Here is a 56607-nt window from a genome sequence, read left to right as displayed (position 1 = left end):
GGGAATGTATTTACGACGACATGTATTCCTACGCCTGCAACGTCCTTGACGGCGTGGTAAAGGACGACAGTTTTCTGCCGGTCCTCTATGAGCTGGACAGCGCGAAGGAATGGGGCGACCCCGAGGCATGGGCAAAGGCGAACCCCGGACTGGGAGCCATTAAGAAGCTGGATGACCTGCAAAGGAAGGTTGAGCGGGCAAAAAGCAGCGCTGCCGACCTGCCGGGAATCCTCTGCAAGGATTTCAACATTCGGCAGAACGCGGCGCAGGCGTGGCTGACCTTCGACGACATCGACAATCCGGAAACCTTCGACCTGGAGAAATTTCGGAACTGCTACGCTATCGGCGGGGCCGACCTGAGCATCACAACCGACCTGACCTGCGCTACCCTGCTTTTTGTGGATAAGGAAACCGAAAAGCGGTATGTGACGCAGATGTACTGGTTGCCGCAGGAAAGCTTCCACGAGCGCGTCCACAAGGATAAAATCCCCTACGACCTGTGGATGGAACAGGGCCTGCTGCGGCTCTGCGCGGGTAACACGATACGCTACAGCGACGTCACGGCATGGTTCAACGAAATGCTGAATGACTACGGCATTACTCCTCTGTGGATTTACTATGACAGCTATTCCGCCCGGTACTGGGTGGATGAGATGAAGCAGTACGGCTTTCCGATGGTCCGCTGCATTCAGGGGGCAAAGACGCTTTCCCTGCCCATGCAGCAGATGGGGGCCGACCTGAAAGCAAAGAAAATCAATTACAATAATAACCCGATTCTGAAGTGGTGCCTGACCAACACGGGGATTATGACAGACCGAAACGGAAATATCGTGCCGATTAAGGCGCAGCAGCCGAAGATGAGGATAGACGGCATGGCTTCCATGCTGGACGCATACGTGGGCCTGATGGACCACTACGAAGAATTTTTGAGGGCGTGATGAAATGGTAAAGGATAAGAAGATAATAATTTACAATAAGACCGAGGTACAGGACGACATCGGCAACTGGGTAACCGCCTATCAGCCGATTCACCCGGGCAGCCTGTGGGCCTATGCGCGGCAGCTTTCCCAAAAAGAGTATTTCGCAGCCGGGACTGCCGGGTATAAAGAGGATATGCAGTTTACCGTCAACTGGAGAAGAGACATCAAGCCCGGAATGCTGATTTACTACCGGGAAACGTGGTACGTCATAGACCGTGTGGATACCTTTGAGGGATACAAAGAGGACCTGAAGCTGCTCGCAAAGGAAGCATCAAAGGCAGAGATTCCGCCGGCAGATGAGATAGTACCATATTGATTCCGGGAGCTGCCCCTTGAATTTGAGGGGCAGCTTTATTCTGTGTATTGTGTGTATTCTGTGAAGGGATTCTATTCTGTGCATCCTGTGAAAATGTGATAAAAATATATTTTTTGATATATTATATTATTTATATATATTTACTATGTTATAGGTGGGGTCCCAAAATGGGACCCCCTACCGTTTCGGTACTTGAGCTGACCCGGCGTTTTAACGGGTCAGATAGATTTGATGAAGAAATTATGAGCGCTCAATTTTGGATTCAGTTGTTTTAAAATGTTGAAACGATGAAAAAATCCACTGAACGACAAAACGTCGCCGAGTGACTTTTCCGTTGGGGTACAAAATGGGGTACAATGGCATAAAAATACCGCTTAGGCCGCATGCCTAAGCGATTTCTTTTGGTGCGGATGACAGGACTTGAACCTGCATGTCGTAGACACCAGAACCTAAATCTGGCGTGTCTGCCAATTCCACCACATCCGCAAAAACAGCACGGAACCCGTGCTGTTTTTTATTATACCGTAAATAAATCGAACTGGCAATACCTTTAGCCTAAAAATCCTTTTTCCAGCATGGACTGCGCCGCCAGCATAGAGCCAAGACGTGCGCTGTGGAAATTTAGGCCGCCCTGCATCCATACGGCCCACGGTGCCCGCAAAGGAGCGTCCGCGCTCAGTTCCACAGAGGCACCCAGCGTAAAAGTGCCCGCCGCCATGATTACTTGGCAGTCATACCCAGGCATACCCCACGGCTCCGGCAAAACAAAGGAATCGACCGGCGAACCTTTCTGGATTCCCTGGCAGAAAGCAATCAGCGCTTCACGGGTGCGCAGCAGAACTGCCTGAATAATATCCGCGCGCGGTTCGTCCCAGCGCGGTGTTACCGCATAGCCAAGCTCCTCGAAAAGGGCAGAAGTAAAGACTGCTGTCTTCAGCGCTTCCCCTGTTACATGTGGTGCGTGGAAAGCGCCCATGAACAGTTCTCGATTATTGCCCAGTGTACAGCCAATCTCCCGACCGGTTCCCGGTGTTGTCAAGCGATAGGAGCAGCTCTCCACCAAATCTTTGCGGCCCGCAATGTAGCCGCCGGTCGGGGCAACACCGCCGCCCGGGTTTTTAATGAGCGAACCCGCCATGAGGTCCGCACCATGTGCGACCGGCTCCTCCTTCTGCACAAATTCTCCGTAGCAGTTATCAACCATAACAATGCAGTTCGGTGCCCGGCGCTTTGCAATCGCCGCAATCTTCTCAATATCTTCCACAAACAGAGACGGACGAAGGCTGTAGCCGCGGCTGCGCTGAATATAGACCATCTTTGTGTCCGGCTGCACCGCATGCTCAATGGCTTCATAATCCGGTGTACCGTCTTTTTTAAGGTCGACCTGCCGATAATGAATGCCATACTCTTTTAAGGAACCGTTGCCATCACCAGTCAGTCCGATAACGCTCTGCAGCGTGTCATACGGCAGACCGGTCACACACAGCATGGTGTCTCCCGGGCGCAGCACACCAAACAGCGCCACGGTCAGTGCGTGTGTACCGGACACAAAATTATACCGCACCAGTGCATCCTCAGCACCCAGTGCCTGCGCATACACCTGGTCCAGCACTTCCCGTCCGCGGTCACCGTAGCCATAGCCGGTACTGGCCGCAAAGTGGCTTTCACTGACACCGCAGTGAATAAAGGCCGCCAGCATTTTCTGCTGGTTGTAGTCGGTCACTTCATCAATGCGCTTCAGAGCCGGCTGTGCTTTCCGCAGTGCCTCATCGGCCGCATCAGTTATTTTTTTGTCGATATGAAAAGCAGGATAAATCTGCACTTTATATTCTCCTTTTTGTATACTAAAATATATAAATTACAATATGTATTTTTTATTTAAGGCAGGCTTTTTGGCACATTCCGCAGGCAGAAAAGCCCATTTGCTCATAGTGCGGCTGCAGCTGTGAACCGCACAGCAGCAGTACCCGACGGACATCTGCCTGTTTCACCAGCGCCGCCAGCACCGCCGCAAAGGCACCGCGGCCGCGCACTTCCGGCGCCGCGGCACCGGCGAAAAGCAATGCCTGTTTCGGCGACAGCGCCTCTGCCGCACAGGAATACAAGCGCACATTCTGGTACAGGCCCGCTGCCAGGACGGCACCGTGCCGCACACGATGACTCATATCCAAATAAAACGGCTCAAAGGCCGGTATAGAAAATCCCGGTCGCGTACACGCACACAGCAGTGCATACATATCTGCCAGCCGCATGGCAGCTGGTGACGCAACTGGTCCGGCCAGCCGCATCCGAAAACCGGCGGGCAGCGGCGGGCAGGGAATGGGACGGCACAGCTCCATCTCCACACCCTCGGAGGCAGGAGAAAATCCCAACCGTTTCAGGTTATCCGGCTCCGCCAGCAAATTTTGTACGCCGATATAAAACAAAAACTCACGCAGCTCCTCCGCACTTTCCGGCAGCACCGTACCGCACAAAGTCGCTGTTTCGTCCTGCCGACGCAGCAGGAACCCGTCCCCTTCCCAAAAGCGAGCCGCCGCCGTACCTGTACCATAGGCCGTCACGCTGGAAATAACACTGCACCCCAGCGCGCCATGGTCATAGGCAAGCAGGCGGGCAGGCTCCGTTACTGCCCAGAGCATGGTGTCCCCGCAATCCGCTGTGCAAGGCACTGCAGCAGCGCACCCGCCGCTTCATAGTCACTGCGGCTGACGATTCCCATCGGCGCGTGCGGGTAGCGGCACGGCAGCGATACCGCCGCTGTGCGGACACCGCCGCGGCTGATATAAATAGCGCCGGCATCATTGTCGCCGTCCACGCCCTCCTGCCACTGGCAGGGCACGCCGGCTTTGCGCGCTTCTTCAAAGGCCCATTTGGTATATTCCTTGTCGTAAATGGTTTTATGGTCCATAAACGTGATGACCGGTCCCTGACCCAAACGGCACACCTGCTGATCCGTTTCCGTGCCGGGCACATCGGAAGCAGCCGTGCATTCCACAACGACAGCAGCCTCCGGCTGTGCCAAATAGGCACCCGTGCAGGAACCATTGCAGCCCACTTCACCCTGTACGGCAAATTCAAAAATCGTGTCATACGCCCAGTCCGGCTGCTGCATCAGGTGGACCAGAAGGGCACAGCCCGCACGGTCGTCCAGCGCACGGCTCTTAACCGAAAAGCCATTCTCCTCGTACACACTGTTAAACGTGACCATGTCCCCGGGCACAGCCACTTTGGCTGCCTCCTGTTTGTCCTTGGCCCCGATATCAATATACAGTTCTTCGACCGGAATGGCTTTGCCGCGTTCGCCTTTTTCCAACAGGTGAATGGGCTTCAGGCCAATCACACCGGGCACCGTATTTTTGCCATACCCAACAGTCACGCTGCGGCCGGGCAGGACACGTGGGTCTATCCTGCCAACCGGCGCAAAGCGCAGAAAACCTTCATCGGTAATATGCGTTATGATAAGGCCGACTTCGTCCATGTGCGCGTTGAGGAGCAGCCGTGTTTTGGCACGGTTTTTTCCCTTTTTATATGCAAGAATACTGCCAAGCGGCGTAATCTCTATTTTTTCCGCGAAATTGCTTATCTGGGAAAGGATCAGTTCCCGCACACCCTCTTCACTGCCGGAAACACCGCGCTCCCGGCACAGCTGGGGCAGGCAGGCACTCCACACTTCCCCGTCCGACTCGGCACCGGCACTCGCAGCCGTATCTGCCGCCGGCTCCTCAGCGGACTGTGCCGGCTGAGGCAGGCTGGCACCGCACCGGTCACAGACATACAGCGCCATCAGAAGGGCTGTGTCCTCAATATCCTGCATATCCACCACTTCCGCCGGTGTGTGCATAGAACGCTGCGGCACACTTAACAAAGCTGTACGGACACCGCCGCGCGTCACCGCGATATCATCGCTGTTGGTTCCGGTAACGCCTCCCATGACGTCCCATTTATACGAAATATGGTTTTCGTCAGCAAGCTGTCCCAAACGCCGCGTCATGCCACGGTCCAAAATCGGCGCGCTGCCAATCATTACGCCGCCCCCCACCGGGTGACTGACTTCCGGCTTAACGCCGGGCTGTATGCCAAAACCAACGTCTACACAAATTGCTTCATCTACGGCCGCCGTATAGGCAGCCGTATGCGCCCCCTGTCCGCCGATTTCTTCCATCGTGCTGAACAGAAGCGGCACCCGCCAGCTGCCCAGGTCAACCTGCTGCAGCAGACGAGCGGCGCGAACCACCGCAGCTGCACCGGCACGGTTGTCCAGCGCAGCGGAGGAAAAGCGGGTTCCCATCAATTTTTTCGGTTCATACACCGGGACCACACGGTCACCGGGGCAAACAACGGTTTTGGCTTTCACGGCGGGCAGGCCGAGGTCCACCGTCATATCCTCCACGTCCGGCACTTTGTCTGTGTTCGCCCGGTCCAGGTGCGGCGGCACACTACCAACAACGCCGAGAAGCGGTTTATCCGCACCTGTGGCAAAGACACGCACCGGACAGCCGGGCATGACACGCTGGTCCGAACCACCGCAGTTCGCAAAGTGCAGGAATCCGTGCTCATCTACCGATGTAACCACCAGGCCAATCTGGTCCATATGCGCTTCCAGCAAAATGACCTTTTCCGCATCTGCCTTCCCCAGTGACACACAGCCGCTGCCGAGCGGCAGTACTTTCCCGTTGGGCAGACCGGTCAGTTCCAGCGCCGCCTTCACCGGCGCTGTTTCATCTCCACTAGTGCCAATAGCGCCGCACAGTGTTTTGAGTATTTTTTCCATCTTCATAAGGAAACCCTCTTTTACTCGAAAAATATAGAACCGAACATATCGGCAGATGCCGCTTCCGCTTACAGCTGCTTTACCAGTTCACGGAAGCGGTCACCGCGTGTTTCAAAGTTGGGGAACATATCAAAGCTTGCGCACGCCGGGCTGAGTGCCACAATATCGCCGGATTTTGCTTCCTGACGGCACAGGTTTACCGCTTCCTCTAAGCTTGCCGCGTGCAGAATTTTGGGTGCACCTGGCCGATAATTTTTTGCTTCCTTAACCGCCGCCTCAATTTTCGGTGCGGTAACGCCCATCAGGACCAACGTTTTGACGTGCTCACACACCGGTTCTCCCATCGGCTCAAATGGAATCTTTTTATCGTATCCGCCCGCAATCAAAATTAGTTTCTGCGAAAACAGGGAAAGCATTCCCCGCACAGTGCGGCTTGGTGTAGTAGCAATGCTGTCATTGTACCAGCGCACGCCATCCAGTTCCCGCACCAGTTCCGCGCGATGCTCCACACCGGAAAATTCTTCTGCTACCGCACGGATATCCTCTGGTGAAGCATAACCCCACACCGCACAAATGGCTGCCAGATAATTTTCCACATTATGCGCACCGGGAATGCGAATCTCGCTGCAATTCATAATCGGTGTTTCCACACCGTTTTTGGCAAAAACGATGGTTCCGTCTGGGTTCACAAAGCAGCCGTTCCGTACACGCTGCTTTCGGCTGAAAGTCAAACACTCGCCGCGGGCCTGACTGACAAACCCCGTGGTAATGGGATTGTCAAGGTTAAAGACGGCACGGCCGAATCCGTCCTGGTGGAGGAAAATATTTTTCTTGGCATCTATATATTCCTGCATATCTTTATGAATATCCAGATGATTCGGGCTCATATTGGTAACAACGGCTACCTGTGGGCTGCGTCCTACGGAGATAAGCTGAAAGCTGGACAGCTCCGCAACGACCACATCGGTAGGCCGAATGCTGTCGATATCCGGCAGCAGCGCTTTGCCAATGTTGCCGCCGACGTGTACGGTTTTTCCCGCGTGCTGCAGAATTTTGGACAGAATGGTTGTCGTAGTTGTTTTACCGTCCGAGCCGGTTACGCCAAAGACGCGGCACGGGCAGTACTCCAGGAAAACTTCCATTTCACTGGTCACGACACTGCCGCGGGCGCGGGCAGCATCCAGCTGCGGCAGATGATAGGGCATACCGGGCGTACGGAAAATGACCTCTTCATTCAGGTCTTCCAGATAGTTTTCGCCCAACACCAGCTGCACGCCTTTTTTCTCCAGCTGGTCCGCCAAATCCCCCAGTTTTTCGCGGGTGCGCCGGTCACGGGCGGTCACTTTCGCGCCAGCCGCCAGAAAGCGGTCAATCAGGGGCAGGTTGCTGCCGCCCAAGCCACAGAATGCAACGGTTTTGCCTTTCATTTCCCTGTAAAAGTCTGTTATCGTCATGGAATGATATCCTCCGGTTTTCTGCAGCTGTCGGCCGCAGTTCAGTAAAAATATATACCTGTCATTGTGTTTTCTAAAAAAGATACAGCCGCCGGCACAGCAGGCACCGGCCGTCATGTCATACTTTTTTATTATACAACATCTTTGCCGCTTTTCAAAGACGTCTTCTCGGGCAGAACATTGTGTATAATCCTGCTGTGTGTGGTGAAAGCTACCATTGGCCCGCTTTGCCTTTCTTTTGTACGGTATGTACAGAAAATTTCGGGTACGGGCAAGGTGATGTATTTTATGAAAAACAGAAAAGCCGTTGCTGTGGTAATGGGTATTATCGCGGTTGGCGCTGTGGTCACGGCGGGAGCCCTGACCATGCGCAGCCAGGCCGCTGAAAAGGCTGCCAAGCGTGACCTGACCTATACCTATGACCGCGCGTACGGTGACCTGCGCGACTGCGTAAACACCATTTCCCTGACACTGGACAAAAGCATTTACGCCAACACCCCTACCCAACAGAACGGACTCGCGGCCCGGCTGATGCATGAATCTGGCCTTGCCAAGGAGGCTTTGGCTACACTGCCGGTACACGACAGTACCATGAACAACGTTTCGAAATATATTACCCAAGTCGGTGATTTTGCCATGAGCCTGTCCAACCGCATCAGCGGCGGCGGGCATATTACGGAAGCGGAGTACAAAACCATTGAGAAGCTGCATACCTATGCCCAAAAGCTTTCCAGCAATTTGTCGTCGCTGAAACTGGACTATACTTCCGACAACCTGTCCTCTCAGCTGAAACAAACCGCAACCGACTTTACGAACTTCCCTTCGCTGATTTACGATGGGCCGTTTTCGGATAATATTCAGCGGAAAAATCCCCGCGCCCTGCAGGGGAAAAGCGATGTAAGCAAAGCGGACGCGTGCTCCATTGCCGCCAAAGCACTGAACCTTTCCCCCAGCAAGCTTACCTCCGCCGCAGACACGGCCGGTAACCTGCCCCTGTGGAACTTCACGTCCGGTACTACAACCGCCTCCGTTACCAAAAAAGGAGGTGTTCTCTGTTCCATGCGCAGCAGCCGGGAAATTACAGCGGAAAAAATCACCATGGACGCCGCCAAAGAAAAGGCCACCGCTTTTCTGGCAAAGTGCGGCTATAAAGATATGCAGCTTACCTACTGGATTAAGACCGATGGCCGCATTCTATTTAACTTTGCATATGAGGAAAACGGTGTGCGCTGTTACCCGGATCTTGTCAAGGTAGGCATTGCGCTGGACAACGGCGACGTGGTGGAGCTGGGCGCTACGGGCTACCTGATGAACCACATGTCCCGCAGCTTTCCGTCACCGAAATACACCAAAGAAGCTGCACAGAAAAAGGTCAGCAGCCGCCTAAAAGTGAACAACTCTCGGAAAGTACTGGTGCCAACTTCCGGCCTGAATGAAGTGCTGTGCTGGGAGTTCTCCTGTATCGGAAGCAACGGTGACCGCGTACTGGTCTATATCAACTGTGCCAGTGGTATGGAACAGCAGATTCTCATTCTGCAGTCCACGGATGCCGGCATACTGGTTCAATAAAAATTCTATAACAATGACCGCATAGATAGACAGAAAAAAGCCGCTGCCCGGCAGGTAAACCGGGACAGTGGCTTTTTTGGGATTGGATAAAATCTTTTATCTTATCTTGCTGTACATATAATCAAATAAAATGCAGCCTTTTATCCAAGGAGCTTGACCAAAACTGCCTTCTGTGCATGCAGACGGTTTTCCGCCTCTTCAAAGATTTCACTGGAATGCTGTTCAAACACATCCGCTGTGATTTCTTCGCCGCGATGGGCAGGCAGGCAATGCAGAACCATAGCGTCCGGTTTAGCGGCGGCCATAACCTTGTCGTTAATCTGATAGCCATTAAAAGCAATGCGGCGCTTGGAGGCTTCCTCTTCTTCACCCATAGATGCCCATACATCCGTGATAACGACATCGGCGCCTACGGCAGCTTCCAGCGGGTCCGTGGTCATGCTGAAGGCTGGATAAGCCTGTGCAAAGTCCAGCACTTCCGCCGCGGGACGATAGTCCTTCGGGCAGGCAACCGCAACTTCCATCTTCATCTTTAGGCCGCCGACAATCAGGGAGTTCATCATGTTGTTTCCGTCACCGATAAAGCACATTTTCAGGCCGTCCAGTGCACCGCGGTGCTCCCGAATGGTCATCAGGTCCGCCAGCACCTGACAGGGGTGGGCAAAGTCGGTCAAACCGTTGATAACAGGGATAGAACCGTCACGCGCAAGGGCCTCGACCTCGCTCTGCTTAAAGGTACGAATCATAATGCCATTTAAGTAGCGGGACAGCACGCGTGCTGTATCCTGTACCGGCTCGCCGCGGCCAATCTGCATATCGCGTGCAGAAAGGAAAATAGGCAGACCGCCCAGCTGATACATACCCACTTCAAAGGAAATACGGGTACGGGTGCTGGCCTTTTCAAAAATCATGCCCAGTGTTTTGCCCTCCAGGCAGCGGTGCTCAATATTGTGCTTCAGCTCATATTTCAGCTGGTCCGCAAGGTCCAAAATTCCGGAAATCTCGTTGCCGGAAAGGTCCATCAATTTCAGTAAATGCTTCATTTTAAAATAGCCTCTTTCCCTGTCCAGATTGATTTTGCTCCACCGCGGCGGAGCCTCCTGTTTAACGGCCGTATTATTTTAATCGTTACAATTATAGCATTTTATGCCGCTGATAGAAAGGCGAAAGTGCAAGACTGTTTTACTGCTGCTGCAGGACCTTTTCCAAAATGGCAAGACCCTCGTCGAGTTCTTCTTTTGTAATGGTCAGCGGCGGCAGAAAGCGCAGTACATCTTTGGCAGTCAGCACCAGCAGGCCCGCCTGTACACAGGCCGCCGCAATGGCACCCGGCTGCCCTTTGACTGGTTTGGCTCCCAGCATCATTCCAAGGCCGCGCACACTTTGAATATTGTCCATTTTTTGCAGCCGGCTGCGCAGATAAGCGCCCTTTTTCTGCACTTCCAGCAGGAAAGGCTGTTTTTCCACACGCGACACCACGGCCGCCACACCCGCGCATACCACCGGATTGCCGCCAAAGGTACTGCCGTGGTCGCCCGGTCCCAAAACATCCGCGCACCGGCGGTCCACCAAACAGGCACCTACTGGCAGGCCACCGCCCAGCCCTTTGGCTGCGCTAACCACATCCGGATGAATGCCGTACTGCTGGTAACAGAAGAAGCTGCCTGTACGCCCGATACCAGTCTGCACCTCATCAACCATCAGCAAAATATCTTTCTTTTCGCAGAACTGCGCCAGCTGCTGTACAAAGTCTTTATCCAGCGGCACCACACCGCCCTCGCCCTGTACCAGTTCCACAAGGACAGCACAGGTATTTTCCGTAACCGTTTTTCCCACACTTTTCATATTGGCATCGGCATAGACAAAGCCGCCGGTAAACGGCAGAAAATGCTGGTGAAATCCCGGTTGGCCGGTTGCTGCCAATGTCGTGACCGTGCGCCCATGAAAAGAATTATTGAGTGTTACAATCTGGCAGTGCTGGTCACCGTACTTATCGGTGCCATACTTTCGGGCTACCTTAATGGCACACTCATTTGCTTCCGCACCGCTGTTACCGAAAAAGACGCACTCCATACCCGCGGCATGGCACAGCAGTTCTGCCGCGCGGATAGTGACAGGGCTGTAGTAAAGGTTGGAAAGATGCTGAATCTGGGCTGCCTGTCCACTGACAGCCTGCACCCACTGCGGGTCGCTGTAGCCCAGGCTGTTTACGCCGATACCCGCCGTAAAGTCGATATACCTTTTACCGTCAGCGTCCCATGCCGTGGCGTTCTTCCCTTTTACCAGTGCAGCTGGGAACCGGGCGTAGCTGTGTATCAGGTACTGGCTGTCGCCCTCCTGTATTGCAGGAAACTGCATAATGGTGCCTCCTTTTTCTACTTATAGGAATATGCATTCTGTATAATTTAAATTTTCTGTTTCTTTTAATAGAACATGGTACCAATGCCTTCATCGGTAAAGAGTTCCACTAAAATGGAGTGTGGAATACGTCCGTCAATGATATGTGCACGCTTTACGCCGCGGCGGACCGCCTCCACACAGCAGTCCACTTTCGGCACCATGCCGCCGGAAAGGATTCCCTGCTTGCGCAGTTTCGGCACAGAGGAAACCTGTACCACCGGAATAATGCTGCTGTCATCGGACGGGTCACGCAGAAGCCCGCGCACATCGGTCATCAGAATCAGTTTCTCCGCGTGCAGGCAGGCTGCAATGCGGGCAGCCGCCACGTCAGCGTTGATATTGTATACCTCGCTGTTTTCACCGCCCGCTATCGTGGAAACGACCGGAATATAGCCGGCGTTCTCGGCGTCCTCAATCACCGCTGGATTGACACAGGTAATCTCGCCGACATAACCGAGGTCCGCCTCCCCCTGCAGTTTTTCCGCGCCCAGCAGGGCGCCGTCCAGTCCGCACAGGCCGACCGCCCTTCCGCCGTTTTCCTGTAGCAGCTGCACCAGCGCCTTATTCACTTTTCCGGCCAATACCATCTGTACAATATCCATGGTTTCGGCGTCCGTTACACGCATACCGCCGATAAATCGGCTTTCTTTGCCGACCTTCTGCAGCATGGTGGAAATTTCCGGCCCGCCGCCGTGCACCAGTACCACATGAATGCCAACCAGCTGCATCAGTACAATATCGCGCATGACAGCATCCTTCAGTGCTTGGTCAATCATTGCATTGCCACCGTATTTTACCACAATGGTCTTTCCGGCAAGCTTTTGGATATATGGCAGTGCCTGCACCAATACCTGTGCACGGCCTGCATTTGAAATTTCCACGGTACTCCCCCCTGTGAACTATCTTTGCAATATACCAAACTGCCGAACCGAAGCTTATGTTCGGTAGTCACCGTTTATCTTTACATAGTCATAAGTCAGATCACAGCCATAAGCTGTTGCCGTGGCCGTGCCGTCATGCAGCGTAACCATAACTGTAATTTCGTCCTGCAGCAAAATTTCTTTGGCGCGGTCTTCATCAAACGGAACACCCGCCCCGCTGCGGCAGACAGGAATGGTGCCTGCCGGGGAGGAAAAGTCCACATCTACTTTGTGTACATCGACATTTGCGCCGCAGTAACCCACCGCGCACAGCACACGCCCCCAGTTGGCGTCCGCACCAAAAATAGCCGCCTTTACAAGGGAGGAACAAACAATCGCCTTCGCCACTTTGCGGGCGTCCGCGTCACTGACAGCCCCCGCCACTTCACACACCAGCAGGTGTTTGGCGCCTTCTCCGTCTTTGGCCATCGCACGTGCCAGCTGAATGCACAGTTTCCGCAGCGCTGTGACAAAGACCGGAAAATCCGGGCTGTCACTTGTCAATTCTTCATTGCCGGCGGCACCATCCGCCAGCAGCAGGCAGGTATCGTTGGTACTCATATCCTCATCTACACTAAGCATATTAAAGCTGTCTTTTGCCGCCAGACGCAGCGCTTTATCCAGTGCCGCCGCAGAAACAGCCGCGTCCGTGGTCAAAAAGCAAAGCATAGTGCACATATTGGGGTGAATCATGCCGGAGCCTTTGGAAATGCCGCCGATACGCACGGTTTTTCCACCCAAAGAAAACTCCACTGCCATATTTTTCGGCACACGGTCGGTGGTCATAATCGCCGTTGCCGCCTCCAAGCTGCCGTCCGCCGAAAGTCTTTCCGCAATCCGCGGAATGCCGGCAAGGATAGGCGGAAGCGGAAGCGGCTGACCAATAACACCCGTGCTGGCAACCAGCACGTCTTCTTCCGGAATATGCAGTGCGGCGGCTGCAGCCTCCGCCATTGCTTCGGCTTTCTGCAAGCCATCCGCATTGCAGGTGTTGGCGTTGGCGCTGTTGGCGACAACTGCCTGTGCCCAGCCGTTTTTCAAATGTTCCTTACAGACCGCAATGGGAGCGCCCTTCACCAGGTTGCTGGTAAAAATGCCTGCCGCCGTGCATGGCACGTCCGCGCACAGCAGGGCAAGGTCATTTTTATGGCCTTGTTTTCCGTAACAGTCCCTCAGGTTCTGTATAAAAGCCGCTGATTCTTTTTCGGAAAGCTGTGAGCAGGCGTGTATGCCCGCATAGACGCCCGCCGCACGGAATCCCTGTGGTGCGGTAACGCCGCCGTCTATCCACTTCATCTGTATCTCCCCCATTCGGTATTTTCCAAAGATGACCGGTCCGCCGTATGATTAAAACGCCGGTGGGAACATCGTCAGGCCTGTTTTTTCCGGCAGGCCAAGCGAAAGATTCATGTTCTGCACTGCCTGCCCAGCAGCACCCTTTACCATATTGTCCAGTGCAGAAACAGCGACCAGCATTTGTGTACGCGGGTCAATATGCAGCTCTATTTCACAAAAATTGCTGTACCGCACATGGTGAATATCGGCACGCATTCCCTGCGGCAGAACACGGACGAAAAATTCATTCTTATAAAATTCCTCGTACACTTTCTGGAGTTGTTCCAGTGTCGTACCGGGTGTTAAGTGTGCATAGCAAGTGGCCAGAATGCCGCGGTTCACCGGCAGCAGGTGGGGGGTAAACGTCACGGTCACTTCTTCGCCGCAGACACGCCGCAGTGTCTGTTCGATTTCGGGTGTATGGCGGTGCCCGCCTACCTTATAAGCATGCATTCCCTCGTTCAGCTCCGGATAATGTGTGTCCTGCGTCATTTTGCGGCCCGCACCGGTTACACCGGATTTGCAGTCAGCAATGATTCCGTCGTTGCTGATAAGTCCAGCCTTCAGCGCAGGCACCAGTGCCAGCGGCACCGCGGTGGTGTAGCATCCGGGGTTGGCAATTAGCTTTTTGCCACGTATCTGCTCCCGGAAAAATTCCGGCAGGCCGTACACTGCTTCGGCGTGCAGGTCCGGATACACCGCCTTCACGCCGTACCAGTGTTCGTACTCGTCCAACCGCTCCAGACGGAAATCGGCGCCAAGGTCAATAAAGACTTTGCCAGCATCATGGCATTCCTTTGCCAGCGGCTGAGAAAGGCCATGCGGCAGTGCCGCAAACACGGCGTCGCTTTTCTGTACGACCTCTTCCTGTGTACCGCAGACCATATCGCACAGGCCATAATAAGCCGGATAAACCGCGCTGAGCGGTTTTCCCTGAAAGCTGACCGAACTTACTGCGGCAAGCTGCACCTGTGGGTGGCCCGACAAAATGCGCACCAGTTCTGCACCGGCATAGCCGGTAGCTCCAATAATGCCAGCCTTGACAGTCATTGCTGATTCCCTCTTTCCCGGTGATTACAAAAAGGGCGGACTTGTGTCCGCCTCTTTTGCTGTTGTTATAAATGAATTCGCTTATTTCTTGTTTTTGGTCCACTGTTCTTTTTTAACTGCCTGTACTTTAATGGGCAGACCGAACAGGTTAATGAAGCCGTTTGCATCGCTCTGGTTGTAAACTTCGTCTACACTGAATGTAGCAACCTCTTCATCGTACAGGCTGTAAGGGCTGGTCACACCCGCATCAATGACGTTGCCTTTATACAGCTTCAGTTTTACATCGCCGGTCACGGTCTGCTGGGTGCTGTCCACAAAAGCAGAGAGTGCTTCCCGCAGAGGAGTAAACCATTTTCCATCGTATACCAGTTCCGCGAACTTGTCGCCAATGCCCTGCTTGTAGTGATAGGTATCTTTGTCCAAGCAGATTTCTTCAAGCTTATTATGTGCATGGTACAGAATGGTGCCGCCGGGGGTTTCATAAACGCCGCGGCTCTTCATGCCGACCAAACGGTTTTCCACAATATCGGCAATGCCAATGCCGTTTTCGCCGCCCACTTTGTTCAGCCGGCTCAAAAGGTCCACCGCGCACATCTTCTGGCCATTCAGTGCAGTAGCTTCGCCCTTTTCAAAGTGAATGGTCACATAAGTCGGTTTATCCGGTGCCTGTTCCGGGGATACACCCAGCTCCAGGAAGCCGGGTTTATTGTACTGCGGCTCATTCGCGGGGTTCTCGAGGTCAAGGCCCTCATGGGAAAGGTGCCAGAGGTTTTTATCTTTGCTGTAATTGGTTTTGCGTGTAATCTTCAGCGGAATATTGTGTGCCTCCGCATAATCAATCTCTTCGTCACGGGACTTCAGCGTCCACTCACGCCATGGGGCAATAATCGGCATATTCGGTGCAAAAGCCTTAATGCTCAGCTCAAAACGGACCTGGTCGTTGCCCTTGCCGGTGCAGCCGTGGCAGATGGCGTCAGCGCCCTCTGCTTTGGCAATTTCGACCAGACGTTTGGCAATCAGCGGACGCGCAAAGCTGGTGCCCAGCAGGTATTTGTTCTCATAAACCGCATCTGCCTTTACGGTCTGCCAGATGTAGTCCTCCACAAACTGCTTTTTCAGGTCTGCAATGTACAGCTTGCTGGCACCGGTTTCCTTTGCCTTCTGCTCCAGTCCGTCCAGTTCGCCCGCGCCTTGGCCAACGTCGGCCGCCACAGCAATGACTTCACAGTTATTGTAGTTCTCTTTCAGCCACGGAATGATAATAGATGTGTCCAGCCCGCCGGAATATGCCAGTACAACCTTTTTAATCGCTGTTTTATCCATAATAGGTAGCCTCCGCTTGTTTTTTTGTTGTTGGCAATATTATAGCGCTAAAATGAAAAAATACAAGTCTTTTTTGCATATTTATTCATATTTATAAGTTTTGAATAAGAATTATTCACATAAATATTCGGTTTCCGTCTTTTTTCAGAAGGCGGCGGCTTTCGTTTTTTTTCATGCCCATTTGTGCTATACTGAAAAGATACCAAATACTGCATAATGGAGGTTTTTTACCTATGAAAGAAATTGCCGCAGAAAAACTGCCGTTTGCCCCATTTGACCAAATCGGAAAGGGCTGGATGCTGGTAAGTGCCGGTTCGCCCGAAAAGTGCAGCACCATGACCGCCTCCTGGGGCGGACTGGGTGTTATGTGGGGCAAGAATGTTGCCGCCATTGTTATCCGCCCACAGCGCCATACGCTCACCTTTTTGGAGAAGGCCGACCACTGGACACTCAGCTTCTTTGATGAAAAATACCGCCCCGCCCTTAACTACTGCGGCAGTCACTCCGGCGGTGAAAACGAAAAAATCGCCGCGGCCGGTCTGACACTGGTGCCCGGCACGAAGGTACCGGTATTTCAGCAGGCAAAGCTGACGCTGGTATGCCGGAAACTGTACCGCCAACCAATGGACCCGCACGGCCTGGTGGATTCCTCTTTGGATACTCGCTGGTATCCAAACAAAGACTACCATATTCTGTTCGTTGGAGAAATTGAAAAGGCTTTGCAGCCGTAATTCTGCAAGAAAATACAGTAAAGGTATACAAAGCTGTTTTTCCGCAGAACGACAGCAAAATGCCCTCTGTGCAGCAATAAAGCTTGTACAGAGGGCATTCTTTTCGGAAAAACAAGGTTCAGCCTTTGACGGCACCGCTGAGTATTCCTTGGATAAAGTTCTTCTGAAACAGCAGGAAGAAAATCAGCACCGGCAACAAATGTTTATTGAGCACAGTATAATAAAAGAACGATTCTGTTTTATTTCATCTTCCAAATATTTTGTACAGCTTTTGCAGCAAACCTTCCTGGTGCCGTTGTTCCGCGGGTCACAGGCATCATCAATCGCCCAGCGGTTTTCGCGGTCATACAGAATAGCCACATCAGCGTGCACCGCACCATATCGTGCGAACAAGCCGTTTCCGCAGTGGATCTCTATTTTATATAAAAACGGTTTTTACCGAGTGATTAAAGTTTAGGCTTTTGTGATGCTGTTCGTTTGCAGGAATGGCTGTACCGCGGGGAAAAGTGCCGGCCCGACAAAAGCTTCCAGCGCCAGTCCCTCCGATGTATATTTCTCCTGCAGCACTGTTCCCTGCTCCCGCACACGAGCGGCAAGTCCGCTCTGTGAAAATGGCAGCAGCAGCTGCACACGGCGCACCTGTACCGGCAGCGCATCCTGTATTGCCTGCAGCAGATTCGGAATGCCCTCCCCTGTTTTGGCACTGATGCGTATGCCCTGCCCTATCTGCGGCAGGCCTGTCAGCCCCGGCACTTGGTCACATTTGTTAAGCACCGGCAGCATTTTCCCTGTACAGCCCAGTCCTGTCAGCAGGTCGCTGGTCACCTTCAGGTGTGTCTGTGCTTCTGGGCTGGAAGCATCACAGACGTTTAAAAGGATATCCGCCTGCGCGGCCTGCTCCAGCGTAGACCGAAACGCCTTTACCAACTGATGCGGCAGTCGGCGCACCAGCCCGACGGTGTCTATCAGCATAACAGAAAATCCATTTGGCAGGCGCAGCGCCCGGGCTGTTGGGTCCAGCGTAGCGAAAAGGCGGTCCTCCGCCAGCACACCCGCGTCTGTCAGCGCATTCATCAGTGTGCTTTTCCCGGCGTTGGTATATCCCACCAGTGCCGCTGTGACTACACCGTCTTTTCGCCGGCGGCGTTCTATCTGCTGCCGGTGTTTCTCCACTTCTTCCAGCTGTACCTGCAGGGAACGGATACGGCCACGGATATGACGGCGGTCGGTTTCCAGTTTGGTTTCACCGGGGCCTCGTGTACCAATGCCGCCGCCCAAACGTGACAGTGCCGTTCCTCTTCCAGAAAGCCTCGGCAGCAGGTATTCCAGCTGTGCAAGCTCCACCTGCAGCTTACCCTCTCTGCTGCGGGCACTGCAGGCAAAAATGTCCATAATCAACATGGTACGGTCCACTACCCGCACGCTTGTGTCTTCCTCTAGATTTCGTATCTGGGTAGGCGTTAGCTCTCGGTCAAAAATGAGCAGTTCTATGTGGTGTTTTTCGCAAAAATCCGCAATCTGCTGCACCATGCCTTTTCCTACACAGGTCGCAGCGTCCGCGGACGGGCGTTTCTGCGTCATTGCCCCAAAAGGGACAGCACCCGCGCTGCGCACCAGTTCGTACAGCTCTGCCAGCGAAGACTCTGCGTCATCCTCTCCGGTGTCACACTCCACCAGCAGGGCCCGTGGCAGCTCCCGCTTATTTTCATACATACTGTTTCCTCCCGCTTGGCCATTTTCACAAAGTTCGTCAGGTTTTGCTTTATTGTACGCCCTGCGCCCTTTATTTGCAAATCAGCGGAACGCAATATAGCGGTACGTTTTTCCCTTCTCGTTTAGTTTGGTATATACACTGTCCGTATCGTCGTTCTGCACGGCAAAGCCGCTGCCCTGCAGATATACACCGTCACCGTACACAAACCCGCCGACTGCTCCCGTGTATAGAACCAAATTTCCAGCCGCGTCCTTCTGAATCGGACTTTGGTTCTGCGGATAAATCAAGAGCACCTGCGGGGCAAAGGGCAGCGAAACAAGCTGCATATCCTCGTTGTTTCCTTTATAGGTCCCCATGGTCAGCGACGTTTTGTCGCTGGCCGTCTTGTGCAGGGCCGTATCCGCGATATGCTGTGAAAAAAGGTCATCAATTTTTTGGTTATCACTTACAAAATCCGTTCGCTGCGGATGGTCTTCCGCACTCCAAAGATTAAGCCCGTGGGCTGTTTTGCTGCTGGATGGCATTCTATTCTCCTCCTCTAGTTTTACCTGTGCTTAAAAAACTAATCTGTTAATATCTGCTTATAAAAGCACTCTAAAATATTACTCTCTCCCCGTCCCATGTTTTCCACGTACGGTTTTTGGCATCCTGCTGCTTCCAGGAAGCACCGCCGCTGTCCAGTGCCTTCCATGTGGCATCTGCACCGCTCAGGTCCAGTTCCCCCTGCAGCTGTGCCGGCAGCATTCGGCGCAGCACACGTACAACAAACGCGCGGTCTTCCGGCAGCGTTTCCGGACAAAAAATCACTTTCTCGTCCGCTGGGCATTCATACAGTGGACCGGCAATTCCCAGTGCCTGCTGCAAACGCTGAAAAGACGCCCGTGTACAAGTTTTCGCCGCTGGGCTGCACAGAAACAGACCAACTGCCCGACGCAGATCTCCTCCGTCCACAATTCCCAGCAGGGAACAAACACCGGAAAATCCCCAGCTCTGTGCACTGACAAGAAAGGCCTCTTGTTCTATTTCGTTCAACATATCATAAACGGAATCCAGCCCGGCGGCAAAAGCCTCCAGCTTTGCCGCCGCAAAGCTGTTTTCCTTCTGCAGGTCATAGGCACCCATTGGCTGCAGACGGCGGCGCATACTGTCAAGCGGTTTCACAGCAACACCACCTCCGATGCGGCGTTCAGCGTCACCAGTGTATCCGGAGCCGCAGTCGGAAACACCAAATTCGTTGGCAGCAGAACATCTTCCGCGCATCCGGTCTGCATAATAGCCGCCATCAGCCGAGCCGCCGTCATGGTCTGTCCGATTTTCAGTTCGTCAAAACTGTCCTTCATTGCCTGCTGGACAGCCGTTTTGGTGTCTTCGTCCGTCTGTCCTTCTTTCTTTTTCACTTGTACTGTCAGCTGAACCGGCGTAGTTTTTGCCGGATAAACTTTTATCTGCACATTCAGTCCACGCATCTGTTCCAGCGCAGCTTTCACCTTTGCCGCTGTGTCATTTGTCACGGATGCACCCCGGCTGGCAAGCCAAATCGTCACCCCGCCTTTTTCCGGAACAGCTGTCTGTACAAAAACGCTACTGACTCCTGGCTGCTGCAGTGCTGTCTTCCTGTAAAAAGCGGAATTTGCGCCGTTATCCGTCTGCTTTTCTTCTTCCATCAGACGTTTCCGCAGCTGGTCATCGGTTTCTTCCGTCCGCCCGCCGGAAAAGGCCGCTGGATTGGTGACAGCCTCAATATAAGCATTTCTTTTCTCCAGCTGTGTTACCGTCCCAGCTAAGACGTTCCCTTCTTCCCCGTCTTTGACCGCGCGGACAGGGACCTCCGCCACCGAGCTTGGGCCACAGTCCAGCTCCACTTGTTCCAGTGTTTCAAAAACGACGGGATGGCTTCCGCCGGTCGTACAGCGTGTTCCCGCTGAAAGAATTACTGTAAAAATCGTGCTTTTCGCCGTTTTGGTAAAGCGAAGCGTTCCCTGTGCCTTTGCCGCAGACGTACGGGAAAGTCCCGCCTGCTGTGCCAGTTTGTCCAGCTGTTCACCCGCAGCAGTCTGCGGCAGAAGAGATGCCTTCAGCCACTCAACATTGGCCGACAAGCTGTACAATTCGCCCGCCAATACCCGAAAGCACACCCCCGTGTCACTGTCTGCCGTCGGCTGAATACCGGTCTTCTCCTGATATGTGTTCTCCATCTTCTGTACCAATTCTTCATACGAAATCATTCTTTCACCCCTTACGCATATGGCACCAAAACTGTTTTTTCCATACTGCCTGCGCGCAGCTGAACTGACGTTCCTGTTTCCTCCAAATGTACCCTCTGCAGCAGGACCTTCCCCGCCAGCGGTGCCAGTGCCTCTTGGACAAGCAGCACCGCCTTCTGTTCAGCGCCGGGCGCCGCCGCCTGTTCCGCAGAAAATGTCCGGCAGCCAAAGTCCGGTGCATACACAAAGCTTCCCCGCTGTATCAGCAGCCGTCTTGCGGCACCCTGCAGCTGTGCCTCCTCTTTGTCCACAGTTTCCAGCACACCGCCCGGTGAAAGAACATAATCCCCGTTTTCCAGCCGATTTTCCACTTACTTCTCCTCCTTCGCCGCAAAGGTCTGGCCGTTAATCACAACCTCTCCGCTCGCTGTCAGGTAAACCTCCGCTCCACCCTGCGACACCAGCCGCAGTTCTCCCGGCTTTAAATCATCTGTATTTCCGGCGGTTCCCAAACACATGGTGCCGCTGTCTGTTTTCAGCAGCACTGCTTTGCTGCCCGCGGGTGCGCACCACTGAACTCCCCACGGCCCGCACATCTGCACCTTTTCATCGGAAACCGCTGTTTGGGCACTGCTTTCTCCGGTAATCATGCCTGTCTTGGTGCTGCTGCCGCGGTTTTCCTGCAGCAGCCGGTCTACAATCCACATCTATTTCGCTGCCTCCCGTTTTTATCCGTTTTGCAGCAACAGGCGCGTTGTTTTGCCTTCTGTACTCAGCTGGTACAAAATTTGTTTAACCTGCAGCTGCAGTGTCTCCTGCGGCAGCCAAAGTACCGCTGGCTGCCACAGCTTCACCGGCTGCCAGCCCACGCACAAGACCGATGTTGTCTGCACCTGTCCACATGCTTCCTGCAGTGCTGCCTCAGGTGCAGCACTGATGCGCCTGCGCAGAATACCCGTCTGCCGAACTGCCGAATCCTGTATACAATTCTCCAGTTCGCCGCTGCGGATGCCCCACACCTCCGAAAGCTGCCGATACATCTGCCAAGTGCGGCACACTTTTAGATACGGAATACCCGATTTTCCCAACACCGCCGGTTCTGAAAAAGTGGGCTGTTCCGCGCGTAGAACGCCGTTTTCCTCCCACAGAGCTGTCCCCAAAAATGACTGACAGAACGTGTCCAGTGCCTGCCATTCGCTTTTGTTGGAATCAATGGTATACGGTGTGTCAAATACACGCATATCGCCCACGATTTGTGTGAATCCGTATGGTACAGCGCAGGTTTGGAACAAATTCCGCAGCCCCGGGTGCAGCCATGTTCCCGGTAGTGCCTGGCTGTCCAGCAGCAGCGCCGCCCTGCTGCGCACCGAAAGGTGCAAAAGCCTGCCGTCTGTTTCCCGCATGGTGTCCACCGGCCCGTCAAACAGGACCTTGCCCGCCGCCGCCATCCGGAAAAAGGCAGCCGGCCGCACGGGCCCCGTCAGCGGAAAGACCGCCTCCAAAACATCGGCCGGTGCGCTCACACTTCTTTGCAGGGTTACTTTCACAGGCGATGCCAGTATCTGCTGTCCGCCGTCCGCATCATACAGAATGCCGTTCACGGCACCACCAGCTTTTGTCCAGCCGTCAGCTCATTGGCCCATCGAATGTGCCCAGGGTTCGCCTGCAGCAGTTCTTCCGGCGTTGTACCGGCTGCCGTGGCCGCGCTCCACAGGCAGTCACCTGTTTTGGCTGTGTACACTCCCGGCTGTTTTGCCTGCGGCAGCAGTTCCTGAAAAAGGAATCGATACACAATGTAAGTCCGGCGCAGCGGCTGCTGCAGCGAAAGTTCCGCAAAAATCGCCTGCACCGGCTTTCTGCCCGGCAAATACAGTGTTCCGGAACCTCCCCCAGCATAGCAGGCACACAGCGCTTCCCACTCCTGCTCTGCCTCCTCGCCAACAAATACGCCGCTGCCGGACACCACGCGTCCATGCTGCCCCAGTTCCTGCAGGGTTTCCCCGCTTTCCGGCTGTGGCAGGACATCCACATATTTCTGGTTCTGCATCTGCAGGCTGTCCGGCAGACGCGGCCATGTAAAATCCTTGTACGCCATAAAAAGCTGTTTCATGTTCCGCTCTCCTCCTGTGGGGGCCGCGGATAGCGCAGATACTGCATTTCCAGTTCCTCGCTCAGTTTTTCCTGCGGTGTCAGAAGTTCCTCATTCACAGTCTTCCTCTCCTTCCTGCTGCAGCACGGCCCATGTGTACAGCCGCCGGTTTTTCAGGTACCGACCACCGCAGCGCAGTACGGTATACAGCCGGCCCCCACAAGACAGTTTTGTGCCCTCCCGCGGGCAAAATTCCGCCGGAGCTGTACAGATGCTGCGGCTGTCCTGCAAATCGTTCGGACGCAGCGACCGCAGAACGACTGGCGCTTTCTGACCACCGCACACGGCCTCCTCACCGTATCGTTCCAGCATCTGCGCAACAAACGCGGCCCGCGTCATGGCACGCTCCTGAAAATGAAACGCTCATCACGCAGGTACGGCGCGGCGGCCGCCAGTGACTCCTTCCAAAGTTCTTTTGCCGCTGCACGTTCCTGTGTGTTGTCGCCGTGCACATCTCCGGCCGTGAAGCTGCCTGCAGGTTCCGTCAGGGTAAGCTGCAAATGCACCAGTGCGGCAGCGGCAGTTTCCAGCAGGGAATCGCCCCCATCTTTTCGGCGGCAGTTCTCCAGCCGGTCCACCGCTTCCTGTGCCAGCGGCCGGTATTTCTCTGCTTCGTCCGCCTGCAAGCCGTGCAGAAGCTGCAGCTTATTTAAGATATTGTCTGTTTCCATGTTTCTCTCCTTTTCCATCTGCAAAAACAGACTTCCCAAACCCACCCGCCCAGTTCTGTTCCTGCTTTAGTCCGTATAATCCAGCATTTTGACAGCACCGTTGAAAATTTTTGTAAATCCTGCAATCGTGCTGATGGTCGCACGTTCCAGCTGACGGTCTATCAGCTTGTCATACTCGGTCTGTACACCGCCTGCTTGCACCATTTCCAATGCACAGGTGTGGTCCAGTCCCAGCAGTTTGCCGTCCGGTACATCCGGCACATGCAGCAGTTCCGCACCCATGGGCGAAACCATCTTGCCTGTCCCCTGGAAGTTTAGGCCCGCCTGTGCGTCACGCATTTCCGCAAGGCCCAGCACTTTCTGTACAGCGGCCGTACCGCCCAGCAGCACATTCATACGATAAGGTGAAAGTTTGCCCCACAGCTTTAAAAGGCTGTCATAAGAAAGCGCTTCACCGGAAATCTCTTCGGCTTTATCGGTTCCGTCGTCGCCGTTCAGCAGGACCTGCACCGCGTCGCCCATCTGTGCGCGCACAATATACGCACCAATCTGCCGCAGCGTAACGGTAAACAAGTCCAAATGCTGAAAGCGCAGTGCTTCGTAGCTTGCCACCAGCATGCGGCCGCGCTTATGCAGCTGCACCAAATGGTCCTGTGTGCGCACGACTGTCTGTGGAATCGCGGCGCCTTCGGCTACCGTTTTCAGTTTCTTTTCCTCTTCCAGCGGCGCACTGACAATGGTGCGGTAGTCCATTCCTTCTACGTTTGTCACCGTAGCCACCAGCCGGGGCAGCAGATTCTCCTGCTCCATGCCCTGCCGTACCGCACGGCAGATATACTCTGGGAACAGGGCAGCGCTGTCTCCCGTCTGGAAGAACTTTTCCACACGGTCACTGCCCGCGCCACTTACATGAATGTCAAAGCGCTTCAGCTGCCGCTGATACGCGTCTAGGTCCTCCAGCGGTGTTCCACGGTAATTTTCAGAACTATCCAGTCCCTCCAGCACCTGTGTAAAGGATTTTCCGGTGCCGTACATGCCCTTGTCCAAATGTAAATTTTCATAAAATGCCATATAAATGCCCTCCTTACAGAAGCAGACCGATTGTTGTACTGTCAGTGTCCACGACCAGCCGCTGAACGCCGCCGTCCGCTGTGGAAACCGCCACTTTTCCATTTGCCGCGGTCAGAGTCTGATACCCCAGCGCAGGTTTTGCCCCGCTGTAGGGCAGCTGTACATAGCCCTCCATCTGCACGGCCGCCACACCGTCGCGCCACGACAGCACCACGCCACAGAAATTTCCACTTGCCGCGGACACGGTGCCGTTTGCCGTCACCATCACCGGTGTACCCGGCGTCAGCTGTGTCTTGCAAAGAAAAGTCGCTGCGTTTTCTCCATATCCATTCATTGAAGTTTCCATTTTTTCCTCCTAAATATCTTGTTCCTTAAATGCGGAAATCGTTGTTCTCATCCGGTGCGGCTGTCCGTTCCGGGGCCAGCTGTACCTGCAGCGGCAGGCGCCGGTTTGCCGCATGGGACAGGACCTTTTCCACCTGTTCCAGTTCCTCCGGCGACAGGCTCTCCGTCATCTTCTTAGCCGATGCGGCCGGCACGCCCGGGCACGCCAGTGAAAAATAACGGGTCGTTTCCTCTGTCAGGTGTTCTTTCCAGCGCCGTCCCCATTCGGCGGCGTCCTCGCTTTCTTCCGCCGCTGGCGGATAGCTTTTGGTAACACCGGCAGCCCGCTGTGCCGGTACTGCGACAAAGCTCCATTCATAAGCGTCTTTCGGGTCGCTCAAAATGGTACAGCAAACCTTTCCCTGATATTTTCCGCCTTTTTGATGCCCACAGGGGTGTTTTCGGCGGTCTGCCCCACATACGGAGCACACTGCACTGCCCATGGCACAGCCAACGCTCACTTCTTTTTTAATGCCGCTGTCTATTTCCAAAATCAAGTCCTCGTTGCCTTTGGTGCGCGGCATATACGCCTTTGCGGTCAGGCGGCTGTACGGTTCCCCCGCCGCTGTTTTTCGGCTGGTGTCTGTTTCCACACTGGTGTCGTAAATGCGTGCGCTTTGTGTTCGTGCATCCATGCTGTGGTTAAACAGCCCGCTTTTCCCCAGGAAAAGGCCAGCAAGCCCATACAAGGCCGATACGGAAAAGCGTTCGCCGTCACGGTCGATTTCGTTGTCGCACAGCACCAGCCCAAAGGTGTACACTTCCTCCTTAGAAAATGGCCTTCGTGTGTACTGGTTAATTTTCTGCAGATCCTCTTTTTCCGGTGCCTGCACACTTTTCAGCACATATCCGTTCTGCATTTATCATTCTCCCTTTCCCTGCAGCTCCCGCCGCAGTTTTCTTGTCTGCATCTTGGTCAGTTCTGTCTGGGCGCGTGTCAGGGCCGCTGTGGCAAGTTCGGTTGCGTCCTGCAGCGTTACATCGTTCCACTCAATCTGGAACGGCACATTTCCCCTGCCGGAAAGCTGCAGCCACAGCGTACAAATGCGGCGGATAATTGGATTCAGCAGACGGCGGTACGCTTCCAGTTCACTGGTCAAAATATCCGCCTGCTGGCCGCTCATGCGCTCAGTGCTCGACCACGTTAGCCCCAGCAGAAACGGCGGCAGCCCTAATTTCGCCACAATCTGCTCCAACATCTGCCGCACCGGTACCGCACTGTCCAGCACCTGGTTGTCCGCACCGATTGCCTGAATATGTACATCACCGACCGCAACAAAGTCGCTTCTGCTGTCCGGCCGCATGGCACGGCTCCACTCCTGTGCCATTTGCTCCGCGTGTTCCGCAGCAAAGGCGCGGTCGTCCTCATTTGGGGTGCAGGTAACGGCAAACCGTACGTTCCCTACGCGTTCCCAGTTGACACCGATGGTGTGGAAAATCGTAACTAAAATGTTGGTTACAAAAGGAAGCCCCTGCAGAATGCTCCTGCCTTTGGCGCTTCCCGGCAGTGGGTTCAGCGCTGTATGAAAGACAAGCTCCGGGTACGGCACCGGCCGGCTGCCGCCGACACACCGGCGACGCACTTCTATTTCCACCGGTGACTTTGCCCGCAGCTCTACGTCCTGCAAAGAAGCATTGTACAGTGCCCGAAGCTCTCCGCCCTGCACCACGGCCTCCCCTACCGCATTGCCGCAGGTCAGCAGCTGGTCCAAATAGCAGTCCAAAAAGGCTGTAATACCGGCCCCGCCGGTCCCCACCGGCACGGTTCTGAGGAACTGTTCCAATTCCAGCCGTGTATCCTCTCCGGCACAGACAATGCGGAACTTTCCCACCAGCCTCACCAGCTTATCAATGGCTGCGTCAATAACCGGCACCGCCTGCCGCAGCTTCCAATACAATCCCAATTCTCCGCTGGACAGCGGCACATACCGCTGTACCGCTGAAAACGGCAGATCCTGTCCGCCAGTCTGTATAGCCAGCGTACCTGCCGATACCTTTTTCCCTCTCTTTTTTCGTATCAACTTTTTTCTTCCCTCTCTTTCCGCGGAACGGCCGCCGCCGCAAAGCCACCGCTCTCCTGCCGCAGAACCGTAGAAACGAAGTACCGAATGTCGTCCATGGCATGGTCATTCTCCTTCAGCGGTTCTTCTTTACCGTCCTGCCAGCGGTACAGCGAAAATTCCCGCCAAGTGTCCCGGCAGCCGTGGCAGATGCGAATGCGGCCCTCTTTTAGTGCCAATCCCGTGCGGCGAATTCCCTGCAGCACCTCATTTTTTGCCGGCAGTACCGGAAACCTGCCATGCCTGCGGATGGTCTCCATAAAACTTGCCGCCGAGGGGTCCACAACTACACAGCGAATTCTGTATCCGCGGCAAATCTTTTCCAGCGCGCAGTAATGTTCTTCGTCTGTCCGCGGGCTGTGCTGCCGCCCGTCATAGTAATATTCTGACAGTCGATACCAACAGCCACCGTTTTTGCCCCATAATCCAAAGGAACTGGGGTTTTTTGTGCCATAATCACAACTCACTACATACTCCGTACAGGTTTTGGGATTGTCCGCAGCCATTTTGTCCGTCATAAATGGATAGATGAGTCCTTCCGCCGCGGCCCAGCGGCCCAAAATGTACCGTTCGTAAAAAGTTCCGGTATACAAATTCCGGTAGCGGGCACGCATCCGCGGGGAAAGAGAGGGGTTGTCCTCCATGGTAAAGTGCAGGTACAGCGCATTCTTTTCCGCCGCCTTCTGTATCCATTCCGTGTAAAACCAGTGCTGCGGTCCCTCTGGATTGCAGTTAAACCAAAAGCGGCTACCCTCAACACTGCACCGTGCCAGTGCCTGCTGGACAAACTCCCGCGGCAGCAGCGCCGCCTCGTCAAACAGCACACCCGCCAAAGTAATTCCTTGTATCAGCGCGGCGCTGCTGCTGTCCCGTCCGCCGAACAGATAGAAACGATTCTTCAGCTGTCCGGCGGAAACCGTCAGCAGGTTTTCGCTCCCTTTTACGGTGTATTCGAAACCGGCAGCCGACAGTGCCGGAAGCAGTGTCGTAACAAGGTTCCGTTTTAAAGAACGCACGGTTTTTCCGCACAGTGCAAAGCTCTTGTCTGAAAAGCATGCCATTGCCCAGCACACAAAGCCCAGCCCCATGCACAGCGTTTTGCCGCTGCGCACTGCTCCGTCACAAATAACGGCGTCCTTCTGTTCGTCACCGCTGCCGGGACACCACCAGCTCATGGCCCGCAGCTGCTGTTTACTGAAGCGCATCCCTTCCGCTCGGTCCGCCCTCCTCCCGCACTGCCTGTGCTGACTGGTTCAGTGCGCTGTACAAAGGCTGCATGTTTTCGCCACCGCCCAGTTCCGCCATCATTTGCGCGGCTTTCAGCCGGTCGGCAAATTTGATTTCCACACTGCCTTTGTCGCTGCGTTTTATTTCTTCCACACACGACAAATCCAAATTTTGCAGGTCGCTGGCCTCCGGTGGAAAAAACAACAGCCGTACCGCGTCATTCACCTTCCCGCGGGCCAGCTTTCGGCAGACACGCAGTGCTTCTTTTTGTGTATCCATGTGTTTGCTCCTCTCTTTTTGGTTTTGCAGGTTGTCCCTGCACCCCTCCGGCCAAACGCAGATGGAATTCGCCGTTTTAGGCGAATTTTTTATAGAACTTTTTAAAAAAGGATAAAAAAGCGGCTCTCCGCAAATAAATGCAGAGAACCGTTCCATTAAAAAAGCACTGTCTGTTTAACAAGCAGACAGTGCTTTTTGTTATTTTGCCGCGGAGGACGAACTTTCGCCCTTATCCTCCAGCAGTGCAACGGTCTTCGTCAGCATTTTCCGCTGACTGACCGAATAAATTTTTACCCGTACTTTGTCTCCCGGCTTGTAACTGGTCATCTGCCCTAGCAGCTCATCCGTAGTCGTCACATCTTTGCCGTCAAACTCACACAGGATATCGCCCTTTTCTACTCCATTATGATACAGTGGACTGTCTTTGTCGATTGAAAAAATCTGCAGGCCGTTTGGTATGCCTTTCATCTGCATCTCCAGCTGGGACACTGGGGCGCAGGTAATGCCGATACGCGTACGGCCCGGCACATAACCGGTATGAATCAGCTGGTTAATAATCGTGCTGGCTTTGCTGACCGGAATGGCAAACCCCATGCCCTCGTAGCCGGTGCTTACTATTTTGCAGGAGTTAATTCCCACAACCTGCCCATACAGGTTGCACAGCGGTCCACCGGAATTCCCGGGGTTAATTGCCGCGTCCGTCTGGATATATGTCATGCCGTTTCCGCTGTGGCCGGCGATGGTGCGGTCCAGTGCAGAAACATAGCCGCCGGTCAGGCTGTTGCTGTAGTCCATTCCGCTCGGGTTGCCAATGGCAATGACTTGCTCACCAACCTGCAGTTCGTTTTCGCTGCCAAACTGGGCAGGCATCAGTCCGGTTGCGCTAATCTTCAGGACGGCAAGGTCACTCGTCTTGTCAAAGCCCAGAATGCGAGCCTTATATTCAACTTTTTTGCCCGGCAGTACTACATTCACGTCCGCGCTGGGACTGTATCCTATGACATGCGCGTTGGTTAGGATAACGCCGTCGCTGCTGGCGATGATGCCGGTTCCCTGGCTGTCGCTTTCATTGCCGTCCTCATCAGGCAGCTTTGTCAGCACGCCCACAACGCTAGGGCTAATCTTGCTGAAAACGTTCTGTGCAGACATTACCGCACCGCTTTTTTCCTGGATAATGATACTGCTGCCTGTGCCCTTTCCGTCATTAGGAACGGTATTGAAAGCGCGGGAACTGCTTTCGGTTTCCTTCGGCTGAGAAGAAGAGGAAGAACTGTCCTGCCCCGCTTCGGAAGTCTTTTGGTTTGAAAAAGTCACAGCAAACAGCGTGACAAATATCGCCAGCAGTACCGAAAGAATGGCGATAAGCACCCGCGTGCCGTTGTTCATCGGCCGGTGCGGGCGGTAACCGCCGCCGACCGGCAGATACGGCGGCGGGCAGGGCGGCACAAAGCCGCCCTGCTGTGGGGCGCCTGTTGCCGGATTTCGATAGGCAGGACCGTTTCCCTGCGGTGGCACTGGAGCGTCCTCCTGTGTCTTTCCTGCATCAGGCTTCTCCTTTTGCGGACAGCCGGCAGGATACCAAATTTCCGGACGATATGGCTGCTGTCCGTTGTTTTCGGACTGCGGCTGTTTATTTTGTTCCATCTTTACCGTCCTTTTCTTTTGGAGCATCAGAAGCAGAATCGCTGTTTTCTTTTTTCATATTTTCCGGCGCGGGCTTGGCGTTCTTCCCTTTCTGGTAAGCTTGTCGGGACGGCTCTACTACCTGCGCACATACAGTTGTCGTCGGCAGCTTCTCCCCCTGCTGCGGAATTTCTCTTGGCAGCCAGAAGGAAAACTCACTGTACTTGCCTAATTCAGAGCGAGCGGTAATCTCACCGCCGTGCTGCTGTACAATGGTACGCACAATGTAAAGCCCCAATCCCATTCCAGCGCGGTCCTTGCTGCGGGATTTGTCTGTTTTATAGAAGCGGCCAAAAATCTGCCCCAATTCCTCCGACGCAATTCCTTCGCCGCTGTTGCGAATCGTCACGGTTGTGCGTGCGGACTCTTCCCGAACATTGACGCGAATATAGCCACCGGGATTTGTAAATTTAACTGCGTTTTCTACCAGATTGTAAATAACTTGGTGCAGCAGGTCCGGGTCGCCATCCACAAAAGCCGGGTGCGTTTCGTCCAGTCCCTGTACTTCAATTCTTTTTGATTCAATCTGTTTTTCAAAGTTGAGCATTGTCGTCAGCACGGTATTGGTAATGTCAAAACGTGCTGGGTGCAGCTTCAGTTCACCGTTGTCGATGTGGGAAAGGTCCAGCATGGTATGTACCAGCCGGGATAGGCGCTTTACTTCCTGTGAAACAATCCGCAGATAATGCTTCTGCTTTTCCGGCGGAATAGTTCCGTCCAGAATGCCGTCAATAAAGCCGGCAATGGTTGTCATCGGCGTCTTTAGTTCGTGGGAAACATTGGCGATAAAGTTTCGGCGGGTATACTCGCTGGTTGCCAGTGACTCTGCCATGTGGTTAAAGGCAACTGCCAATTCGCCTATTTCGTCGCGGCTGGTAACCGGCACCCGTTTGGAAAAGTTTCCTTCCCCAAAGCTTCTGGCCGCGTCCGCCATCATCCGAAGCGGGCGCACCATATTGTAGGAAAATACCCAGACCATACAGAATCCCACGGCAAAAGCCGCGCACGCTGCAAACAGAAACATCCGGAAAATATCCTTGCGGTATTCCGTCAGGCTGTGCACCGCCACACTGGCGAAAACCGCGCCAATCGTCTGTCCGCCGCTGGAAGCATTCGCTTTTACCGGCATGCCTATCACATAGTACGGCATTGCGTAAATACCGCCCAGCAGCGTTTCGTCATCATAACTGCCCGCCAGTGCCCGTTTCATGATGTCTTTTGGTACCTGTCTGCTGACATTAATCGTTCCGTCTACGCCTTGTCCGGATACCATAATATTTCCCTTATTGTCTGTAATCAGAATATCGCTGGAATTGATGCGGCACAAAGCCGGCAGGAACTGGTCCAGTGCTTCCCTGTCAATTTTTGTGCCGCCGGAGCTGTCCGGCGCTGTGCCGTGGGTGACCATGTCCGCCACACTGGTGGCATTTTTGGTCAGGGCCGCACGTTTTTCATGCTTCCAGTTGCTGTTGAAAAACAGCAGCATAACCAGTCCCAGAATCGTAAAGCTGACCAAAATAGTCAGCAGCGTCATTCGCAGATATTTTTTAAACAGCGACTTTGGTTTTCCTTGTTTGCTCACTATGACCACTCATCTTTCCCTGCAAAATGTTTATCCCGCCTCTGCCGCAGGGATGCGGGATACCAGCGCTTTCCGGCCAATTTACTGGCCGTTTTGGTCTGTATCATCCTTGACTTCAAATTTATACCCAACGCCCCATACCGTTTTCAGGCACCACTGGTCAGAAACACCTTCCAGCTTTTCACGCAAACGCTTCACATGTACATCCACGGTACGGCTGTCACCGTAGTAGTCAAATCCCCATACTTCATCCAGAAGTTGGTCGCGGGTGAAAACGCGGTTCGGGTTGCTGGCTAAATGATAAATCAGTTCCATTTCCTTTGGCGGTGTATCAATAACCTTTCCGTTGACTTTCAGTTCATAGTTGGTCAGGTTAATGGAAAGCTTGTCGTAGTGTACTTCCTTGACCGTTTGGTTGTTGTTTTTGCCCGTACGGCGCAGTACCGCTTTAATCCGCGCCACCACCTCTTTGGTTTCAAAGGGCTTAACCACGTAGTCATCGGCGCCCAGTTCCAGACCCAGCACCTTATCAAAAGTTTCACCCTTGGCCGTCAGCATAATAATCGGGCACTGGCTCTTTCTCCGGATTTCCCGGCAAACCTGCCAGCCGTCCAACTCCGGCAGCATAATGTCCAGCAGAACAAGGTCCGGATTCTGTTCATCAAACAGTTTCAAGGCCTGGCGGCCGTCATTTGCAATAACCACCTCAAAGTTTTCTTTTTCAATATAGAGCCGCAGCAGCTCACAGATATTCTGGTCATCGTCCACGACCAGTATTTTTCCTTTTGTCATGTCAGGGGCCCTCCTTTAGCCTGTAGATATACGTATTTTATTATAAAAGGATTGGCTTTGCAAATGATGAATTTTTTATGAACGCCAAAATAGTGGCAGTAAAAAGGGACTGCCGAAGCAGTCCCTTTTTTTACGGTTTCTTCTTGTTTTTCAGACTATTTAAAAGCCCGCCTTGGTCAATGATATTCTGAATGAACGGCGGAAACGGCTCCGCCTGAAAGGATGCGCCAGTCGTCAGGTCCTGAATCTTTCCTGTGGCAAAATCCACCTGCACCTCATCACCATTCCGAACCGCTTTTGCTGCCGCCTCACATTCCAGAATCGGCAGACCGATGTTAATGGAATTGCGGTAAAAAATACGTGCAAAGGTGCTGGCAATCACACAGGAAATGCCGCTTGCCTGTATGGCAATCGGTGCGTGTTCCCGCGAAGAACCGCAGCCAAAGTTTTTATCGGCAACAATAATGTCCCCGGGTTTGACATTTTCAATGAAGCTCTTGTCAATGTCTTCCATGCAGTGCTGTGCCAGTTCCTCCCGGGAGGACGTGTTCAGGTACCGTGCCGGAATAATGACGTCGGTGTCAACGTTATCCCCATATTTATGTACTTTTCCTTTTACAACCATGCTCTGCATCCTCCTTTTACAGCTTGGCCGGGTCTGTCAGCACACCGGTCACAGCACTTGCCGCCGCAACCGCCGGGCTTGCCAGATAGACTTCACTTTCCACATGGCCCATACGGCCGACAAAGTTGCGGTTCGTTGTAGAAACCGCGCGCTCTCCCTTTCCCAGGATGCCCATATAGCCTCCCAAACACGGCCCACAGGTCGGTGTGCTGACAACCGCACCCGCTTCAATAAAGGTTTCTATCAATCCCTCACGGATACACTGCAGATAGATTTTCTGTGTTGCCGGAATGACAATACAGCGCACGCCGTCCGCGACTTTGCGGCCCTTTAAAATAGACGCCGCCGCGCGCATATCTTCCATACGGCCGTTTGTGCAGGAGCCGATGACTGCCTGGTCGATTTTAACACCCACCGCTTCGGCAATGGTGCGGGTGTTGTCCGGCAGATGTGGGAAACTGACGGTCGGGCGCAGAGTGGAAAGGTCAATTTCCACGGTACGCTCATATTCGGCGTCCGGGTCCGCTTTATAAATCTTCACTTCCCGTTGAAAACGGCCTTTTTCGTAGGCCAGCGTTTTCTCGTCTACTGGGAAAATGCCGTTCTTTGCGCCGGCCTCAATGGCCATATTCGCCATGCACAGGCGGTCCTCCACGGACAGCGCCCCCACACCTTCCCCGGTAAACTCCAGCGATTTGTACAGGGCACCGTCTACACCGATTTCCCCAATGAGATGCAGAATCACGTCTTTGCCGCAGACATAGCCGCTCGGCTTGCCTTTCAGCACCACTTTTATCGCTGTGGGAACCTTAAACCATGCTTTCCCGGAAATCATGCCGGCAGCCATATCCGTACTGCCCACACCGGTGGAAAACGCACCCAGCGCGCCATAGGTACAGGTGTGGCTGTCCGCGCCGATAATGCAGTCGCCCGGTCCAACCAGTCCCTGCTCCGGCAGCAGGGCATGCTCAATGCCCATTTTGCCGACATCAAAAAAATTCTGAATATTATATTTGCCGGCAAAAGTACGTGTACAGCGGCACTGCTCGGCCGCCTTAATGTCTTTATTCGGCACAAAATGGTCCAGCACCAGCGCAATACGCTGATTATCAAACACACTGTCTGCGCCGCAGCCTTCAAATGCGTGGATTGCCACCGGGCTGGTAATATCGTTGCCCAATACGAGGTCCAGCTTTGCCTCAATCAGCTGGCCAGGTTTTACGCTGTCCAGTCCCGCATGCGCCGCCAGAATTTTCTGTGTCATGGTCATTCCCATACCAAATGCCTCCTTGCCAAAACTCTTTTCCTGATTATCGCACAATTCATTTACAAAGAATGTAAAGTATGTTACACTTTTTGCAATAATCCATAAAGATAAGGGCTGTGGGCACGTTGTGTCCCTGTCCGTACGGAAAGATAGGAAAAAGAGGTGCTTTCATGGAACCTAACAGTTTTCATTTCACTGCTCCCGCCGCCGGATGGTCTGTTTTGGCGCAAGGGCAATCCCTGCATACAGTACCGCACGGCCACATTCTGTATCTGCAAGGGGAGGCAGGGCACTGTTTCTATTATCTGAAAAAAGGCCGTGTCCGCATTTTCCTTATTTCCAACGAAGGGACGGAAAAAACGGTGACCGAGCGGGAACCCGGCTCCATTTTTGGCGAGGCCTCTTTTTTGGACGGTGAACCGCGTACCACCTGTGCCCGCACCCTGACAGACTGTGAAATCGCCGTTATCGGCCGCGAACAGCTAACTGCTCTGTTTCGGCGGGACCCTTCTTTTGCGCTGCAAATGCTGCAGACACTTGCCAAAACGGTGCGAATGCTTTCTGAACAGCTGGATACCGTTTCTTTTTTGTCGGCGGACCGGCGGCTGGCAAATATTCTCTTTTCCCTTGCTGCGGCAGATGGTACCATTTGTCGTTCTCAGGAAGATTTGGGTGCACTGGCCGGTGTTACACGCATCACCGTCAACCGCATACTGCACACATTTGTACAAAAAGGCTGGGTTGCGCTGCGTTATCGCAGCATTACCCTGACAAACCGCCCCGCATTGGCAGCTTTTGCCGCCGGATAGACAAAACCGAGACCGCTGTGAAAGTTTCGTTTCACAGCGGTCTCGGTTCTCTAACAGCTATTTCTTGCCTATCAGTTTCTGATACACGCGGTAGCTGGCATCCCAGTATTCCTTGTGCACCGTATATTTTTTATCGTTATCCGGGTACAGTACACGCATATTGGCCGTTAACGTCAAACCTTCGTGCTGCATTGCCTTTGGCAGCGCCATTTTTGCGTGGGAGGTATCCCACGCACCCTGTTGCTGAATATAGGTATACCCTATTTCATCACATAAAAAAAACATATCACTGTAATCGCTGAGGTCGCCCAGCAGCCGTGTTTCGTTTATTTGTGCCCGCTGTGGGTCCATATTGCTTAAACCAACCGCATAATTACTGATTTCTACGGTAATATGTCCGTCACCGTTGCGGTCATTCGCGCACTTTTCAAGCTTCGCCTGATAATCGTCGATGACATCCTGGCTGACCTGATACTGTGTAATCAGCCCCACCTGATAGTCAGGGCGCACCTTGCCAAAAACATCATGCAGGAAAAGGGCCGCCACAATCGCAATGCCAATCGCAATCAGCACATGCCACTTATGGTAATACCAAAAATTCTCCCGTTTTTCCTTCGGTGTTTTTGGGGCCCGCTTCAGCTCACCACTGTGGATTGTTTCTTCATCCGCATGCAGCAGATAACGCTCACGTGCCATCGCTTACTCCTTTGGTTTCATAGTTGGGAAGAGCAGCACATCACGGATTGCGTCAGAGCCGGTCAGCGTCATGATCAAACGGTCAATGCCGATGCCCAAACCGCCGGTCGGTGGCATACCATACTCCAAAGCAGTCAGGAAGTCCTCATCAATGTCACAGGCTTCCTCATCACCGGCTGCCTTTGCCGCGGCCTGTGCCTCAAAGCGCTGACGCTGGTCGATTGGGTCGTTCAACTCAGAGAATGCGTTGGCATGCTCAGTTCCCACAATATACAGTTCAAAGCGTTCCGTATAGCGCGGGTCCTCCGGGCTCTTTTTGGCCAGCGGAGAAATGTCGGTCGGGTGATAAGTCAGGAAAGTCGGCTGAACCAGTTTGTCCTCACAGTATTCGTCAAAGAACAGGTTCATAATGTCGCCAATCTTGTGACGCTGTTCGTACTTCAAATGATGTTCATCCGCCAGTTTCCGTGCTTCGTCCAGTGTCTGCACCTTGTCGAAGTCCACACCGGCATACTTCTTCACAGCGTCCTTCATGCTGATGCGTGCAAACGGCTGTGCAAAATCGACTTCCACACCATGGGTAACAACCTTTGTCGTTCCCAGTACCTTCGTTGCGACTGTGCGAATCAAATTTTCCGTCAGGTCCATCATGCCATGGAAATCCGTGTAGGCCTGGTACAGTTCCAGCATAGTGAATTCTGGATTATGACGAGCGTCCATGCCTTCGTTGCGGAAGACACGGCCAATCTCATAAACACGGTCAAAGCCGCCGACAATCAGACGCTTCAGGTACAGTTCCAGCGCAATGCGCAGATACAGGTCCATATTCAGGGTATTATGATGCGTAATGAACGGACGTGCCGCGGCACCGCCTGCAATCGTGTGCAGAACTGGCGTTTCAACTTCCAGAAACCGCTGGTTGTCCAGGAAGCTGCGAATCTCCGTAATAATGCGGCTGCGCTTGACAAATGTGTCCTTTACTTCCGGATTCATAATCAAATCCAGATAGCGCTGACGATAGCGCATATCCGTGTTGGTCAGGCCATGGAACTTTTCCGGCAGCGGCAGAAGACTCTTGCTCAGCAGTTTGATTTCTGTGGCACGCACACTGATTTCACCGCGTTTTGTGCGGAAAACAATACCCTTTACGCCGATGATGTCACCCACATCCCAGTAGGCTTTCATCTCTTTATAGGGTTCTTCCCCTACCTCGTTGATACGCAGATAAATCTGAATGCGGTCAGTTGTGTCCACTACATCCGCAAAAGTGGCTTTGCCCATGACACGGCGGCTCATCATTCGGCCGGCAATGCACACGGGCTTGCCCTCTATCGTTTCAAAATCCGCTTTAATGTCAGCAGCATAGCTGTCACGCGGCCATGTGGTAATGACGAAGGGGTCTTTGCCGGCTTCCTGCAGGGCTGCTAGTTTTTCGCGGCGAATACGCTGCTGTTCACCAAGGTCCTGTTCTGCGGCCGGCTTGGCCTGATTTTCCTTGTTTGCCATGAATCCAATTCCTTCCTAAGGGCTGCACCGGTATGCCGGTGTACCTGTTTTTACAAATCCGAATATAAAACTTTGCCTTGTTTACTTAATGACTTCCAGAATCTCATAGACCTTCTTTCCAGCAGGCACCTCTATCTCCACTTTGTCGCCAATGGAATGTCCCATCAGCGCACCGCCTACGGCACTTTCGTCGCTGATACGGCCGGAAATAGGGTCCGCTTCGCTGCTGCCGACAATGGTCAGCTTCATTTCGCGGCCGCCCTCTGTGCTGCCTGCATCGGACACACGCACCTTCATGCTGGAACCAACATGAATCTGCTCCGCATTCATTTCACTTTCGGTCAGGATACGTGCATTTTTTAGGGTTACTTCCACATCGGCGATGCGTGCTTCCAAAATTGCCTGTTCGTTTTTTGCTTCATCATATTCACTGTTTTCGGAAAGGTCACCGTAGCCCAAAGCCACTTTAATTTTTTCCGCTACTTCTTTACGTTTGACGCCTTTTAATTCTTCCAGCTCTTTTTCCAGCTTGTTATAGCCTTCCTGGGTCATAACGGTCTGTTTCTGCATGGTAAAACCACCTTTTCAGGGAGCAGGCTCCCGCATTGAGATATACTTCTTTATTATAATAAATTGTATTTGCGCTGTCAATCCTAACCGCAAAAGGCCGCAGGAACAGTGGGAAAACACCGTTCTGCAGCCTTTTGTGCAGGTTCGTCTTTATTCGCCAAACTTTTTCTTTAGTTTATCAAAAAAGCCCTTGCGCCGCTGATAGTTATGGTCGCTGGTACTTTCTTCAAATTTACGCAGCAGTTCTTTCTGCTTTGTTGTCAGGTTCTTTGGCACTTCCAATACCATGCGTACATACTGGTCACCGCGGCCGCGGCCGCCCAGTTTCTGCACACCCTTGCCCTTCAGCTTAAAGACATCGCCGGGCTGAGTTCCTTCGCGCACCTGATAGCTGACCTTGCTGTCCAGCGTGGGTACAACCACTTCGTCACCCAGTGCAGCCTGTGCAAACGTAATCGGCATATCGCACCAAATATCATTGCCACGCCGTTCAAACAGCGCGTGCGGACGTACAGTTATCAGCAGATGCAGGTCACCGTCCGGACCGCCATTTGCACCGGCATTACCCTGTCCCGGCACATTCAATACCTGCTGATTGTCAATTCCGGCGGGAATGTTGATTTCCACCGTCTTGTGCTTGCGCACCTGACCGGTACCGCGGCAGCTGGGACACGGTGTGTTAATCACACGACCGGTGCCGCCGCAGCGGTCACAGGTACGGGTTGTCTGTACAACGCCCATAAAGGTCTTCTGCGTGATGCGCACTTGGCCGGAGCCCCCGCACGCCGGGCAGGTAGAGGCACTGGTACCGGCTTTGGCTCCGGTGCCATGACAATCAGGGCAGCTTTCCACTTTATCGTAGGAAACCTCTTTGTGGCATCCTTTGGCAGCTTCCTCAAATTCTATGGACAGCCGCACTTCTACGTCACTGCCGCGGCGGGGTGCATTTGGATTAGACCGGCGCCCACCGCCAAAGGGACTTCCACCAAAGGGGCTGCCGCCGCCAAAGAATGTGTCAAAAATATCGCCAAAGTCCACATCTCCGGAGAACGGACTGCCGCCAGCCGCCCCGCCAAAGTTCGGGTCCACACCCGCATGGCCAAACTGGTCGTACCGGGCACGCTTTTCTTTGCTTGACAGTACTTCGTACGCCTCATTCAGTTCCTTGAATTTGGCCTCAGCAATTTTGTCGCCCGGATGTAGATCCGGATGATATTTTTTTGCAAGTTTATGGTATGCCTTTTTGATTTCTTCCTCAGAGGCATTCTTCGGCACGCCCATTACTTCATAGTAATCCTTTTTTTCAGCCACAAAAATCCCTCCTCACAGGAATTGGTCTGCTGTGCGGCCCCTGCGGGCCGCGGAAGAACAGTCCTTTTCAGGATACTGTCCTGGGTGCCGGCAGGGCAACAGGGGCTTCGTTTGGGGAGCCCCTGTTGCCGCGCCATGTTTATTTCATACTGCCGCTCAAAAAGCAGCAGTATAAAATGAGATTTCAGCGATTATTTTTTATCGTTGTCGTCTACGTCCTTATACTCCGCATTGTAAACGGTGTTGCCGTTTGCGTCCGTTGTCTGCTGGCCAGCCTGTGCGCCGCCCTGCTGCTGTGCGGCCTGCTGGGCAGCCTGTGCTGCGGCCTGCGCCGCCTGCGGGTTGTTCTTATACAGCTTTTCGCTGACGGAGAACATTGCCTTCTGCAGTTCGTCGGACTTTGCCTTAATGTCAGCTGTATCGGTGCCCTTGTTGGCTTCCTTCAGGGCATTAATCTTTGTCTCCAGCTCGCTCTTATCGGCGGCATCAATCTTGCTGCCGCTATCGGAGATAAGTTTTTCTGCTGTATAGACCATCTGCTCCGCGCTGTTCTTGGTATCGACTTCTTCACGGTGCTTCTTGTCCTCTGCCGCATACTTTTCAGCATCTTTCACAGCCTTGTCAATGTCGTCCTTGCTCATGTTGGAGGAAGAAGAAATTGTGATGTGCTGCTCTTTACCGGTGCCCATATCCTTTGCGGAAACATTGACAATGCCGTTGGCATCAATATCAAAGGTGACTTCAATCTGAGGAATGCCGCGCGGTGCCGGAGCAATGCCGTCCAGCTTAAAAATACCCAGCTGTTTGTTGTCACGGGCAAATTCACGTTCACCCTGCAGGACATTGATTTCGACCTGTGTCTGGCCGTCCGCAGCAGTGGAGAAAACCTGGCTCTTCTTGGTCGGGATTGTTGTATTACGGTCAATGACCTTAGTCATAACACCGCCCATGGTTTCAACGCCCAAAGACAGCGGTGTGACATCCAGCAGCAGCAATCCTTCAACCTCGCCGCCCAGAACGCCTGCCTGCAGAGCGGCGCCGATAGCAACACATTCATCCGGGTTAATGCCCTTGAAAGGCTCCTTGCCGGTAGCCTTCTTAACAGCTTCCTGTACAGCAGGAACACGGGAAGAACCGCCGACCAGCAGGACCTTGTTCAGGTCACCGAAGGACAGGCCGGCATCTTTCATCGCCTGCTGCACCGGGCCCATGGTCTTTTCGACCAGGTCTGCGGTCAGTTCGTCGAACTTTGCGCGCGACAATGTCATATCCAAATGTTTCGGGCCAGTTGCATCGGCCGTGATGAATGGCAGGTTAATCTGTGTGCTGGTCATGCCGGAAAGTTCAATCTTTGCCTTTTCTGCCGCTTCTTTCAGGCGCTGAATAGCCATCTTGTCATTGGAAAGGTCAATACCGTTTTCCTTCTTGAACTCGCCAATCATCCAGTCCATGATGCGCTTATCAAAGTCATCGCCGCCCAGACGGTTATTGCCTGCGGTAGCCAAAACCTCCTGCACACCATCGCCCATTTCAATAATGGAAACATCGAAGGTGCCGCCGCCAAGGTCATACACCATAATCTTCTGTTCGTCGCCCTTGTCAATGCCATAGGACAAAGCCGCGGCCGTCGGTTCGTTGATAATACGCTTAACATCCAGGCCTGCAATCTTGCCGGCATCCTTGGTTGCCTGGCGCTGAGAATCCGTAAAGTATGCCGGTACGGTGATAACTGCATTGCTGACCGAAGAACCCAAATAAGCTTCTGCATCCGCCTTCAGCTTCTGCAGAATCATCGCGCTGATTTCCTGCGGAGTGTACTGCTTGTCATCAATGGTTACTTTATAGTCAGAGCCCATCTCACGCTTAATGGAACTTACGGTGCGGTCCGGGTTTGCAATGGCCTGCCGCTTTGCGGCCTGGCCGACAATGCGCTCGCCGTCTTTTTTAAAAGCAACAATGGAAGGGGTTGTGCGGGCACCCTCAGCATTGGGGATAACAACCGGCTTACCGCCTTCAATAACAGCAACGCAGGAGTTGGTCGTGCCTAAGTCAATACCAATGGTCTTACTCATAATGAATACCTCCAGTTTAACCACACTTACGGGATTCGGTAAAATATTTTTTTAATGATGATAAAATGTATATCTTCCGGCTTTCACCGGTCTCTGGAACTAGTTCGCGACTTTGACCATCGCGTGGCGGACCACTTTGTCCCCCAGCATATAGCCCTGCTGGTAAACTTCCGCAATCACATTTTCGCCAAGAGTGTCGTCCTCCGTATGGGAAACCGCGTTGTGCAGCTGTGCATCAAATTTTTCCCCTGCCTTGCCCATCGGCTCTACACCGAGTTTTTCAAGGGTGGAAAGCATTTGTTTCTGCACCATTTCAATGCCTTTGCGCAGATCCTCTGTGGAACACTCGGCCTGTCCCAGCGCACGCTCCAGATTGTCAGCCACCGGCAGGAACTCCTTTACGGTGTCCGCTGTAGCGCTGGCATACAGTGCGTTTTTCTCGCGCTCTGTGCGTTTGCGGTAGTTGTCATACTCGGCCGCGGTGCGCATCAGCCGGTCTTTCTGCTGGTCCGCTTCCATTTTGAAAGCAGCCAAGTCATTCTGCAGTTTTTCCAGCTTTTCTTTCAGTTCCTTGTTTTCTTTTTTGCTGGCCTTTCCAGCCGGTTTGTCTTTCTGGTCCTCAGCGGGCTCAGACGGCTTCGGTTCCTCTTTCTGGGGCTGTTCGGTTTCCGGCGCTGTTTTCTGCTGTGGCTCGTTTTCTTCGGCGCCTTGTGTTTCCTTTTTTTCTTCGGTACTCAAAGTCCCATCTACCCCCTTCATCTATGCAATCCAAAATTTCTGGGAATTGTCTTCCTTTTACTGCCAGTCTATCAGCTCTGTCAGCATACGGCCAACACTGCGGGCAACATAATCAATGCTGCCAATCAGTTTCGGGTAATCCATGCGCATCGGCCCCAGCACGGCGATTGCACCGGCATCCTGTTGGTGCACCGCATAATGCGCCACAATCAGCCCGGTTCCGCGCAGTGCGGACACGCCGCTCTCATTTCCCAAATACACACGGGAACCGGACCTGCGCAGCAAACCATATACTTGCTGCGGCTGCGACAGATAGCGCATCATGCGCCGCAGGTCATCCGCACCCAGTTCCGGAAAAAACAGCAGGTTTGTCTGGCCGTCCATGCGCACGTCACTGCCCATTGCTTCCCTGGCCGCATCCTGCAGGGCCATCAGCGCACTGCTCATCAGCAGCGCCGTATCGCCCATGGACGCACCCATTGTCTGGATATACGCTGGTGTAATGCTGCGCACCGGCCGTCCGGCAAGGCTTTCATTAAACACACGGAAAAACACACGCAGAATTTCCGGCGAAAGCTCAAAGCCGCAGTGGAACACACGGCTGTGCATCGTGCCGGAAGTCGTCATCAAAATCAGCATGGCCGTATGACGGCTGGTCTGTACGAACTGAATGCCGGCCACTGCCGCGGCACTGCCGCTCGGTGTAGTTGTAATCGCTGCCATGTGGCTGATGCCCGCCAACGTGCGGGCCACGCCGTCCAGCAGTTTTTCCGGGTCGTAGGCACTGGGCAGCAGCAGCGCATCAATAAAGTGGCGTTCTTCCGGTGTAACACTGGCCGGCTTCATCAGCTCATCCAGGTACAGCCGATATCCCTGCTCGCTGGGCACCCGCCCGGCGGAGGTGTGCGGCTGGTCCAACAGGCCCATCGCCGCCAAGTCACTCATCTCGTTGCGCACTGTTGCGCTGGACACGGAAAAGTCCAAATTGTCACACAGGACCTTGCTGCCCACCGGTTCGCCCGAAACCATATACAGCTCAATAATTGCCGACAGGATTTTCTGCTTGCGCGGTGTCAATTCCATATCCTCACCCTCTTTTGTAGTTAGCACTCTATGCTTATGAGTGCTAACTGCATTACTTAATGTATCATTACTTTGCCCCTGTGTCAATAGGTTAATTGTAAATACATTATGAATTTGTAGACTTTCATAAAAAAAGCGCCCATTTGGGGCGCGGTTTTTACCGTTCACAGTTCCTCCAACAAATCCGCCAGCAGCGGATTTGAAACCAGAAATCCCCGCCGTGTCAGCCGCAGGCTCTCCGGTGATACCTGTGTCAGGCCGGCCGGCACATATCGCTGTGCTGTCCGCCGCATGGCATCCGGAATACCATGCCCAAAGCGCTTCCGACAGTCAGCTTCCCGCAGGCCAGCCGTCAGCCGCAGGCGCAGCATGGCGTATTCCGCAAACGAGCCCGCCGGTATTTCTGCATCTTCTTCCGGCAGCGGTGCCTCCCCTGCCAAAAAGCCCCGCAGTGAGCGTGGCCAGTAAAAGCGTTTTCCGCCGAAATAGGAATGTGCCGCCGGACCAAGCCCCAGGTATGGTGCAAGGTCCCAATATTTTAGGTTGTGGCGGCTCTCTTGTCCGGGCCGCGCAAAGTTGCTGATTTCATACTGCCGCAGGCCGCCTTTCTCCGCTAGACTGCATGCTTTTTCATACAGTTCCGCGGCCTTGTCATCGTCCGGCAGGTCCATCTGCTCCCGCCGCTGCCAGTAAGCTGTGTGCGGCTCTATCCGCAGAAGGTACATGGATAGGTGCGTCACGCCTGCCTGCAAACAAAACTGCACGCTTTTTTGCAGGGTTTCTGCCGTCTGTCCCGGCACCGCCAGCATCAGGTCCAGCGAAACATTCGCAATGCCCGCCCGGTGTGCGTCTTCTACGGCCCGTGCCGCATCCTGCGCCGTATGCTGTCTGCCCAGCAGCCGCAGTTCCCGTTCATCCGCGCTCTGTAAGCCCAGCGATACACGATTTACTCCGGCAGCATGTACCTGCTCAAACAGCGGCTGCAGCTCGCCGTCCGGATTCGCTTCCAGCGTGATTTCCGCATTTTCCAACCCGAAAGCCTGTCGAGCCGCCATCAAAATACGGCACAGCCGCTCCGCCCCCAGCAGGCTCGGTGTACCGCCGCCAAAATAAAGAGTGTCCGCTGTCATGTCCGGATATTCCAACTTGTATTTTTTTATTTCTTCAATAATACGATTCGTATATAAATTCATCGTGCGGTCGTCCCCTCGCAGGGAAAAAAAGTCGCAGTACGGACATTTTCCGCTGCAAAACGGCACATGAATATACAGACCAACAGGTTGCATGGTGTGTTCCTCCTCTTTTGCAAAGCAGTGCTTTATGTTATAATACTACATTATAAAGAGGATTCAAAACAGGCTGCACCAGCGGCCGAGTTTCCCGGGAAAGGGGGAGTTGCCTTGCGTATTCCGCGTGAACGTATCCGCAACTTCAGCATTATTGCACATATCGACCACGGCAAATCCACACTTGCCGACCGTATTCTGGAACAAACCAAGTCTGTTCCCCTGCGTGAAATGGAAAATCAGATTCTTGACGACATGGACTTGGAACGTGAGCACGGCATTACTATTAAAGCTCGCGCGGTTACTTTGGTGTACACCGCCAAAGATGGGCTGGATTATATTTTTAACCTGATTGATACCCCCGGGCATGTGGACTTCAACTATGAAGTAAGCCGCTCGCTGGCCGCCTGTGAGGGCGCTGTGCTTGTGGTCGATGCAACACAGGGCATTGAGGCCCAAACGCTGGCAAACACCTATCTTGCCGCCGATGCCGGGTTGGAAATTCTTCCGGTCATCAATAAAATAGACCTGCCCAGTGCCAACCCCGATCGGGTGAAAAAAGAAATTGAAGACGTCATTGGCATCCCCGCGCAGGATGCCCCCTGCGTCAGTGCCAAAACCGGCCTGAATATCCGCGACGTTATGGAGCAGATTGTCCACCTTGTTCCACCGCCGCAGGGCGATGCAGGTGCCCCCCTGCAGGCGCTTATCTTTGATTCCTATTATGACTCTTACCGCGGTGCTGTCGCTCATGTCCGGCTGAAGAACGGAACTGTACACACCGGCGATGTCATTCACATGATGGCAACCGGCTGTGACTTCACGGTTGTGGAGTGCGGTTATATGCGCGCCACTTCTTTTGAACCAACCGGTGTATTGCAGGCGGGTGACGTCGGCTACATTACTGCTTCCATTAAAGAAGTAAAGGACGCCCGCGTTGGTGATACCATTACCCTGCGGGACCGGCCGGCGGAAAAGTCCCTGCCCGGCTACCGCGCCGCCCAGCCGATGGTTTTTTGCGGTATTTATCCGGCGGACGGTGCAAAATACCCCGACCTGCGCGACGCACTGGAAAAGCTGCAGCTAAATGACGCAGCCCTCTCCTTTGAACCGGAAACCAGTGTGGCACTGGGCTTCGGTTTCCGCTGCGGCTTTCTTGGTCTGCTGCACCTGGAAGTGGTGCAGGAACGGCTGGAGCGGGAATATCACTTGGACCTTATTACAACCGCGCCCAGCGTTGTGTACGAAATCACACTGACGGACGGCACCGCCAAACACATTGACAACCCGACTAACTATCCGGACCCTTCCACCATTGCGGAAGCAAAGGAACCTATCGCCGACGCGCACATCTATGCGCCCAGTGAGTACGTTGGCAATATTATGGAACTGTGCCAGGACCGACGCGGTGTATTCCAGAACATGCAGTATATCGACACCGACCGTGTAGATATTCACTACCGGCTGCCACTGAACGAAATTGTGTATGACTTCTTTGACGCACTAAAAAGTCATACCCGCGGCTATGCCAGCTTCGACTATGAACTGGCCGGCTATGAAAAAAGCCGCCTCGTAAAATTGGATATTCTTATCAACGGTGAACCGGTGGATGCTCTGAGCTTTATTATCCATGAGGACAAGGCCTATGCCCGTGCCCGCAAAATGGTAGAAAAGCTGCGGGATAAAATTCCGCGTCAGCTTTTTGAAATTCCCATTCAGGCGTGCATCGGTGGACGCATCATCGCGCGGGAAACAGTGAAAGCCCTGCGCAAGGATGTGCTTGCCAAGTGCTACGGCGGCGATATTTCCCGTAAAAAGAAGCTGCTGGAAAAGCAAAAGGAAGGCAAAAGGCGAATGCGCAAAGTCGGCTCCGTGGAGCTGCCGCAGGACGCATTCCTTTCTGTGCTTAAACTGGACGAATAAAAACTGCCGCAGTGCTGTATTTTGCACTGCGGCAGTTCCTTATTTACGAATCCAAATGTAAATGGCTGAAGTCATTCTGATAATACTTATCAGCCAGCAGATGTTTCTTTTTACCGCCCCGTCCCGGCCGGTGCTGCAGGAACTCAATGGTCTGTCCTTTTTTCCGTCTGCGGTTGCGGCGCAGCAACAGAATAATCAGCACACTGGCCGTCACGACAGCGACCCACAGCGCAATGCCCACACCGTTAACCGCGGTATTGCGGCTTGCATCACTGACTGGATTGGCAAATGGGTTTTCCTCTGATACAGCCCCCACACTTGGCAGTGCAATACCGGCAGCAGCATCTGCTTTTTTAGAGGAGGCTGATAATGTTTTGGAAGCAGAAGCTGAACTTTTGGACAACGCAGTGGAAGCGGTGCTCCTCCGTGATGTTCGTGTTTGGGAAGAAGCTCTCCGGGAAGAGGTCACTGTTCGGGACGAGGTCCGCTGTGTGTATGTCCGTGAATGCGTTTTCTGTCGGGAAGAAACCACCGTCCGTTTGGAAGAGGCCGCCTTAGGAGTCGATTCCTGGGAAGATACCGTCGGCTTTGACGACACCGCTGACACCGTTCCTTTTGAAACTGCCGCGGTCGAACTGCTTTTTCCGCCCGCGCCGGAGACCGCCTGCACTGGCATACCGACAGCATAAAACAGGGCCGCTGTACACAACAGTACCGCAGCCAGATAAAGAAGGTGATTTCGTTTCTTTTTGCGACAAGTCACAGTTCAATCCTCCAGCGCTTCCGGGCAAATCATTTTTATGAACTGATTATAACATAAATCCGTAAATTTACAAACTGTTCCCTGTCGAAGCAGCGCCGGCCGCAGTGCGGCTTGATACAAGGTTTTGCCGTCCGCAAAGGCTGTATGGCGGCAGACTACATCTGCTGTACCAAATCCCGTCAGCAACAGCAAGGCCGCCAGTGTGCCCAGACAAGCCGACCAAAATATCCGCTTTTTCTCCTGTTTCACTCGTTTATGCCCCCTGTCAAAGTTTTTTGCCTGCCCCATGTTCATATCCGCCATCTTTTTCCCATAAGATTCTTTATACTATATTACCTGTACGGGAATATTCATAAAGAATCGAGGGATTTCACTGATGAACGAAAAATGCAAGGCCGTATGCGCTGTTGCGCTGATGACAGCGGCCTGTGCCTGTGCCGTTACGCGGCTGCCCATTCTTTCCGCACAGAAAGGTGCTCTCGCGGCCGCCGAATTCATTTTGCCGGTCGGCGCCGTACAGGAACGGCGCCTTTCTTCCAAGGCACCGGCCGCATCAGTGCCCGAAAAAGCCGTTTCCTCTTTTTCCTCGCCCGCTTCCTCCTCCAAAAAGCCTGCTTCCTCTTCCAAAAAATCCGCTTCCTCCGCACCGACTGTTTCCATTCCGTCCGGCCGTGTGCAAACACAAAAACTGCCAAGCAAATTCATTGGCGGCGGTATTTATGAAACTGACCTTTCCGATACCGGCGAAAGCCAGTGTGGTTTTCATTATAAAAATTCCAATCAGAATCATAAGCTGGACGCGGCAGCTGTTCTGCGGGAACGCCCGCCCCTAAAAATAAAGGCCAACGGCACCCCTATGGTGCTCATTTATCACACCCATACAACAGAAGCCTACGCCGGTGTCACCCGCAGCCGCGACCCCTCCAAAAGTGTGGTCACGGTCGGGGAAGCGCTGGCAAAAAGCCTGCGGGCGGCGGGCATTGGCGCTGTTCATGATACTACCATTCACGACGACCCCGCATTTAACGGCAGCTATACCCGCAGTGCCCACACCATCAGCCAAAACCTCGCCAAATACCCGTCCATTCAAGTGACCATTGACGTCCACCGTGACACCATGACCAGCAGCACAACCGGCACTCGCTATAAACCAACGGTCCTTGTAAACGGCAAACGTGCTTGTCAGATTATGATTATTTCCGGCTGTGATGATACCGGTTCTCTCAATTTCCCAAACTGGGAGCAAAACCTGCGCTTAGCCGTGCGCCTGCAGAAAGGTGCCGCAGAGCAGTACCCGCACCTCATGCGTCCGCTGAACTTCGGCCCTACACGCTACAACGAACAAATGACGCCCGGCTCCCTGCTCTGTGAATTCGGCACAGAAGTGAACACACTGGATGAAGCAACTTATTCCGGCGCGCTGTTCGGGCAGGTGCTGGCAAAGCAGCTGAAAGCGCTTATTTCATAAGGCCTTTTCAGGCACCGGTCAGCTGCTCGTAAACTTCCGGCTCCAAGCTGGGGTTTAGGGCGCAGTTTACCGACAGCGCCAACAAATGCGCTGCCCGCGCAACCAAACTGTCAATACCGCGCGGCGTCACCATCATCTGCTCCGCGCACGGCACGGTCTGAGCGCACAGGTCGCTGCACAGTGTAGAGGCGTCCACCACGGTCGGTACCCCCAGCCCAATAACCGGTATGCCCAGCGTCGTCTCACACAGGGAAGGCCGGTCATTTCCTACGCCGGAACCGGGTGAGATGCCGCCGTCACTCAGCTGCACTGTCTTGCCCAAACGATGAAGCCGGCCCGCCGCCAGCGCATCTATTGCGATAACCGCCGCGGGGCACAGGCCGCGTATCAGCGTACGCAGCAGTTCAGCCGTTTCAATTCCTGTTGTGCCCAGCACACCCGGCTTGACAACGCAGACACTGCGCAGACCGGCAAGTTCGGTCTGTACACCGATATGGCCGCGCACATGCCGGGTTGCCAAAACACGGTCAGCACACAGCGGCCCCAATGCATCCGGCGTAACCTGCGGGTTTCCCAGCCCCGCTACCAGCACTTCTCCCTTTTTCGGCAGCAGGGCCGCAATCTCTTGCGAAAGGAAGTGGCGCAGCTTTCCATCCCCCTCTACTGTTCCGGTAATCTGCGGCGCCTCGACTGTGATATAGTGGACGCCGTTCTCCTCCATTCGGCTGACCTGCAGACCGTTCATGCTCTCTTTTTTTGTCTTTGCTTCCGCTCGCTCCAGCGCAAGGTCTGTACGATACCCCATGGGCGTTCTCTCCTTTGTTGTTATTTACAGGTGTCCCTATTTGCAGTATCCCCGAAAAAGTTCCGGAAAAACCACCCCAACGCCTGCTGTTTATTTAATTTTCAAAAGCGCTTGCATTTTCTTCGCAAAAATGATAGTATGATAAATACGTGACGACTATTGAAAAGGAGGTGTGACCATGCCAAACATTAAATCCGCAAAAAAGCGCGTGAAGGTCATTGCTACCAAAGCCGCACACAACAAAGTGATTAACTCCGGCCTGAAGACCGATATTAAAAAAGCAAACGCCGCAATCAGCGCCAATGCCGAAAATAAGGCTGAGGCCGTACGCGTTGCCGTAAAGGCAATCGACCATGCTGCTGCGAAGGGCATTATAAAGAAAAATACCGCTGCCAGAAAGAAAAGCAGCCTGGCCCGTCAGCTGAACGCTGTCGGCTGAAAAATATCCATTTTTCTTTTTCCGAAAAATGCAGAGCAGGGCTAATGTGCCCTGCTTTTTTCATGCCTGCCTATTTCCTCAGCTTGACTTTTTCAGCTGTTTCGGGTATGATATTTACATTGGTATTGTATATCGAAATCTTTAGGGCGGAGGTGCTCGCATTGGAAAAGAAAAGCAGTTTTACGGTGTTTTTGTCCATTGTTTCTGCTTTAGCGGCAATTGCCGCGGCAATCGTTGCGGCCACCCTTTACTTCGAAAAGAAGCAGAAGGATGAAGAGGAACTGGAGCACTACCTGGACTGCTCTATTCAGTAAACACCATGCAAAAAGGTTGGGCGGGCCCTTTTTCGGGGTCCGCCCATTTTTTGTATCCATTTTCAGCTCTTGTCGCCCGGTTTTGCCAGCAGCGCCGCCAGATAGCCAAACGCCACCGCGGCCGCTACGCCTCCGGCAGCCGCGCCCAGCCCACCGGTAAAAATGCCCACGGCGCCGTGCTGTTCCACTGCCAGCTTGGTTCCCTTTGCCAGCAGATAGCCAAACCCCGTCAGCGGAACTGTAGCACCAGCGCCGGCCCACTGCACCAGCGGACCATACAGCCCGACCGCACCCAAAATAACGCCAGCCGTAACAAAGCTCACCAGGATACGGGCCGGTGTCAGTTTCGTCAGGTCCATCAGCAACTGCCCCACCACACAGATGGCACCACCTACCAAAAATGCCCGCAGAATATCCATTGCTGTCACCTCATCTCGGAATCTTTCCAATTAGTGTCTGCCGCAGGTACCGCAAATATACACTTTCTTTATTTTTATCGAAAATAGGGCTTGACAGGCCTACCCCTTTATGGAATACTATAGAACTGCTTCCCAGCAAACGTTTTCAGTTTGCCGGTCCCATTCATTTTCAGTAACTTTACATATCAGAGGAGACATATTGTGACCAAAGACCTTACCCGCGGCAATCCCGCAAAACTTATTTTCTTTTTCACCATTCCGCTACTCATCGGCAACCTTTTTCAGCAGTTTTACAACATGGCAGATACCCTGATTGTTGGACAAACACTGGGTGTGGACGCGCTGGCAGGTGTCGGCTGCACCGGCGGCATCTCGTTCCTCATTCTCGGCTTTGCCGAGGGCATCGCTGCCGGCCTGTCCATTTTGACCGCCCAGCGCTTTGGTGCCGGGGATACGGACGGTGTCCGGCGCAGCTTTGCTGCTGGGCTGCTCATCGCCGCCGGCACAACTGTTGTGCTGACTCTGGCCGGCATGCTTTTGGCGGGGCAAATGCTTCGCTGGATGAACACACCCGCAAAAATTTATCCGTATGCTTACAGCTACATCATTGTCATTATGGGCGGTATTGTGGCTGCTATGCTGTTTAACCTATTATCCAACATTCTGCGCGCGCTGGGGGATAGCCGCACGCCACTTTTATTTCTAGTCATCGCGTGCCTTATCAATATCGTACTGGACCTCACTTTCATCAAAGTTTTTCACTGGGGTGTGGCAGGTGCCGGCATTGCCACTGTAGCCTCTCAGCTAATTTCCTGTGTTTGCTGCCTGATGTTCATTGCAAAAAAGTTTCCCATTCTGCACCTGCGCCGAGAAGACTGGCATATCACTGCCTGGGAACTCGGGACACATATGCGCATCGCCTTCCCTATGGGCTTTCAAAGCAGCATTATTGCGCTGGGTACCCTGATTCTGCAAACGGCACTCAACGGCTTGGGTGCCACAGCGGTCGCCGGATACACCGCTGCCTGCCGGGTGGACCAGCTTGCCATTCAACCCATGATGTCCTTTGGCATGACGATGGCTACCTATGCCGCCCAAAATTACGGTGCCGGTAAATTTGACCGCATTCGCAAAGGCGTTAAACAATGTTTGCTGATTTCCATTTCCTTCAGTATTGTCATGGCCTTTGTCAACATCTTTTTTGGAAAACCGCTGGTTCGGCTGTTTGTCGGCAGTGCTGAAAATGTCGTCAACCTTGCGGAAATCTATCTGATTATCAACGGTGTATGCTATTTTATTCTGGCGATTCTGTTTATTATCCGTTACACCCTGCAGGGGCTGGGCAAAAGCTTTGTCCCTACGTTTGCGGGCATTATGGAACTGGTCATGCGCACCGTAGCTGCGCTTGCGCTGGTTGGACCACTCGGCTTCGCCGGAGCTTCCTCTTCTAACCCATTGGCATGGATTGGCAGCTGCATTCCGCTGTGTATTGCTTATATCTATCTCATGCGTCATTTGCCGAAAGGTCAGGATACGGCGGACTAAATCATTACATACAGCATAATAAAAAGCAGGTGATGCAGTGCCCAATTTAGGGCACTGCATCACCTGCTTTTTTCTGTCTATTCTGTTTTTAGGTGCCGGGGACTGTTCATTTTCTCCCGCTGTTCCACTGGAAAGGAAAGCAGCACTACCAGCGGAAAAGCGACCGAAAAGGCAAACATATACCGGAATTCACAGAAAGTCGGTGTCGCCACCATCAGCGTCAGCCACAGCAGCAAAAGTGGCACCAACAGCAAAAGTTTCTTTCGCCGTTTCTGTATAATCATTTGGAATGCCGCATACAAGACCGCCCAAAAAAGGAACCCGATGCTCAAAATCAGCGATAAAACCGGAATTTGTTTCTGCAGACAGTCAAGGCTGTTCTTCACGGCGCCACGGCTCCACGCAAAGCTGACGGCATCCGGCTGTACAATGCCTACCATGCGGCACATCTCCGGGTCCACCGCGCCGTACAATGCAATCCAGTTGGCTGTTCCGATGTGCCAATATCCCACCGTTTCCATTAGGTAGGCCTTAACGTACTTCTTCCAATTCGGACGCAGCATCTGTGCCCAAACCTTGATAAATTCTCCCTTATGACTTTCCAAAAAGTTGTTGTTAAAAGCGGAATTGAATTTAATGGGATTTACAATATAAGGCCTGTACGATTTTTTCATGGTGTCCAGCGGCAGAATCTGGTTAAGGAACGCTTTCTGCTCCACTGTGACAGCACCGTCGTTCGCCACCGTATAGCCGATTTGCTGCAATGGAATACCGACCGATTCTGCAAATGGACTTGCCGCGACATTGGCTGCCTTATAGCCCGGCCCCTGTATCACCGGCACCAAAATCAGCACTGCAAGAAATGCCGGCAGCACCCGTTTCCAGTACTTCCGGTACAAAACTGCCAGAATCACCAGTGTAACAAAGACCAAATAATATCCGTTGTTGCGTAAAAAACATAGCAGTATATTCAGCAGTACAAAGCCCACCAGATAGCCCAGACTTTGCAGCTTTTCCCCGCCGCTTTGCAAAATATTATACAGCTGCAGCAGATAAAGCAGCGTAAATGCACTGAACAAAATGTCCTTCCACATGGTCACCGCATAAATCGAAAAAACCGGGTTCAGCACAAAATAAGCCATACACAGAATTTGAATCCACGGCGCCGCACCTTTTTGGGTAAGCCAGCAAAAGAAGTAGCCAATAACCACGGCCATTACCGCGGTCTGCAGTGTCAGGAACAGTGCTGCACCAAAATTGATGTCCCTGCCAATGGCAAACGCAAACTGCAGGACCGGCCGTATCAGCAAAATATACAGAAGCGGCTGTTGGTTGGAAAGCGGCACCTTTCCCAGCGCGCGAACAATACAAGCCACAGAATCACCCGAAATGTTTCCGGGATAAAAGACAAACAAACAGGGAATCCAGCTGAAAAACAAAACGAGAGTGGATGCCAGCCACATTTTTCCCGGAGAAAGCCGCCGCCTTTTGCGGCACAAATGCACCGGATGACGGCCTATAAAATCCGACATACAGGAGAAGCAGATGAAAAACACCGCTCCCAGCGCCGCCAAAGGAAGCAGGTCATTGTGCAGGAACGAAGACATTGTCTGACCACTCTGCAGGTTTGCTTTATTTCCGGCGATAAAGGAAATCGCCAGCAGCAAAGAAAAGACCGCATTGCAGACAAACAGCCGCCGGTTATGTACCTGACTTATCTGCCGCAGCAATAGGAACAGTCCCGCGGCCGCGGGAAGCAGCAGGAACAGCGGTGCCCGAAAAAAGCACAGTGTCACTGCTGCTAAAAATACACTGCACACCGCGGCCGCTATTCCACACGGCACAGAAACAGGGGAGTTACTTTTCTCCATGCTTGTTCATCTCCATAGATAAATTCGTCAGCATTTCAATAATGCGGCTGCGCTGTTTCACCGAAACCTCCAAAATAATGCCGGAGAAAAGGGACAGCAACGCGCAAATACCAAATGTAGAACCGACAATCAGTGTTGGGAAACGCGGTACTAAGCCGGTCATAAAATATTCATGCACAACGGGAATAAAACAGCATAGGGAAACAATCAAAAAAAGCAGAGAAAAAATTCCAAAGAATAAAAGCGGCTTATAATCGCGAAAAAGGCGAAAAATGGTACGCAGCACACGAAAACCGTCCGAGTAGGTATCCAGCTTCGACACACTGCCGTTTGGCCGGTCCCGATAAGCAATCGGTATCTCCCGAATGATGAAGTTGCGCTCGACCGCGTAAATCGTCATTTCCGTTTCGATTTCAAATCCCTGGGAAAGGATCGGGAAGTTTTTGATAAAAACACGGCTGAAAGCGCGCATTCCGGTCATAATATCGTGCACATCGGTATGGAAGATTCGGTTGATAAGGCTGCGCACCATTACGTTGCCCGCATTATGGAACGGACGCTTGTTTTCCTCAAAGTAGGTAGAGGACAGCCGGTCACCGTTGACCATATCCGCTTTGCCGTCCAGAATCATCCGCACCATTTCTGGTGCCTTTTCGGGAGGATAGGTATCATCGCCGTCCGTAATCAGGTAGCAGTCGGCTTCTACTTCTTGGAACATGGTACGCATCACGTTGCCCTTGCCCTGCCGATATTCATGCCGCACAATGGCGCCCGCCTTTTCCGCAAGCTCCGCCGTATGGTCTGTGGAATTATTGTCATATACATAAATATCGGCATCCGGCAGGCTTTCGTGATAGTCCCGGACCACCTTTTCTATCGTTTTTGCTTCATTGTAGCAAGGAATTAAAACCGCTACACGTTCCATTCTTTTTCCTCCCGCCTGTTGGTGCAAAGTCTTTTTATCCGTCTGCCTCAAAACAAATTCCTTTTATTATAACATATTCCATTTTTCACAGAAATCAGTGACATTTTTAATACCCTCTACATTTGCGATTTTTCCTGCCAAATGGTCAGCAGCGCTTGTTTTTCATTGGGGCACCGCCCGGAAATGACCGCTTCCAGCAGGAATGACAGCGCTTCCCCAACTTCCGCGCCGTGCAGCCCCAGCGCTGTCAGGTCATTTCCCTTTACCGCCAGCTGCGCACGTGAAAAACAGGCCTGCTGCTGCAGCAGCTTTCGCAGCAGTGCTTCCGTTTGGTCCAGCACCCGTAGGCGGTCCTGCACCGCCGCAGACTGTGCCGCTGTATCCGCCCGCTGCACCTGTAATAGAAACAGGCAGAAGTTCGGACCAAACTGTCGCAGCCGCCGTTTTAGAATATGCTCGTCCGGTTCCATGAACAGCATATGGCGGCGTATTCCCTCCTGTACCTGGCGGCTCAGCTTTGCTGAACAACGCAGACGCTTTAGGACCGGACCAACCATCTCTGAACCAACAGATTCATGACGATAAAAATGGTCTGTTCCGGTTTCATCGGTTGTATGGCAGGCCGGTTTTCCTATATCATGCAGCAGCATTGTCAACCTTATTGGCACCTCCGGCGGCGCGGCCTGTACGGCGTGCAGTGTATGTTCCCAAACGTCATAGCTGTGATAAGGGCTACGCTGTGGGCATCCTTTTTGTGGGGCAAGTTCCGGAAGAATGGTAAACAACACATCAGAAAAATCCCGCAGCACACGCGCGGCACCCGGCCCGCACAACAGCTTGCCCAGTTCCGCGCCAATGCGTTCCGCAGCAATCTTTTTTAGCAGGCCCCGCTGCCGGTGCACAGCCGCCGTTGTTTCCGGCGCAATGGAAAAATCCAGCACACTGGCAAAGCGCAGTGCCCGCAGAATGCGCAGGCCGTCCTCCTGAAAACGAACGTCCGGGCTGCCGACGCATCGGACAACGCCCGCCTTTAGGTCCGAAAATCCGCCGAATAAATCCACCAGCGTTCCATTGTCCCATGCCATGGCGTTGATGGTAAAATCCCTTCGGCGCAAATCCTCCGGCAGGCTCCGGGTAAAAGAAACGCTGTCCGGGCGGCGGTTGTCACTGTAGGTCCCGTCCGTACGGAAAGTGGTCACCTCCACGGGGTGTCCGTCCGACAAGACCGTAACCGTGCCATGCTGTACGCCTGTTTCCAGACAAGGAAATGCAGCCAGGGCACACTCCGTCTGTCCCGGTGTGCTGGCCGACGCGATGTCCCAGTCATTCGGTGTCCGGTGCAGCAGTGTATCCCGCACACAGCCGCCTACCAGACACGCCTGCCAGCCGGCAGTTCGCAGGGATATTAAAGTTTTCTGTACATAGTCCGGTATGATAAATTTCACGTTTACCCCTTTAAAATTTTCCGCAGATTCCGCCTCCTGCTGCGTCTTTTCCGCGGTTTTCT

At 53.3% G+C, this 56607-nt stretch carries 58 protein-coding genes and 1 tRNA gene (1 of these 59 running past the window's edge); 12 read left to right on the top strand and 47 right to left on the bottom strand.

The genetic code is table 11. The features are described from left to right. Both ACIHKT_RS00760 and ACIHKT_RS00755 read left to right on the top strand, forming a co-directional pair. Positions 1-938: the 3' portion of a terminase large subunit gene (locus ACIHKT_RS00760; protein ID WP_404352899.1), read on the top strand. The gene continues 619 nt to the left of window position 1, outside the view; 938 of the gene's 1557 nt are visible here — the last part of the coding sequence; the start codon falls outside the window, past its left edge; it ends in the stop codon at positions 936-938. 4 nt (positions 939-942) lie between these two features. After that, positions 943-1296, top strand: a complete 354-nt coding sequence (locus ACIHKT_RS00755; RefSeq protein WP_404352537.1) for a phage head closure protein — start codon at positions 943-945, stop codon at positions 1294-1296. Positions 1297-1698: 402 nt separating this feature from the next. Here the strand turns inward: ACIHKT_RS00755 and ACIHKT_RS00750 are convergent. From ACIHKT_RS00750 to murD, 5 genes are all read right to left on the bottom strand, one after another. Continuing rightward, positions 1699-1782 (bottom strand) — tRNA-Leu (locus ACIHKT_RS00750). A 64-nt stretch (positions 1783-1846) separates the two neighbouring features. Next, the gene (locus tag ACIHKT_RS00745) at positions 1847-3118 is read right to left on the bottom strand and encodes an aminotransferase class I/II-fold pyridoxal phosphate-dependent enzyme (protein ID WP_086034957.1); all 1272 of its coding nucleotides are present in this window, start codon (positions 3116-3118) and stop codon (positions 1847-1849) included. Positions 3119-3170: 52 nt separating this feature from the next. After that, positions 3171-3935 (bottom strand): hypothetical protein, encoded by a 765-nt coding sequence (locus ACIHKT_RS00740; protein WP_086034956.1) that lies wholly within the window; start codon positions 3933-3935, stop codon positions 3171-3173. Next, entirely contained in the window at positions 3920-6073 is a 2154-nt protein-coding gene (locus tag ACIHKT_RS00735; protein ID WP_404352534.1) for a hypothetical protein, read from the bottom strand. Before ACIHKT_RS00735 ends, ACIHKT_RS00740 begins: the two co-directional genes overlap by 16 nt. 62 nt (positions 6074-6135) lie before the next feature. Further along, the gene (gene murD / locus ACIHKT_RS00730) at positions 6136-7521 is read right to left on the bottom strand and encodes a UDP-N-acetylmuramoyl-L-alanine--D-glutamate ligase (protein WP_404352532.1); all 1386 of its coding nucleotides are present in this window, start codon (positions 7519-7521) and stop codon (positions 6136-6138) included. A 288-nt stretch (positions 7522-7809) separates the two neighbouring features. On the opposite strand from murD, the gene ACIHKT_RS00725 reads away from it, so the two are divergent. Then, positions 7810-9090, top strand: coding sequence for a PepSY1/2 domain-containing protein (locus ACIHKT_RS00725; RefSeq protein ID WP_157658874.1), 1281 nt, complete (start codon positions 7810-7812; stop codon positions 9088-9090). A gap of 140 nt (positions 9091-9230) precedes the next feature. Here ACIHKT_RS00725 and argF read toward each other — a convergent pair whose 3' ends face one another. The 6 genes from argF to ACIHKT_RS00695 form a co-directional block, all read right to left on the bottom strand. Then, complete coding sequence (argF, locus tag ACIHKT_RS00720) at positions 9231-10133, bottom strand: ornithine carbamoyltransferase (protein WP_086034953.1); 903 nt, start codon at positions 10131-10133, stop codon at positions 9231-9233. A gap of 139 nt (positions 10134-10272) precedes the next feature. Next, positions 10273-11448 carry an aspartate aminotransferase family protein gene (locus ACIHKT_RS00715; protein WP_086034952.1) on the bottom strand — a complete coding sequence of 392 codons (1176 nt, stop codon included), beginning with the start codon at positions 11446-11448 and terminating at the stop codon, positions 10273-10275. 65 nt (positions 11449-11513) lie between these two features. Further along, entirely contained in the window at positions 11514-12371 is an 858-nt protein-coding gene (gene argB, locus ACIHKT_RS00710; protein WP_086034951.1) for an acetylglutamate kinase, read from the bottom strand. 54 nt (positions 12372-12425) lie between these two features. Next, positions 12426-13706, bottom strand: a complete 1281-nt coding sequence (argJ, locus tag ACIHKT_RS00705; protein ID WP_086034950.1) for a bifunctional glutamate N-acetyltransferase/amino-acid acetyltransferase ArgJ — start codon at positions 13704-13706, stop codon at positions 12426-12428. Positions 13707-13757: 51 nt separating this feature from the next. Further along, the gene (gene argC, locus ACIHKT_RS00700; RefSeq protein ID WP_086034949.1) at positions 13758-14795 is read right to left on the bottom strand and encodes an N-acetyl-gamma-glutamyl-phosphate reductase; all 1038 of its coding nucleotides are present in this window, start codon (positions 14793-14795) and stop codon (positions 13758-13760) included. 81 nt (positions 14796-14876) lie between these two features. After that, complete coding sequence (locus ACIHKT_RS00695; protein ID WP_086034948.1) at positions 14877-16118, bottom strand: argininosuccinate synthase; 1242 nt, start codon at positions 16116-16118, stop codon at positions 14877-14879. A 233-nt stretch (positions 16119-16351) separates the two neighbouring features. On the opposite strand from ACIHKT_RS00695, the gene ACIHKT_RS00690 reads away from it, so the two are divergent. Together ACIHKT_RS00690 and ACIHKT_RS00685 are read left to right on the top strand one after the other, a co-directional pair. Next, entirely contained in the window at positions 16352-16849 is a 498-nt protein-coding gene (locus ACIHKT_RS00690) for a flavin reductase (protein ID WP_086034947.1), read from the top strand. Next, positions 16827-17306: a hypothetical protein gene (locus tag ACIHKT_RS00685; protein ID WP_086034946.1), complete on the top strand. Its 480-nt coding sequence runs from the start codon at positions 16827-16829 to the stop codon at positions 17304-17306. Before ACIHKT_RS00690 ends, ACIHKT_RS00685 begins: the two co-directional genes overlap by 23 nt. Here the strand turns inward: ACIHKT_RS00685 and hflX are convergent. From hflX to leuC, 21 genes are all read right to left on the bottom strand, one after another. Next, a complete protein-coding gene (hflX, locus tag ACIHKT_RS00680; RefSeq protein ID WP_086034945.1) occupies positions 17303-18562 on the bottom strand; it encodes a GTPase HflX in 1260 nt (419 codons plus the stop codon). The two genes, ACIHKT_RS00685 and hflX, sit on opposite strands and share 4 nt — an antisense overlap. Positions 18563-18643: 81 nt before the next feature. Then, entirely contained in the window at positions 18644-19087 is a 444-nt protein-coding gene (locus ACIHKT_RS00675) for a hypothetical protein (RefSeq protein ID WP_086034944.1), read from the bottom strand. 70 nt (positions 19088-19157) lie between these two features. Next, positions 19158-19724, bottom strand: coding sequence for a hypothetical protein (locus ACIHKT_RS00670; RefSeq protein WP_086034943.1), 567 nt, complete (start codon positions 19722-19724; stop codon positions 19158-19160). Further along, positions 19721-20788, bottom strand: a complete 1068-nt coding sequence (locus ACIHKT_RS00665) for a baseplate J/gp47 family protein (protein WP_174403087.1) — start codon at positions 20786-20788, stop codon at positions 19721-19723. The genes ACIHKT_RS00670 and ACIHKT_RS00665 overlap by 4 nt, the downstream gene beginning before the upstream one ends. An 11-nt stretch (positions 20789-20799) precedes the next feature. Then, the gene (locus ACIHKT_RS00660; RefSeq protein WP_174192620.1) at positions 20800-21138 is read right to left on the bottom strand and encodes a hypothetical protein; all 339 of its coding nucleotides are present in this window, start codon (positions 21136-21138) and stop codon (positions 20800-20802) included. Next, entirely contained in the window at positions 21139-21474 is a 336-nt protein-coding gene (locus ACIHKT_RS00655) for a hypothetical protein (RefSeq protein ID WP_086034940.1), read from the bottom strand. 21 nt (positions 21475-21495) lie between these two features. After that, entirely contained in the window at positions 21496-22368 is an 873-nt protein-coding gene (locus tag ACIHKT_RS00650) for a hypothetical protein (protein WP_086034939.1), read from the bottom strand. Next, positions 22365-22877, bottom strand: a complete 513-nt coding sequence (locus ACIHKT_RS00645) for a LysM peptidoglycan-binding domain-containing protein (protein ID WP_086034938.1) — start codon at positions 22875-22877, stop codon at positions 22365-22367. Before ACIHKT_RS00645 ends, ACIHKT_RS00650 begins: the two co-directional genes overlap by 4 nt. A 90-nt stretch (positions 22878-22967) precedes the next feature. Continuing rightward, positions 22968-23255, bottom strand: coding sequence for a hypothetical protein (locus tag ACIHKT_RS00640; RefSeq protein ID WP_086034937.1), 288 nt, complete (start codon positions 23253-23255; stop codon positions 22968-22970). Beyond that, on the bottom strand, positions 23252-23587 hold the full coding sequence (locus ACIHKT_RS00635) for a hypothetical protein (RefSeq protein WP_157658873.1): 336 nt from the start codon (positions 23585-23587) through the stop codon (positions 23252-23254). Before ACIHKT_RS00635 ends, ACIHKT_RS00640 begins: the two co-directional genes overlap by 4 nt. A gap of 66 nt (positions 23588-23653) precedes the next feature. Continuing rightward, the gene (locus tag ACIHKT_RS00630) at positions 23654-24658 is read right to left on the bottom strand and encodes a phage major capsid protein (protein ID WP_086034935.1); all 1005 of its coding nucleotides are present in this window, start codon (positions 24656-24658) and stop codon (positions 23654-23656) included. A gap of 13 nt (positions 24659-24671) precedes the next feature. After that, positions 24672-25004, bottom strand: a complete 333-nt coding sequence (locus tag ACIHKT_RS00625; RefSeq protein WP_086034934.1) for a hypothetical protein — start codon at positions 25002-25004, stop codon at positions 24672-24674. Between the two features lie 25 nt (positions 25005-25029). After that, a complete protein-coding gene (locus ACIHKT_RS00620) occupies positions 25030-25902 on the bottom strand; it encodes a hypothetical protein (RefSeq protein ID WP_086034933.1) in 873 nt (290 codons plus the stop codon). Between the two features lie 3 nt (positions 25903-25905). Continuing rightward, positions 25906-27063 (bottom strand): serine/threonine protein phosphatase, encoded by a 1158-nt coding sequence (locus tag ACIHKT_RS00615; protein ID WP_236849699.1) that lies wholly within the window; start codon positions 27061-27063, stop codon positions 25906-25908. Further along, complete coding sequence (locus tag ACIHKT_RS00610) at positions 27060-28307, bottom strand: PBSX family phage terminase large subunit (protein ID WP_086034932.1); 1248 nt, start codon at positions 28305-28307, stop codon at positions 27060-27062. The genes ACIHKT_RS00615 and ACIHKT_RS00610 overlap by 4 nt, the downstream gene beginning before the upstream one ends. Beyond that, complete coding sequence (locus ACIHKT_RS00605) at positions 28294-28608, bottom strand: hypothetical protein (protein ID WP_086034931.1); 315 nt, start codon at positions 28606-28608, stop codon at positions 28294-28296. The genes ACIHKT_RS00610 and ACIHKT_RS00605 overlap by 14 nt, the downstream gene beginning before the upstream one ends. Before the next feature lie 198 nt (positions 28609-28806). Further along, the gene (locus tag ACIHKT_RS00600; protein ID WP_174192616.1) at positions 28807-30252 is read right to left on the bottom strand and encodes a S1C family serine protease; all 1446 of its coding nucleotides are present in this window, start codon (positions 30250-30252) and stop codon (positions 28807-28809) included. Beyond that, positions 30239-31873, bottom strand: coding sequence for a sensor histidine kinase (locus ACIHKT_RS00595; protein ID WP_404352523.1), 1635 nt, complete (start codon positions 31871-31873; stop codon positions 30239-30241). The genes ACIHKT_RS00600 and ACIHKT_RS00595 overlap by 14 nt, the downstream gene beginning before the upstream one ends. Positions 31874-31954: 81 nt before the next feature. After that, entirely contained in the window at positions 31955-32665 is a 711-nt protein-coding gene (locus ACIHKT_RS00590; protein WP_086034929.1) for a response regulator transcription factor, read from the bottom strand. Between the two features lie 130 nt (positions 32666-32795). After that, positions 32796-33290, bottom strand: coding sequence for a 3-isopropylmalate dehydratase small subunit (gene leuD, locus ACIHKT_RS00585; RefSeq protein ID WP_086034928.1), 495 nt, complete (start codon positions 33288-33290; stop codon positions 32796-32798). A 16-nt stretch (positions 33291-33306) separates the two neighbouring features. Next, positions 33307-34566, bottom strand: a complete 1260-nt coding sequence (leuC, locus tag ACIHKT_RS00580; RefSeq protein ID WP_086034927.1) for a 3-isopropylmalate dehydratase large subunit — start codon at positions 34564-34566, stop codon at positions 33307-33309. A 161-nt stretch (positions 34567-34727) separates the two neighbouring features. On the opposite strand from leuC, the gene ACIHKT_RS00575 reads away from it, so the two are divergent. After that, positions 34728-35366 (top strand): Crp/Fnr family transcriptional regulator, encoded by a 639-nt coding sequence (locus ACIHKT_RS00575; RefSeq protein WP_086034926.1) that lies wholly within the window; start codon positions 34728-34730, stop codon positions 35364-35366. Between the two features lie 57 nt (positions 35367-35423). Here the strand turns inward: ACIHKT_RS00575 and ACIHKT_RS00570 are convergent, their stop codons facing one another. From ACIHKT_RS00570 to hemW, 8 genes are all read right to left on the bottom strand, one after another. After that, on the bottom strand, positions 35424-36062 hold the full coding sequence (locus ACIHKT_RS00570; protein WP_086034925.1) for a hypothetical protein: 639 nt from the start codon (positions 36060-36062) through the stop codon (positions 35424-35426). A gap of 3 nt (positions 36063-36065) precedes the next feature. Next, positions 36066-37568, bottom strand: a complete 1503-nt coding sequence (lysS, locus tag ACIHKT_RS00565; RefSeq protein ID WP_086034924.1) for a lysine--tRNA ligase — start codon at positions 37566-37568, stop codon at positions 36066-36068. An 81-nt stretch (positions 37569-37649) separates the two neighbouring features. Beyond that, a complete protein-coding gene (greA, locus tag ACIHKT_RS00560; RefSeq protein ID WP_086034923.1) occupies positions 37650-38138 on the bottom strand; it encodes a transcription elongation factor GreA in 489 nt (162 codons plus the stop codon). A 150-nt stretch (positions 38139-38288) separates the two neighbouring features. Next, positions 38289-39449, bottom strand: a complete 1161-nt coding sequence (gene dnaJ, locus ACIHKT_RS00555; protein WP_086034922.1) for a molecular chaperone DnaJ — start codon at positions 39447-39449, stop codon at positions 38289-38291. Between the two features lie 191 nt (positions 39450-39640). After that, positions 39641-41521, bottom strand: coding sequence for a molecular chaperone DnaK (gene dnaK / locus ACIHKT_RS00550; protein ID WP_086034921.1), 1881 nt, complete (start codon positions 41519-41521; stop codon positions 39641-39643). A 99-nt stretch (positions 41522-41620) separates the two neighbouring features. Then, positions 41621-42280: a nucleotide exchange factor GrpE gene (gene grpE / locus ACIHKT_RS00545; RefSeq protein ID WP_086034920.1), complete on the bottom strand. Its 660-nt coding sequence runs from the start codon at positions 42278-42280 to the stop codon at positions 41621-41623. Between the two features lie 36 nt (positions 42281-42316). Further along, positions 42317-43342 carry a heat-inducible transcriptional repressor HrcA gene (gene hrcA / locus ACIHKT_RS00540; protein ID WP_086034919.1) on the bottom strand — a complete coding sequence of 342 codons (1026 nt, stop codon included), beginning with the start codon at positions 43340-43342 and terminating at the stop codon, positions 42317-42319. A 164-nt stretch (positions 43343-43506) separates the two neighbouring features. After that, positions 43507-44628: a radical SAM family heme chaperone HemW gene (hemW, locus tag ACIHKT_RS00535; RefSeq protein WP_404352517.1), complete on the bottom strand. Its 1122-nt coding sequence runs from the start codon at positions 44626-44628 to the stop codon at positions 43507-43509. Between the two features lie 114 nt (positions 44629-44742). Here hemW and lepA point away from each other — a divergent pair, with 114 nt between their 5' ends. Next, positions 44743-46551, top strand: a complete 1809-nt coding sequence (gene lepA / locus ACIHKT_RS00530; protein ID WP_086034917.1) for a translation elongation factor 4 — start codon at positions 44743-44745, stop codon at positions 46549-46551. A gap of 43 nt (positions 46552-46594) precedes the next feature. Here lepA and ACIHKT_RS00525 read toward each other — a convergent pair whose 3' ends face one another. Then, a complete protein-coding gene (locus tag ACIHKT_RS00525) occupies positions 46595-46954 on the bottom strand; it encodes a hypothetical protein (protein WP_086034916.1) in 360 nt (119 codons plus the stop codon). On the opposite strand from ACIHKT_RS00525, the gene ACIHKT_RS00520 reads away from it, so the two are divergent. Next, positions 46926-47240 (top strand): hypothetical protein, encoded by a 315-nt coding sequence (locus tag ACIHKT_RS00520; RefSeq protein ID WP_174192610.1) that lies wholly within the window; start codon positions 46926-46928, stop codon positions 47238-47240. The genes ACIHKT_RS00525 and ACIHKT_RS00520 overlap by 29 nt on opposite strands. Positions 47241-47317: 77 nt before the next feature. Here ACIHKT_RS00520 and ACIHKT_RS00515 read toward each other — a convergent pair whose 3' ends face one another. Next, entirely contained in the window at positions 47318-47563 is a 246-nt protein-coding gene (locus ACIHKT_RS00515) for a hypothetical protein (protein WP_086034914.1), read from the bottom strand. Positions 47564-47690: 127 nt separating this feature from the next. Here ACIHKT_RS00515 and spoIIP point away from each other — a divergent pair, with 127 nt between their 5' ends. Further along, a complete protein-coding gene (gene spoIIP / locus ACIHKT_RS00510) occupies positions 47691-48782 on the top strand; it encodes a stage II sporulation protein P (protein ID WP_086034913.1) in 1092 nt (363 codons plus the stop codon). A 7-nt stretch (positions 48783-48789) separates the two neighbouring features. Here the strand turns inward: spoIIP and gpr are convergent, their stop codons facing one another. Continuing rightward, a complete protein-coding gene (gene gpr, locus ACIHKT_RS00505) occupies positions 48790-49587 on the bottom strand; it encodes a GPR endopeptidase (RefSeq protein ID WP_086034912.1) in 798 nt (265 codons plus the stop codon). 178 nt (positions 49588-49765) lie between these two features. On the opposite strand from gpr, the gene rpsT reads away from it, so the two are divergent. Then, positions 49766-50026, top strand: coding sequence for a 30S ribosomal protein S20 (gene rpsT / locus ACIHKT_RS00500; protein WP_086034911.1), 261 nt, complete (start codon positions 49766-49768; stop codon positions 50024-50026). A 161-nt stretch (positions 50027-50187) separates the two neighbouring features. Further along, a complete protein-coding gene (locus ACIHKT_RS00495) occupies positions 50188-50340 on the top strand; it encodes a hypothetical protein (protein WP_174192609.1) in 153 nt (50 codons plus the stop codon). A gap of 62 nt (positions 50341-50402) precedes the next feature. On the opposite strand, the gene spoVAE is transcribed toward ACIHKT_RS00495, so the two are convergent. Beyond that, on the bottom strand, positions 50403-50759 hold the full coding sequence (gene spoVAE / locus ACIHKT_RS00490; RefSeq protein ID WP_086034909.1) for a stage V sporulation protein AE: 357 nt from the start codon (positions 50757-50759) through the stop codon (positions 50403-50405). A gap of 201 nt (positions 50760-50960) precedes the next feature. Between spoVAE and ACIHKT_RS00485 the strand changes: the two genes are divergently transcribed. Continuing rightward, on the top strand, positions 50961-52304 hold the full coding sequence (locus tag ACIHKT_RS00485) for an MATE family efflux transporter (protein WP_174192607.1): 1344 nt from the start codon (positions 50961-50963) through the stop codon (positions 52302-52304). Positions 52305-52381: 77 nt separating this feature from the next. On the opposite strand, the gene ACIHKT_RS00480 is transcribed toward ACIHKT_RS00485, so the two are convergent. The 3 genes from ACIHKT_RS00480 to ACIHKT_RS00470 all read right to left on the bottom strand — a co-directional run bounded on the left by ACIHKT_RS00480 (position 52382) and on the right by ACIHKT_RS00470 (position 56545). Further along, complete coding sequence (locus ACIHKT_RS00480) at positions 52382-54175, bottom strand: DUF6020 family protein (protein WP_404352512.1); 1794 nt, start codon at positions 54173-54175, stop codon at positions 52382-52384. Next, positions 54162-55100 carry a glycosyltransferase family 2 protein gene (locus ACIHKT_RS00475; RefSeq protein ID WP_174192603.1) on the bottom strand — a complete coding sequence of 313 codons (939 nt, stop codon included), beginning with the start codon at positions 55098-55100 and terminating at the stop codon, positions 54162-54164. The genes ACIHKT_RS00480 and ACIHKT_RS00475 overlap by 14 nt, the downstream gene beginning before the upstream one ends. A 116-nt stretch (positions 55101-55216) precedes the next feature. Then, complete coding sequence (locus ACIHKT_RS00470; protein WP_236849696.1) at positions 55217-56545, bottom strand: CCA tRNA nucleotidyltransferase; 1329 nt, start codon at positions 56543-56545, stop codon at positions 55217-55219. Positions 56546-56607: the final 62 nt, after the last annotated feature.

It is taken from the genome of Caproicibacterium sp. XB2 (assembly GCF_044880635.1).
Lineage (GTDB): Bacteria > Bacillota > Clostridia > Oscillospirales > Acutalibacteraceae > Caproicibacterium > Caproicibacterium lactatifermentans.
The sequence above is the reverse complement of the archived record's forward strand: the minus strand, read 5'-3'. Positions and strand labels throughout refer to the sequence as shown.

Excerpts from the sequence above, each read along its gene's own strand:
- ACIHKT_RS00755 (WP_404352537.1), top strand. The coding sequence starts at position 943 with ATGGTAAAGGATAAGAAGATAATAATTTACAATAAGACCGAGGTACAG.
- ACIHKT_RS00740 (WP_086034956.1), bottom strand. The coding sequence starts at position 3,935 with ATGCTCTGGGCAGTAACGGAGCCTGCCCGCCTGCTTGCCTATGACCAT.
- ACIHKT_RS00735 (WP_404352534.1), bottom strand. The coding sequence starts at position 6,073 with ATGAAGATGGAAAAAATACTCAAAACACTGTGCGGCGCTATTGGCACT.
- murD (WP_404352532.1), bottom strand. The coding sequence starts at position 7,521 with ATGACGATAACAGACTTTTACAGGGAAATGAAAGGCAAAACCGTTGCA.
- ACIHKT_RS00725 (WP_157658874.1), top strand. The coding sequence starts at position 7,810 with ATGAAAAACAGAAAAGCCGTTGCTGTGGTAATGGGTATTATCGCGGTT.
- argF (WP_086034953.1), bottom strand. The coding sequence starts at position 10,133 with ATGAAGCATTTACTGAAATTGATGGACCTTTCCGGCAACGAGATTTCC.
- ACIHKT_RS00715 (WP_086034952.1), bottom strand. The coding sequence starts at position 11,448 with ATGCAGTTTCCTGCAATACAGGAGGGCGACAGCCAGTACCTGATACAC.
- argJ (WP_086034950.1), bottom strand. The coding sequence starts at position 13,706 with ATGAAGTGGATAGACGGCGGCGTTACCGCACCACAGGGATTCCGTGCG.
- argC (WP_086034949.1), bottom strand. The coding sequence starts at position 14,795 with ATGACTGTCAAGGCTGGCATTATTGGAGCTACCGGCTATGCCGGTGCA.
- ACIHKT_RS00695 (WP_086034948.1), bottom strand. The coding sequence starts at position 16,118 with ATGGATAAAACAGCGATTAAAAAGGTTGTACTGGCATATTCCGGCGGG.
- ACIHKT_RS00690 (WP_086034947.1), top strand. The coding sequence starts at position 16,352 with ATGAAAGAAATTGCCGCAGAAAAACTGCCGTTTGCCCCATTTGACCAA.
- hflX (WP_086034945.1), bottom strand. The coding sequence starts at position 18,562 with ATGTATGAAAATAAGCGGGAGCTGCCACGGGCCCTGCTGGTGGAGTGT.
- ACIHKT_RS00675 (WP_086034944.1), bottom strand. The coding sequence starts at position 19,087 with ATGCCATCCAGCAGCAAAACAGCCCACGGGCTTAATCTTTGGAGTGCG.
- ACIHKT_RS00665 (WP_174403087.1), bottom strand. The coding sequence starts at position 20,788 with ATGATTTCGTATGAAGAATTGGTACAGAAGATGGAGAACACATATCAG.
- ACIHKT_RS00655 (WP_086034940.1), bottom strand. The coding sequence starts at position 21,474 with ATGTGGATTGTAGACCGGCTGCTGCAGGAAAACCGCGGCAGCAGCACC.
- ACIHKT_RS00645 (WP_086034938.1), bottom strand. The coding sequence starts at position 22,877 with ATGAAACAGCTTTTTATGGCGTACAAGGATTTTACATGGCCGCGTCTG.
- ACIHKT_RS00640 (WP_086034937.1), bottom strand. The coding sequence starts at position 23,255 with ATGACGCGGGCCGCGTTTGTTGCGCAGATGCTGGAACGATACGGTGAG.
- ACIHKT_RS00635 (WP_157658873.1), bottom strand. The coding sequence starts at position 23,587 with ATGGAAACAGACAATATCTTAAATAAGCTGCAGCTTCTGCACGGCTTG.
- ACIHKT_RS00630 (WP_086034935.1), bottom strand. The coding sequence starts at position 24,658 with ATGGCATTTTATGAAAATTTACATTTGGACAAGGGCATGTACGGCACC.
- ACIHKT_RS00625 (WP_086034934.1), bottom strand. The coding sequence starts at position 25,004 with ATGGAAACTTCAATGAATGGATATGGAGAAAACGCAGCGACTTTTCTT.
- ACIHKT_RS00620 (WP_086034933.1), bottom strand. The coding sequence starts at position 25,902 with ATGCAGAACGGATATGTGCTGAAAAGTGTGCAGGCACCGGAAAAAGAG.
- ACIHKT_RS00610 (WP_086034932.1), bottom strand. The coding sequence starts at position 28,307 with ATGCGCTTCAGTAAACAGCAGCTGCGGGCCATGAGCTGGTGGTGTCCC.
- ACIHKT_RS00605 (WP_086034931.1), bottom strand. The coding sequence starts at position 28,608 with ATGGATACACAAAAAGAAGCACTGCGTGTCTGCCGAAAGCTGGCCCGC.
- ACIHKT_RS00600 (WP_174192616.1), bottom strand. The coding sequence starts at position 30,252 with ATGGAACAAAATAAACAGCCGCAGTCCGAAAACAACGGACAGCAGCCA.
- ACIHKT_RS00590 (WP_086034929.1), bottom strand. The coding sequence starts at position 32,665 with ATGACAAAAGGAAAAATACTGGTCGTGGACGATGACCAGAATATCTGT.
- leuD (WP_086034928.1), bottom strand. The coding sequence starts at position 33,290 with ATGGTTGTAAAAGGAAAAGTACATAAATATGGGGATAACGTTGACACC.
- leuC (WP_086034927.1), bottom strand. The coding sequence starts at position 34,566 with ATGGGAATGACCATGACACAGAAAATTCTGGCGGCGCATGCGGGACTG.
- ACIHKT_RS00575 (WP_086034926.1), top strand. The coding sequence starts at position 34,728 with ATGGAACCTAACAGTTTTCATTTCACTGCTCCCGCCGCCGGATGGTCT.
- ACIHKT_RS00570 (WP_086034925.1), bottom strand. The coding sequence starts at position 36,062 with ATGGCACGTGAGCGTTATCTGCTGCATGCGGATGAAGAAACAATCCAC.
- lysS (WP_086034924.1), bottom strand. The coding sequence starts at position 37,568 with ATGGCAAACAAGGAAAATCAGGCCAAGCCGGCCGCAGAACAGGACCTT.
- greA (WP_086034923.1), bottom strand. The coding sequence starts at position 38,138 with ATGCAGAAACAGACCGTTATGACCCAGGAAGGCTATAACAAGCTGGAA.
- dnaK (WP_086034921.1), bottom strand. The coding sequence starts at position 41,521 with ATGAGTAAGACCATTGGTATTGACTTAGGCACGACCAACTCCTGCGTT.
- grpE (WP_086034920.1), bottom strand. The coding sequence starts at position 42,280 with ATGAAGGGGGTAGATGGGACTTTGAGTACCGAAGAAAAAAAGGAAACA.
- hrcA (WP_086034919.1), bottom strand. The coding sequence starts at position 43,342 with ATGGAATTGACACCGCGCAAGCAGAAAATCCTGTCGGCAATTATTGAG.
- hemW (WP_404352517.1), bottom strand. The coding sequence starts at position 44,628 with ATGCAACCTGTTGGTCTGTATATTCATGTGCCGTTTTGCAGCGGAAAA.
- spoIIP (WP_086034913.1), top strand. The coding sequence starts at position 47,691 with ATGAACGAAAAATGCAAGGCCGTATGCGCTGTTGCGCTGATGACAGCG.
- gpr (WP_086034912.1), bottom strand. The coding sequence starts at position 49,587 with ATGGGGTATCGTACAGACCTTGCGCTGGAGCGAGCGGAAGCAAAGACA.
- rpsT (WP_086034911.1), top strand. The coding sequence starts at position 49,766 with ATGCCAAACATTAAATCCGCAAAAAAGCGCGTGAAGGTCATTGCTACC.
- spoVAE (WP_086034909.1), bottom strand. The coding sequence starts at position 50,759 with ATGGATATTCTGCGGGCATTTTTGGTAGGTGGTGCCATCTGTGTGGTG.
- ACIHKT_RS00480 (WP_404352512.1), bottom strand. The coding sequence starts at position 54,175 with ATGGAGAAAAGTAACTCCCCTGTTTCTGTGCCGTGTGGAATAGCGGCC.
- ACIHKT_RS00475 (WP_174192603.1), bottom strand. The coding sequence starts at position 55,100 with ATGGAACGTGTAGCGGTTTTAATTCCTTGCTACAATGAAGCAAAAACG.